This window comes from Paenibacillus humicola, from assembly GCF_028826105.1.
Lineage (GTDB): Bacteria > Bacillota > Bacilli > Paenibacillales > Paenibacillaceae > Paenibacillus_Z > Paenibacillus_Z humicola.
In genome coordinates this window covers 3,134,248-3,191,918 of sequence record NZ_JAQGPL010000001.1, presented here as the reverse complement: position 1 = coordinate 3,191,918, position 57,671 = coordinate 3,134,248, and the positions used below count along the sequence as shown (strand labels likewise).

Sequence of the window (57,671 nt, the reverse complement as noted above, 5' to 3'; positions counted from 1 at the left end):
GTCTCCCTCCGTGACTGGCGGTATATTGGGAACAAGGTTCGGCAGGAACATGACTGCGGTGATTTTGTCTGCACCCCTATAAACGCGGCTGCGATCAAAAAGGTTGCACTCGGCAGGCTGGCACCCAAATCACCGGATCCGGTTTTCATTTACCGGCATGCGGTTCTTTCGTGCCTTGGTTTTCGGGAACGGTTTTGACTTGATTCGCCATTTTGTCGTTTAATAGAGAAGGATGAATATGACAAGGGAGTGATCGGGCATGAAGTATCGCAGACTGGGGAGCACGGGGCTTAAAGTTTCCGTTATCGGCGTGGGCACTTGGCAGTTCGGAGGCGAATGGGGACAGCAGTTTACACAGGACGAAGCCGACGCGATTCTGGACCGGGCCGCCGAGCTGGGGCTGAATCTGATCGATACGGCGGAATGCTACGGGGACCATTTGTCCGAGTCGATGATCGGCAGCTACCTGGCCCGCCGAGGACGCCACAATTGGGTTGTTGCCACAAAGTTCGGGCATCAATTTCACGAGCGTTTCACCCGAACGGACCGCTTTTCGGCGGAAGACGTCGTCAGTCAGCTTGACGCTTCATTGAAAGCGCTTCAAACGGATTATGTCGATTTGTACCAGTTCCATTCCGGTCCCGATGAGGTATTCGACAACGATGCGCTGTGGACCGCGCTGGACAAGCAGGTACAGGCGGGCAAGATCAGGCATCTGGGCACCTCGATCGGGAGCAACGCCAATATCCACCAGACGGATGCGTCGCAGAAGGTCGGCTCGGAAGCGATTCAGGTCGTGTATAACCGGCTCGACCGGGCGCCGGAGGAGCAGGTGTTTCCTTCCTGCATCCGTCAGGATCTCGGCGTGCTTGCCCGGGTGCCGCTCGCAAGCGGTTATTTAAGCGGCAAATACAAGCCGGGAGCCGTTTTCGGCGAAACCGACGTCCGGCACCGGCACGACCCGGAAAGCACGCAGCAGAAGCTGCAGGAGGTCGAACGCATCCGCCGCGACGAGGTTCCGGAAGGCACGGACATGGCATCCTGGGCACTGGCCTGGTGCCTGAAGCATCCTGCCGTTACCGCCGTGATCCCGGGCTGCAAAAGCCCCGAGCAGGTGTTCTCCAACGCCTACGCGGCCGAGCTCGTCGAGCCCGGGCATCCGCAGGATTGGAAGGACTGAAAAGCCGGCCGCCGGGAGACCCGATATCGTTTGCCGTTTTGCAGAGTCGCTTTCAAACCGAAAGCGGCTCGTTTTTTTGAAGGGCCGTTTTCAACCTGGAGGGCCTTTGTTCAAACGCGGCAGGCAGGACGGGAACACCGAGAAGCGGAGACGGCCGTTTTCGCTATTTTCGCACAATCAGCCGGATATGCCGGCTGATTTTTTTTGCCGCCATGCCGGTTCACCGCGCCTGTGTGGGGGTAATGAAATTATTGAGCCTTCCATTCGGGCGCTTGATGACCAATTTACAAAAAAAGAGGGGTTCGACGGATGCTGAATCTGCAAGAAAATGCTCATCGCTATGCGGCAGAGTGGTCGCAGTTTACTGCAAATGGATTGGCTGTCCTTTCGCAGTCAAAGGAATGGATAGCCGCGAACGACGCGTTATGCCGAATGCTCGGCATCCGTAAGGACGAGCTTGCGTCCGTCGAATTTTTTAACCTGATCGAACCGCCCGGGGCGAAGCGGGAATTAGAGCGCCTCCTGGACGGCGAAACGGAGTTCGCCGAATGCGAGATGCGCCTGGCCCGCAGGGACGGGGATCCGGTTCCCGTCCGCATCCGGGCCGGGATTATTCGCACGGATGGCTCTTCGCCCGCGTGCGTCTTGCTCGAGTGCGCCGATTTGAGCGCGATGAAGGCGCTCGAAGACCGGCTGCGGGAAATGGAACGATCCGCGGAAACGTTCACGAACCTGCAAAAGCAGGAGGAACGATTTGAAGAATCGCTGCGGATCGCGTCCATCGGCAGCTGGGAATGGGACCTCGTGCAGCACAGGGTTTATTTTTCGCGACAGCTGTGCCGGATTTATCATTTTCCGGAGAATGAAGGCGCGCAATCATGGAGGCCGGCCGATCTTGTGCCCGATTTTATGAAGCGGCAGTTTCAGGAGGAGCTCGAGTTTACCCTTCAGGGGGGCAATTTAAGTCTGGAATTCGCCATTACCGATCCGGACGGAACCGAAAAATTTTTGCATATCCGCGGGGCGGCGACGTTCGGCGAGGACGGCAATCCGATGAAAATAAACGGCACCGTTCAGGATATCACCGACCGCAAGCTGGTTGAACGAAAGCTTCAGGAGACGATCGAACGGTATACGTCTCTGAAGAAATATAATCACGACGCCGTTTTTTCGCTCGATCTCGAAGGAAATGTGATCAACACCAATGTCATGGCTCAAAAGCTGACCGGCTATCCGATCGAAGAAATGGTGGGCGTCAATTTCAGCAAATTTACGGGCATGAAGGGAATCAAAGAAATTCTCGCGACTTCGGTCAGCGACAGCTCGGAGGATCGGCGCATCGACACCGTGTTTCACAAGGACGGACATGCCGCGGAAGTTTTGACGTCCATAGCGCCGATCATCATCAACCAGGAAAACGTCGGATACTACATTATCGCCAAGGACATCACCGAGCAGAAGAGGCTGATGGTAGCCAAGGAAGCCGCCGAATCGACCAACAAGGCGAAAAGCGAATTTCTCGCCGTGATGAGCCACGAAATCCGCACGCCCATGAACGGCGTCATCGGCATGACGGACCTGCTGCTGGAAACGACCGAGCTGGACGAGCAGCAGCGGGAATATCTCGAGATCATCCGCAAAAGCGGAGAATCGCTGCTCGCCATCATTAACGACATTCTGGATTTCTCCAAAATCGATTCCGGCAAAACGGAATTGATCCAAGAGCCCTTTCATCTCCGCTCGTGTATTTTCGAAGCGGTGGACGTGCTCTCGCCGAAGGCGCAGGAAAAGAAGCTCGACATTTCGTTCCTGCTGAGCCCCGATATCCCGCCCGTGCTTGTCGGGGACGAGAAGCGCCTCAAGCAGGTGCTGCTCAATCTGATCGGCAATGCGATCAAATTCACAAGCGAGGGCGGAGTTTCGATCTCGGTCAAAAAGCAGGCGGTGAAGGACGATGCGATTACGCTCAAATTTTCGATCCGGGACACGGGAATCGGCATTCCGCCCGACAAAATCGGCAATCTGTTCCAGCCGTTCGCACAGCTTGACAACTTCATGACCCGCGAGACGGAGGGAACGGGGCTCGGCCTTGCCATCAGCAAGAAGCTCATCCACCTGCTCGGCGGCGAGATCAGGATCGAAGAAACGAACGGCCCCGGCTCGACGTTCACCTTTACGGCATCGTTCCTGCAGGACAAAGCGAGCGCTGCGCCGCCGGGAGGCAGGCAGGAAAAGCAGTTCGTTATTCCCGACCAAGAGCCGCTCGACATTTTGGTGGCGGAAGATAACAAAATTAACCAGCTGGTGCTTGTGAAAATGCTCGGCAAGCAGGGTCATCGCATCCGGATCGCCGAAAACGGAAACGAGACGGTCGAGCTGGCGCTTACCGGGAAATTCGACCTGATCTTCATGGACGTTCAAATGCCGGTGATCAACGGCCTGGAGGCCGCCGCCATCATCAAGGAGAAGCTGGGGAAAGACTGCCCGAAAATGATCGGAGTAACGGCTAACGCGCTGAAGGGCGACCGGGAAAAGTGCCTCGCGGCAGGCATGGACGGCTATTTGAGCAAGCCGCTTCAAATCAAGGGTATCGTCGACATCATCCGGACGTTCGCGCCGTCCTGAATGAATATCCGCGCTTGAAAATCGCGTTCCCTTCGGGTCATAATGGGAATCGGACGCAACCTGAAGCCTGCGTCCGCGATTGGAGGCGCATAGCATGCAGAAAGCCCCGTGGCCGGTCGTCCACTCCATGGGCGATATCTGGATCAAACCCGGTTCCGTTCTGGGAACGAGAACGATCGACGATTACGAGCTGGTTTATTTCCCTTCCGGCACGGGTACGATTTACGACTTGGAAGGCAAGGAATACGCGCTTACCGATCCGTGCTTCGTCATGACGAGGCCGGGAGAACGTCACAGCTACCGGTTCGATCCCGAACGAAGCGTCCGGCATTTGTTCATTCATTATGACGGCTCGGCGTATCTCGGCACCGGAGGAACGCCCGTCGGCCAGCTGCGACAGCCGGTTGTCGTTCCCGCCGGCAGCCACCAGCTGGCCGCCGGCTTGATCAAGCGGATGCTGTGGGTCGGCAGCATGCGCCCCGCGGGCTGGATCCGGCGCCTGTCCGTGCTGCTGGCCGGCGCCTTGGAGGAGCTCTGCGCAGCTCCCGCCGATGCCTCCGCCGGCGAGCCGGACAGCCATGGCGCTTTACCGCTGCCGCTGCCCATTACGAAGGCGCTCCGATATATGGAGGAGCATCTGGAGAAACGGCTCTCGATTGAGACGATCGCGCTTCAATCCGGCTGGTCGCACGAGCATTTTACCCGGATGTTCGTTCAGTACGTCGGCATATCGCCGAAGCAGGCGCTTCTGGAGCGCAGGCTCCAGCGGGCCGAACAGCTGCTGATGAGCGGCGAGTGGACGGTGAAGCAGATCGCCCATCAGGTGGGGTTCACGGACGAGCATCATTTCTCGAAAATGTACAAACGGCTGCGCGGCATCACGGCCACCGTCTACAAGCAGCGATGCGCGGAGCCGATTTTCCGCCATATGGCGCCGGCGGCGGCCGACCCGGATACGCCGTATCCCGTCAACCGGCATATCGTCGTTTCGGATGCGGACATCAAATAAAGCCACCGTCTTCACGCTTCGATCCATTGAATCCGCTTTCTCCGCTAAGCACAATAAAGGTATGGATGACTTGATGGAGGGATTCGGTTATGGAACAAAACGGAGCCGTACAAGACGCGCGGCGCACAGACCGCTATCTGGTCAGCGTCGGGCAGTACAGGCAGTATCACCGGGACGGCTTCCTGAAGGCGGATGGTCTGCTGAAGGAGCAGGATACGCGCGAGCTGTTCGAATTCGCAGAACGGATGAGGCTGCAGAACGAATCGCAGAAGGGAGCGGCCGATCCGGCGAGCCGCGATCCGTTAAAGGCGGAATTCGCCGAGCGGACGCGTGTGCACATGCTGTCGCGCATCGAACCGGAAGCGGAGCGGGGAATGCTTCACCCGCACATTCTCGACGTCATCCAGGCACTGATCGGTCCGGACGTCTACGCGCTGCAGTCGATGCTGTTTTTCAATCCGCCCGGCCGCGGCGGACAAGGCTGGCACCAGGATTCCTATTATATCTCGACCCAGCCCGATTCCTTGATCGGCGCCTGGATTGCGCTTGAGGATGCGGATGAGGAGAACGGCTGCCTGTGGGTCGTCCCGGGCTCCAATCACGAGCCGGTTTACCCGCCGGGGGACAGCGCGCAGCGGACGGCGAAAGCGAAGGAGACGTTTCGCGATTTGCAAGGCGTCTACAACGTCAGCCACTTGGACGACGAGGTCAATACGCTGTCCAAGGTTGTCGCGAACTACCCGGACCCGATTCCGGTCCCGATGAAGGCCGGCGACGTACTGTTTTTCCATTCGCACCTGTTTCACCGCTCGTATCCGAACCGCACGGCGGACCGGTTCCGCCGGTCGTACGTGTGCCACTACTGCAACGCGCGTTCGTGGGTGCCGTGGGACCATGACGGATATGAAGGCAGTTCGGGCAACTACCGCCAGATCCTGGCCAGAGGATCGACCCATATGCCTTTTGCGAAGCCGGTTTTCGGCACTGAGGTGATCGTCTCGGAGCCGGGGGAATCGGCCGGCAGCGTCCGGATGATGGGGATGGATAACGGCATGATGATGCCCGTAACGGACGGGAACGGCTCGTAACATGTGATTGGCAATTGTCAGCGGCGCCCTCTGGATTCGTCCGGACGGGCGTATTTTTTTTGCCGTTTTCGGTCCGTTCGGCAGGAATCGGATACCCGGGGATGGAAGAAGTGAAAGCCCGCCGATTTGCTGCGGGGTTATCGACTGGATGAGAGAGGGGCGGAATTGACGTGGAGCTCAGAAATCTTCGGATGGATGAATTTGATATCAGCATGAAGCTCGCGATGTACGCGTTTCAGATGAAGCTGCCGCCGGAGCAGCTGGAAGCGGCGCGGGGAAGATTCAAGCCGGAAAACGTATGGGGCGTGTTCGAGGAGGGAGATCTCCAGGCCCAGCTGACGATCATCCCGCTGCAGCTGTATGTGCAAGGCAGAGCGCTGGACATGGGAGGTATCGCAGGCGTCTCGTCTTGGCCCGAGCATCGCCGGCAGGGGCACGTCGCCCGTCTGATTTCGCACGCGCTGGAGCAGATGCGCGCGCGGGGGCAGAGCGTGTCGTGCCTGGCGCCGTTCTCGTTCGGCTTCTACCGGAAATACGGCTATGAAACCTATACCGAGTACAAGAAGTATACGGTCGAAGCGCCGATGTTTCCGCCCAGAACCGCATCGGCGCTCCACGTGACGCGGATCAGCGAGGAGGAAATCCCGCAGCTGTCCGGCATCTACGAGCGTTATGCCTCCCGGTATAACGGCACGCTGAAACGCGACGAAGCGTGGTGGAAAACGTCGGTGCTGCGCCGCAAGAAGGGTAACGCCGCGGTTTGCCGCCGCCCGGACGGCGAGCCCGCAGGTTATATGCTCTACGAGGTCGCGGACCGGCTTATGACCGTGCATGAAATGGTGTTTGAGGACGAGGAAGCCCGGAGGGCGCTTTGGACGTTTATCGCCAACCACGATTCGATGATCGACAAGGCGGTGCTGGAGGCGCCGATGGACGACGCGCTTCCTTATCTGCTGCCGAATCCGCGGATCGGACAAGAGGTCGTGCCGTATTTCATGGCGCGGATCGTCGACGCGGCCGCGTTCGCCGGCCAATACGCTTTCGCGCCGGGCAAGGAAGCGACCCGCCTGACCGTCGAGCTGAGCGACCGGCATGCCGAATGGAACGAAGGCATTTGGCGGCTCGCGGTGGCGCCGGACGGCAGCGGCTCGCTGGAGCGGGAAAACAGCGGCGAAGCGCCCAGGCTTGCCTGCGATATCAATACGTGGACTGCGCTCTTGATGGGATATTTGCGCCCGCTGCAGCTGCACGGCTTCGGAAAGCTTACCGGCTCGCCCGAAGCGGCCGCCCGCCTGGAAGCGATTATCCCCTCGCGGCAGACCTATTTGCTCGATTTTTTCTAAAATTTTTCGACAACCTTGGTTCGACAGAATCTTGACGCGGTTTATGGTACCGTGAAGTTAATCTGAACGGACGAGGGTGATCTGGTGAAGCTGCTGCTGTGGTTTGGACGAAGGTACCATTGTGTAAACGGGCATCGTTTCAAGCGTATACTCGAGTTTAACGGCACCAAAATTTGTCCGAAATGCGCGGCTCTGACAATCTATGAACGGGCTTGATTCCTTTTCGAGATCGTGATAGGGTAAACTAAATCGACTCGAGGAGGCTGGAAACGAGTGGCAAGATATTTGTTTGCATTCGAAGTGAAATCGACCGGCAAGAAAGGCGAATTCAGCTGGACAGCCGCCACGGAAGAAGAAGCGAGGGCGAAGGTGCTGCTCAAGATCGCGGATTTCGAGTTTACCGAAACGGACGATATTGTGCTCGGCGATTTGCTTGACGTTAAGCAGACGACCGGCGATCAATATTACGAATGCGAAGGCTGCAGCGCCTAAACGCCGCAATCCGGCCGCGCTCTGCGGGCCGCAAGCGGACAAGCAGACCGTTATGAGGAGCCGGCTGCGGCTGCCTTAACGGTCTGCTTGTTTGCACGGGACGGTCGTATGATGCCGGCTTCACGGAGCTCATGAGGGTCGGATAAACGGGCTGTGCGGCTGGCGAAGCAGGGAGCGACTAGAATGAAGCGAGTGTTGGCAGGCGGCTTAATGCTGATAAGCGGTGTAATCCTGTATGCAGGGACGACCATGGAAGGAAGCTCCGCAAGCGGTTCAGCGGACAATGTTGCGATAATATTAAGCGTGCTCGGTTTCTGGATTCTGCTGTGGGAATGTTATGTGCGAGATTTTTGGCAAAGGTACGTCAATGCCGTCCGGCAGCGAAACGAGGAATACAACAAGCGGCATAAGTAAAACTGGGCGGATTAAAAAAGCAGAGCAGCCTGACTGCCGTTCTTGAATATGGAAGGCAGTAATGGATATCGAAATGGAATTGAGGCGAGACGATTCCCATATCGTACGCCGCTGCCCGAGGTTGTTGACAGCGTTTATGCAAGCGTCTACAATTGAGCCGGAACGCGCTTGCAGCGCTTAACGCATTTGTAATTCACGTATGGGAAACGAGGAGGTTGTCGAATTGTTAAAAGGTCTTTCGCGCGCCGGTTTGGGCGATATCGGCAGCGATGAGCGGTTTATCGAGCTGGCGGGCCAATACGGCTTCGATGCCGTGGATATCGACGCAAGAGGTTTGATCGAGCGCAACGGAGTCGAAGGTGCGAAGGAGCTGCTTCAGCGCAGCAACGTCGTGATCGGCTCGATCGGACTGTCCGTCGAATGGAGGCAAAGCGAATCCGTATTTTTGGACGGCCTCCCGAAGCTGACGGAAGCCGCCGCGGCGGCGGCGGCGCTGGGGTGCACGGCCTGCTGTACCTATATTTTGCCGTCGACGGACCATAAACCGGCCGCATTCATGGCGCAGGCCACGAAGCGGATGCGGATCGCCGCCGAAATCCTCGGCGCCTACGGGATCCGGCTCGGCCTCGAATTCGTCGGTCCGCACCATCTGCGTACGGCTTGGAAAAATCCGTTCATTTGGACGATGGAAGAAACGCTCGACTGGGCCGATGCTATCGGAAGGCCGAATGTCGGCCTTTTGTTCGACGTCTATCACTGGTATACCAATGAAGGCACGCTGGACGATATTCGCGCACTTAAACCGGAGCAGATCGTGCATGTGCACATCAACGATGCGCCGGACGTGAAAATCGAGGACGCGCTCGACAACGGCCGGCTGTACCCCGGCGAAGGCGTCATCGATCTGGCGGGAGCGCTCGGCGCTCTGCAGTCGATCGGATACAAGGGTGTCGTCGCACAGGAAATTTTGTCGAAATCCGCGCCGGAAGGGTCGCCGGAGCAGCTTCTTCAGCGTTCCAAAGCCGGTTTCGATAAGGTGTTCGCCGCCGCCGGCCTGTAAGTCCAAACCTGATATCAGAGGGAGACGATACCATGAATGACAATGTAGTCGGAATCGGCCATACCGCGTATACGACGGACAAAATGGCGGACATGCTGAACTTTTACTGCGACATTCTGGGCTTTGAGCATGCGTTCTCGCTGAACGACAAGGAAGGCAAACCGTGGATCGAATATATCCGCGTGGCCGGCTGCCAGTTCATCGAGCTGTTTTACGCCAAGGAAGGCTTTGAACCGAAGCAGGGCGGCGCTTATTCGCACCTGTGCATCGAGGTTAAAGATTTGATGGCGATGGACAAGCATTTAAAGGCGAACAATATCGAGGTCTACTGGGGTCCGCAGCAGGGAATGGACAAGAACTGGCAGTGCTGGGCGAAGGATCCGAACGGAAACCCGATCGAATTTATGCAAATCGACCTGGAATCGCCCCATGCGAAAGCGGCGGGTCTGACAGGCAAATAAGACGGAATCAATCAGCCGCTCCTTGCATGGGAGCGGTTTTCTCTTCCGGTCACCGTCCGGCGCTGAATGCGAAAATCGGCAGCGGCCCTGCAAGCAGGGGTCGCTTATTTTCGTTTTTACGGTATAATGAAGGGATGGAATTGACGACCAAGAATACGGAGGCTTACCGGATTGGCGACTTACCCCTTTAAATTCGACCCTTCGGCGCCGTTTATGAAGCAGGCCGGGGATTATATCGCGGATGTGTTTTACGAGCTTTTGCCCGAAGCCGGCTTCGAGGTCCGGGACGAGCAAATTTTTATGGCGTTTCAGCTGGAACGGGCGTACAGCGAGAAAAAGACGATTTTCGCCGAGGCGGGCGTCGGAACGGGAAAAACGCTCGTCTATTTGCTGTATGCGATTTTATATGCGCGCTATACGCAAAAGCCGGCGATTGTCGCCTGCGCGGACGAATCGCTGATCGAGCAGCTCGTAAAGCCCGAGGGCGACGTCGCGAAGCTGGCGCGCCATTTGAATCTGACCGCCGATGTGCGGCTGGGGAAATCGCAGCATCAATACATTTGCCTGAACAAGCTCGACGATGCCAAAACTTCGATCCATGAAGGCGAGCTTTTTCAGCGGATTTACGAAGAACTGCCGGAATTCGTCTATGCTTCGGGATCGCTGCAGGCGTTTAGCCCGTACGGCAGCCGGACGGATTATCCCGAGCTGACCGACAAGCAGTGGGAGCGGATCGGCTGGGACGTGTTCCAGGACTGCCTCGTCTGCAGCCAGCGGCACCGCTGCGGGCAGACGCTGTCGAGGGAGCATTACCGCAAAGCGGCGGACCTGATCATTTGCTCCCATGACTTCTATATGGAGCATATCTGGACCTACGATGCCCGCAAACGCGAAGGCCAGCTGCCGCTGCTGCCCGAGCACAGCTCCGTCGTGTTCGACGAGGGGCATCTCGTGGAAACGGCGGCACAAAGCGCGCTGACGTACAAGCTGAAGCATTCGCAGTTCGCGAGCATCGTGACGCGGCTCCTCGAGGGTCAGATCCGCGAATCGCTCGCGCTTGCGATCGAAGAGGCGCTTGGTCAAAGCCTTGCGCTGTTTGCCGAGCTGGAGGCGGAAAGCAGGGACGTGCCGGGCTCGAGCCGCAAGGAGTTTGCGATCAACGGCAGGCTGCTCGGCGAAATCGACCGGTTTCGCGAGCTGCTGTACGCAATCGAGGAAGAGCTCGTGTTTGAAAGCGGAATGTTTACGCTTGACGCATACCGGCTCACCATTGTCGAGGAGCATCTCGAAATGATGCAGCTGGCGCTGCAGCTGTTCGACCATCCGCAGCGGCTCATCTCCTGGATCGAGGAGGACTGGGACGGCACGACGCTCGTCATGATGCCGCGCAAGGTGAAGGAGGTTTTGAAGGAACGGGTCTTCACGCGGAAAATGCCGGTCGTCTTCTCCTCGGCTACGCTGTCGGCCGGCGGAGCGTTCGACTATATCGCGCAGAGCCTCGGAATCGACAGCTATTTGTCGTTCTCGGTTCCGTCCCCTTACGATTATGCGAAGCAGATGAAAGCCGGTTTATTTCCGGTTACGCCGTATGCCGATAAAATGCAGCAGGCGCTCGACCTGCTCAGGCAATCGGACGGAAGAGCGCTGATCCTGTTCCCGTCCCGGGAGGAGCTGGACTGCTTCAAGGAAGAGCTGAAAGGCTACCGGGAATGCACGGAATTCCGTTTTCTGTACGAAGGCGAGGCGGAGATCAGCCGTCTCATCGCCGAGTTTCAACGCGACGAGAAAAGCGTGTTATGCGCGGTTACATTGTGGGAAGGGCTCGATATCCCCGGTCCGTCGCTGTCGCACGTGCTGGTCTGGTCGCTGCCGTTTCCGCCGAACGACCCCGTCTATGCCGCCAAACGGAAGGATGCCGTCCGGCCGTTCGAGGAAGTCGACCTGCCCTCGATGCTGCTCCGCTTGAGACAGGGAATCGGGCGGCTGATCCGGACCCGCGAAGACCGCGGCATCGTCTCGATTTTCGGAGAGGAGCTGCAGGATGCGGCGGTAAAAGAGCACATCGCCCGTTATTTGCCAGGCGGTGCGGATGTCGCCTATTTATAAAGAAGTTCACCGCTTCCTGTAGGACAGGGAGCGTTTTTTTGCACCTTTTATGTCACATTTAAGTTATTAAAACTTACATATACGATGAATATTTTGAATTTTTCTCATCTTTGAGTGAGGTTAACGTTATATTTTCCTTATATAATATTGGCAAATCGAAAATATGTGTTATAATAAATTACATTGGTCAGACCAACATACCTTTCCCGCAGCGTACCATGAATTCGTGGCCTATTTCTTCGAAAGGAGAGTTCCCATGACAGGAACGGTGACGTAACAGACAGTTTTTTACAACAGGAGTGAATCGCCGCGAACAATGTTTACAAATGCATATTCGGGAGGGAATCCACATGCAGTCCAATTTTTTGGCAGCCCTGCTCGGGCAAGGTCCCCTGCATTCCGTCTTGGTGTTTGCTTCGCTTCTGTTTCTGGTTCTGGCGGCTGCCATCTGGGCCATGGAGTTTTCCGGCTGGACGATCGGGCGCAAAGGCTTCGTGCGCAACGGGCTCAAATGGAACGCGACGACGATCGCCCTGATCGCCGTCAGCGCAGCCTTGTATATCGCGGGCAGGCCGCTGGCCATCAATTTCATCCCGGGCATCGGCGGCTTGAATCCTTCGCTTTCCATCGCCCAAACCTTATCCGTACTCTTCGGACTACCGGCCTGTATCGGCGTAACGTTTTCGATGCCTATCGGAGACGCCATCAGCGGGCAGCTCACCTTGGGCTCCATTGCCGGCTGTCTATCCCACACCTACATCACCTGGCTGACCTACAAAATGTGCCGCGGCGCCAATTTCTCGAACGCTTCGAACGTCATCAGCTTTTATATCGGGGGCATTATCATCGCGCCTGTCATTCACGCCATTACGATACCGGGATGGCTCGATTTCCTTCACGTGCTGCCGCCTGCCGTCGCCTGGGGCGGGGTTACGCTCTCCATTTTGACGAATCAGGCGCTGCTGCCGGCTATTCTTTCGCCGATCTTAATCACGATATTGTATAAAGTCGTCAAGTCCCGCGGCTTATATTGGGAGGACCGGCTGGAGCGGAATATTGCGGCCTGATATGCAGGAAGAATTGCTCATGAAAAAAAGAACCTGGGAGGTGCGGCGCATGGATGATGTGGAACCGGTTATCAAGGTCCGGGGGCTGTCGTTCCGTTATCGCATGGGCGACACGGACATTTTGCGCGATATCAGCTTTGACGTCCATAAAGGACAGCTTGTCGGGATTGTCGGCGCCTCAGGAGCAGGCAAAAGCACGCTTTGCCTATGTCTCAAAGGTCTGATTCCCCATGCGGTAGGCGGCAAACTGACCGGCGATATTTGGATGCTGGGCAAGCATACGCGCGAGGTGCCGGCGGAGGTGCTGGCGCAGGAGGTCGGCATGGTGTTTCAGGATCCCGAAAGCCAGATCGTCGGCATGAATGTGATGGAGGACCTGGCGTTCGGGCCGGAAAATCTGGAGCATGCGCCGGAAGACATTATCCGGCGGATCGGGCCGGTTCTGAGCAGGGTGAACCTGCAGGACTTCATGCACCGGGAAACCTACAAGCTGTCCGGCGGCCAGAAGCAGCGGCTTGCCATCGCCAGCGCGCTTATGATGGAGCCGAAGGTGCTCATTCTCGACGAACCGACCTCGGAGCTGGACCCGATCGGCAAGGAAGAGGTGTACCGCACCATCGCCGACCTGAAGCGCGGCGGAGTAACGATCGTCCTTGTCGATCATGCGGTGGAAGAGCTGGCGGAAATTGCCGACCGCATTCTGGTGCTGGAGGACGGGCAGCTTCTCGCCGATGATACGCCGGCGAATCATTTTCGCCACCCGGAGATTTTCCTGGAAAAAGGATGGCTTCGCGTACCGCAGGTGGCCGAGGCGATGCATGGACTGAAACAAGCGGGACTGCTGCGGGAGGACGCGATTACGCCTTACGAACAGGAAGCGGCGGGTACGCTCGGCGCTTGGCTGAGGGGGGACGGAGAGTGAATTCGCCGGTCATTCGCTTCGAGAACGTGGAGTTCGGATACGACAAACAAACGTCCCCCATCCTCCGCGGCATTAATCTGGATATCCGCGAAGGGGATTTTATCGCGCTGATCGGCCAGAACGGAGCGGGAAAGACGACGCTGGCCAAGCATATTAACGGCATCTTGAAACCGACCCGGGGGGACGTCTGGGTCCGGGGACGAAATACGCGGGAATATAAGCGGGATGCGCTAGCCAGGCTTGTCGGCTACTGCTATCAGAATCCGGACCACCAGATCTTTTCCCAGTCGGTGGAAAAGGAGGTCGGCTTCGGCCCCCGGGCAGCGGGCCTCGCGCCGGAAGCCGTCAAGCGGCGGATCGAGGAAGCGCTGCAGCTGGTCGGGCTGGAAGGAAAGCGGGAGCTGCACCCTTCGATGCTCGGCAGGGGCGAGCGGCAGCGGCTGGCCGTCGCTTCCATTCTCGCCGTCGGCGCGTCCATCCTCGTCGTCGACGAGCCGACCACGGGGCTGGATTACGCGGGCATCACCCGTATCATGAACCTGCTGAAGGAATGGAACGAGAAGCTGAACGTCACGATCGTGATCATTACGCACGATATTCCCGTCGTCGCGGATTACGTACCCCGCACCATCGCGATGGCGGGCGGGCGCATTCTGAAGGATGCGCCTACCGCGGACGTGCTTAGCGATCTCCAAACGCTGCGGTACGCGCAGGTCAAACCGCTGCAGGTAACCCGGGTCGGCCGTCAGCTCGGTCTGATGGACCCGGGCGACCCGATTATTACGGTTCCGGGCCTCGTTCGGGCGCTTTCCCGTGCGAAAAGCGATCGGACGGTCCCGGCAAAATAACGAGGTGATCCAAGTGGCTTCCGGTTACAGCATTTATATCGAACGGCCGTCCGTCGTCCATCAGGCGCTCGATCCGCGGACGAAAACGGTCGCCGTGCTCGCGATTTTCGTGCTCTCCCTGTGCTTCAATCACCCGCTGCCGCTGGCGCTCGTCGCCGCGCTGCTTATCGGCACGGCGCTTTGGATCCGGCTTCCGGTCACGCTGATCCGGATGCTGCTGCTTTCCGGCGTCTGGTTCGTGCTGCTGTCGCTGATCGTCTGGCCGGCCTATGTGAAAACGGGAGAGCCTTTGTTTAACGTAATGGGAGTTGCATTAACCGATACCGGCTTGTGGTTCGGGCTTGCGATGGGGCTTCGCGTCACCATAATGGTGCTGTCGGCGGGCATTTGGATGGCCACCACCTCGCCGCAAAAGATGACTGCCGCCTTCCTGAAGCTGGGCCTCCCGTATAAGGCGGCGATGTCCGTCTCCTTTGCGATCCGGCTCGTGCCGCTGGTAGGGGCGGAATGGGTCACGGTGGTGGAAGCGCAAAAATCGCGCGGCTACGATTACAAGAGCGGGAATCCGCTCGCACGAATCCGCAAATCGGTCATGATTCTCGGGCCGATGCTGCTGAGGTCGATCGATATCGCCCAGTCGCTGGCAATCGCCCTCGAAGCGAGAGCGTTCGGCGCCCGAAAAAACCGCACCTGCATCACCGAAGTGCAGCTGAAATCGTTCGATTACATCGTCATGCTCGCCGCCCTTGGAGCGATCGTCCTCGGGATCTGCTGCCGGCTCACGGGGACGGGCGTGCTTCTGGCGGATTACTTATAACCGAATCGGAGGGAATACGATGCTCGTACATGAAAACGTCAGTCTCGAATGGGGCAACATGCTGAAAGGCATTCGGGCCCAAGGTCATTTTGTAAGAACGCAAGCGAAACCGATTCTGGCAAGCTGGTCGTCGATCCTGGACCCGCGCCCGCTGCCGGGGCGCGCGTATCTGGTCGGCTGCGGCGACTCCTATTTCTGCGGAATCAGCTCCGAGCTTGCTTTCAAGATGTGGGCGGGCGTCGACTGCCGCGCCATGGAATCGCTGGAATTTTCCCGGTACGAGGCGGACTGGGCACCGGAAGGAAGCTGGATCGTCGCCACCTCGAATTCCGGCCGCGTGGCGCGGACGGTGGAGTGCGTCGTGCGAGGCAAAGCCAGAAGGCACCTGACGTTCGGCGTTTCGTACAACACCGAAGGACGGCTCGGGCAGGAGGCGGACGGCACCGTATTTTACAAATACGAGGATACCGGCTTCGGTCCGGGAACGATTTCTTATACTGCGTCCTTGATTGCCCAATATGTGCTGGCGGCGTATTTGGCGGAGAGAACCGGCAAAGGCGGCACGGAAGCGCTGATGCGGAAAATCGAATCGTTCGGCACGCTGATGGATACCGCGGTCGAAAGCACCTTCGACCTCGCCGGCCGGCTGGGCGAACTGGCGACAAAAGCGAGCGAGGTCGTCATTATGGGCGGCGGCCCGAATTACGGTTCGGCCTTGTTCGGCATGGCGAAGCAGATCGAATCGGCCAAGCACAATACGACGGCCCAGGAACTGGAGGAGTGGGCGCATGAGCAGTATTTCTGCACCAAGGAAGGGACGGTGACGATCGTCATCGCTCCGCCGGGTGCGGCTGCGGACCGTGCCCGCGAGCAGCTGCAGGCCGTGAGAGATATGGGCGGGCATGCCGCCGTTATATGCAGCGAAGCCGATGCGGAGACGCAGAAGCTGGCCGATACCGTTCTGGCGATGCCTGATACGGCGCCGGAGGATGAGTGCCTGACGCCGCTGCTGTACCAGATTCCGCTGCAAATTTTCTCCTATTCGTTCGCCCAGGCCGTGGGAGCGGTCATGCTCGGATTCGACGACAAAAACCGGATGGAAGTCAATTTCCGGCAAATTTTCGGCAGCAATATCGTAGGCTGACAGGAGGGAGCGGCATGGCTGAACGTTTCGAAGCGGCGGTAATCGGCCATTTGACCGTGGATGATATCGTGCTGCCAAACGGCCAAACGCATTTTACCACTCCGGGCGGGAATGCGCTTTACGCTTCGCTGGGGCTGAAGGCTTGGGGAGTTCATCCCGTACTGCTGACCTGCATGTGCCGCAATTATCCGAAGGAAGCGCTGGAGCTGCTGACCCGATCGGGGATCGACATGGACCGGGTGATCGCGCTCGACGTGCCTGCGGTCCGGCAGTGGGCCTTATATGATGTGCAGGGCGGCAGAAAATATGTGCCGATCCATACGGAAAGCGATTATCATTCCATTTCGCCGCGCCCGCCGCTCGTTCCGGAGCAGGTGCTGGGCCGCATCCGGGCCGCCCATATCGCGCCGATGCCCATAGACATTCAGGAGCAATGGGTTTACGCGCTCAAATCTCGCGGCGTGCCGTACATTTCCCTCGACCCGCATGAGGATTGGATGTCCGATGCGGACCGCTGGGCGAAAATACTTCCGCTGCTGAACGTGTTCATGCCGTCCAGCGTCGAAGTTGCGGCTATGCTCGGAAGCGGCATCGGTGAGCCGGAAGCGGCAAGGCGGATTGCAGTCATGGGGCCGCCGGTCGTCGTGCTAAAGCTTGGCGAACGCGGCAGCCTCGTTTACGAGAAGGAGAGCGGCCGGGAGACCCGTATTTCCCCGTACCCCGGCGAAGCGGTGGACCCAACAGGCTGCGGCGACGCCTATTGCGGCGGATTTTTGGCCGGCATGTCCGCGGGCTGCGGTCCTGCGGCGGCCGCCGAATGGGGGAGCGTATCGGCTTCGTTCGTGCTGGAGGGCTACGGGCCGATGGCGGCGATGACGGCGGAAAGATCCGCCGCCTCCGGCCGGCTGGCCTGGTATACGGCGCAAAGGCTGAAAGGGATGGCGTGAGCGGCGAAAAATCCTCAGTCAAGGGACGGGAAATGAGATGAACGATTGGTATGGTTCCAAGCCGCTGATCGGCGTGGTCGGCTGTCCGCCTCTGCCGGGCTCGGGCATGTACGGCGGCATGGATCGGAATCGATTTATCGATTCGATTATCTGGGAGGCCGAGGTACTGGAGCATGGCGGCTTTGACGGCCTCATGCTGCAAAATATCGGCGATCTTCCGGTTCCGAAGGCAGCGCGCACCGAGACGATCGCCTGGATGTCCGCGCTGGGCGCGATGATCCGCGGCCGGGTCTCGATTCCGCTGGGCATCAGCCTGCTGGAGGACGATCCGGAAGCGATCCTGGCGGCCGCTCATGCCGCGGGCGCATCGTTCGTCCGGATCAAGGTGTATGTCGGCGCGATGGTCGGGCCGGACGGCATCGTAGAAGGCTGCGCCGCGCGCGTTCAGCGGTACCGGCGAGAGCTGATGGCCGGCAATATCGCCGTGTTCGCGGACGTATACGACCGGACCCGGTGGCCGCTCGGCGGCGCGTCGCTCGAGGAGATGGCGCACGAGGCGGTCTGGTTCGGAAAGGCGGACGGGCTCGTTATTGCCGGCCGGAGCGTCGAGCAAAGCTTCGACTATATCCGCAGAGTCAAACAAACGGTCGGCGTCCCGGTCTGGATCGGCGGAGGCGTCGACGCGGACAACGTCCTGGAAGTGCTTCAGGCCGCGGACGGAGCGATCGTCGGGACTTCGATCAAGAAGGACGGACAGCTGCTGCAGCCCTTCGATCCGAACCGCGTAAAAGCGATGGCCGAGCGCAAACGCATGCTCCAAAGTTAACGGCTTTCAACGAATCATCGCATCAAGCTCCCGCGATGCCCACGAGGCAGGCGGGAGCTTTTTTGTGCTTGGCAAGAAAAACGGGCCGTCCAAAAAATCCGGACATCGCTTCCAAAAAATAAGCGCTTTCACTCGCCGGATGCGTCAAGTACAATAATAGAATTGAAATCGACAAAAATCGACTATGGAAAAAATCAAAACGCCGGTCAATGCTGCAGAAAGGAAGGTTATCCATGGCTGGAACGATTCGCAGCCTTACCTCCCGATTTCGTTTCCGCCGAGTCAGGAGCCGCTTCTTCGCGACGATGATTCTTCTTTCGCTGCCGCCGCTCTTTCTGCTCGGTTACGTCTCCTTCGATATCGCCAAAAAAACGCTGACCGAGAACAACACGAAAACGAATTACGACCATCTGCAAACATCCAGCGAGGTGGCGGATCTGCTGCTGCGCAACGTCGTAAACCTGAACCGTTTCATCGTGCTCAGCGACGAAATCCGCGACGATCTGCGAAAGAGCGGCATCAAGAACCCGATCGAGCTGAGCGAAACGGACACCCAGACGGTGAACCGGCTGCAGCGGGTCATTAACAGCAACTCGTTCGATACCCGGTACGTCGATTCGCTCTGCGTGCTGGATCTTCATTTCCAGACCTACTGTCTCGGCAGGTCGGACGACGCCGGGATTTACGAGAAGCCGGACAAAGCGCAGGAGATCATGCGGACGGATTGGTACCGGCAAGCGGTCCGGGCGCAGGGGCGCGTCGTTTTTTTCGGCTATAACGTACTGGGCGGCAAGGAGGGCGTCTTCTCGACCGTCAAGCTGTTCCGGGATTCGGGCACCGAAGACGGGAAACCTCTCGGACTGCTGATCACGAATCTCTCGGCCTCGATGTTCGGCAGCGTCTTTAACGGAAGCGGGGACAACGGTCAGTTTCTGGCGGTCGATTCATCCGTCCATCCGGCCCGGATCGTTTATCCGCAAACAGATGCGGTGCCGGAGCTCCCTGCGGGCAGCATTCGGGAAATGACCGACCGGCTGCAGGAGGACGGTTATTTGGTCAACGAATTCCGCAACGAGACGACGCATTGGACCTTCATCCATATTATCCGGGAGAGCCGCCTGCTGAAGCAGTCGAACCGGATCGGCACGGCGACCGCGCTGATCGCCTCGCTGATCGCTTTTGTCGCGCTCGTTATCTCCTTTATCGTATCGGGGAGCATTACGCGTCCGCTGCTGCGGCTGAAAAAAATGATGCTCGATTGGAACAAAGGCTCCCGCGTCTTTGCCGAAACGTTCAAGGAGGACGAGGTCGGCGCGATCGGCGAGACGTTCAAGCGGATCGTCCTGGAAAACCAGGAGCTCGGCGCAAGACTGATTCATTCGGAGCTGAAGGAGAAGGAGGCGGAGCTGCGCGCGCTGCAAGCGCAGATCAAGCCGCATTTTTTGTACAACACGCTGGATTCGATCTACTGGATGGCGCGGCTGAACAAGACCGCCGAGGCCGCCGCGATGGCGCTGGCGCTGTCCGAGAGCTTCAAGCTCAGCCTGAACAAAGGCCGCGAAACGATTCCCGTCTTCCGCGAGCTCGAGCATATCCGGCATTATATGACGATCCAGACGATTCGCTTTGGCGGCCGCTTCGGCTGCGATATCGAGGTCGATCCCGCCATTATGGGCTACGATATGCTGAAGCTTGTGCTTCAGCCGCTCGTCGAGAATGCGATCTTTCACGGACTGGAGCCTAAAGTGGGGAATGGACGCATCCGAATCGAGGGGCGGAAGGACGGGGATTTCCTGCTGTTTATGGTGGAAGACGACGGCGTCGGCATGGAGGATGTCGCGCAAACCGGTCATGGCTACGGCCTTCGCAACGTCCGCGACCGGCTGACGCTCTATTACGGCGCTTCCAGCTCGTTTGTTGTAACGAGCGAAGCGGGGCGCGGCACCCGGATCGAGCTCCGTTTCAAACCGTTCCCGGAAGAGGTGCAGACGAATGATTAAGGCAGTCGTATTTGACGACGAATATATCGTGCTGGAGGCGCTTGGCGCCTTGATTGATTGGAAGGGCCTCGGCATCGAGCTGGCCGGCACGGCCATGGACGGCATTTCCGCGCTCGAGACGTTCCGCAGCGTACGTCCTGAGATCGTGCTGACCGACATCCGGATGCCGGGAAAGGACGGCCTGCGGCTTGTGGAGGAGATCATGGAGGAAGCGCCCGATACGTGCTGCGTCGTATTCAGCGGCTACAACGAATTCGAGTACGTGAAGAACGCGATCCGGCTCGGCGTAACCGACTATGTGGAGAAGCCGATCACGGAAACGAGCATCGAACGGGCGCTGCGGAAGGTGCTGGGTCAAATCGGCCGCAACGAAGAAATCCGGACGCTGGAGCGTAGGATCGAGGAGACCAGACGGGAGCTGCTGGAGAAAGCGGTATGGGACCTGCTCCGGTTCGGAAAAGAGGCGGAAGCCAAATGGCGCGACTGCTTCGGTCAGGAGGCGGGCCGCGTGTGCGGCGTTACGGTTCTGGCCGCGAAGGAGGCGTTTACGCTGCCGGTTCATGCGGCGTACCGCACCGTCTTTTTAAGAAGCGAACGGGAGCGGCTGGCCGTCGTCTTTCATTTCATGGCGCTTCCGCAGTCGTATTGGGACGATATCGCAAGCGACCTGGATACGGCCGGAGTAACGGCGGGCATCGGAACGACGGCTGCCGATCCGGCCGGCGCCGACCGCAGCTATTCGGAAGCGCAGCGCGCCCTCAAATCGGCGCTGCTGCTTGGGCTGAAGGGCGCCGTCCGGTTCAGCGAGCCGGGCGATTGGAGCGCGTCGCCGGATTCGCTCGCGGAGCGGGCGGAATCGGTCATCCTCAGCCTGCGTGCCGGGAGCAGGGCGCTGTTCCTCGAACAGGTCGACCGTTTCCTGGACGGCATTCGCGAAGCAAAGGCCGATCCGGATGTCGCCGAACATGAAATGCTGCGGCTGATCTATGCGGCGTCGGAAGCCGTCAAGGAGGCGGGCGGCCCTCTTAACGATGCGCCCCAGGAGCCGTGCGTGCCGCATATCGAAATTCGGGAGGCCGCGGAGCGGGGCGCCGCGCCGGATTGGTTTCGGGAGCGGATCGAAGCGATTGCCGACGGCGGGATGAAGCTGCGGGAGCAGAGTAAGCATACGGCAGTGGAGAAGGCCCGGCTGTACATCGAGCGCCATATTTCGCGCGACGTCTCCCTTCAGGAGGCGGCGGAGCATGCCGGCCTGAACGCCACCTACTTCAGCGTGCTGTTCAAGGAAGTGATGGGCGAAACGTACATCAAGTACGTCACCCGCTGCCGCATGGAGCTTGCAAAAACGCTGCTGCGCAAAGGCTATAAGGTCGGCGAGGTCAGCGAGAAGGTCGGCTATTTGACGCACCGCCATTTCTCCGAGGTATTCAAAAAGCATACCGGACTGACGCCGGGCCAATTCAAGGAGGGGCTTTGAGCTCCGGGAAGTTTTTCAAGCTTTAAATTTTCCGCTTCCGTCCTTCTTTATTGGATCCGCCATAAAAGCAATCGATACGCGATCACCCAAAAAATTCGGAAGCCGATCCAAACAATGAGGCGCTGTCCGGTGGATACGCTTTCACCTAAACTATAAGCATAGGGAGCCCGGGTCCTGAATCCATTTTGAATGTTACAGGGGGACTAGACCAATGAGTGAACGTACGAAAATCGCCGCGACGCTGACCGGCGTCCTGCTGCTGGGCGGACTGCTCGCCGGCTGCGGCGGCGCATCGGACAAAAACGGACCCGGCAATACCGGTTCGGCCGGCGGGTCGCAGGAAAAAGTCAAGCTCGGCCTGCTGATCGACAACACCCAGGATTCGGCGAATATCGCCAAAGCGCTGACCGACGCGTTCGAAGCCAAGTATCCGAACATTACGATTGAAACGGAAACCCGTCCCGGAGGCAACGAAGGCGACAACTTCGTGAAAACCCGCCTCGCCACCGGCGATATGGACGACGTGCTGTTCTATAATTCCGGCGCGCAGCTGCAGGCGCTCAATCCGGACAAGAACCTGCTGGATTTGACGAATGAACCGTTCGAAGCGAACGTTCTCGACTCCTTCAAGCAGACCGTTTCCGCGAATGGGAAGGTTTATGGCGTTCCCTACTCTTCCTCGATTGGCGGAGGCTGGCTGTATAACAAGAAAATTTACGCCAAGCTCGGCCTTTCGGTACCGAAGACGTGGTCGGAACTGATGGCGAATAACGATAAACTGAAGGCGGCGGGAATCACGCCCATTATCGGCAGCTACAAGGATACTTGGACCTCCCAGATCATCGTGTTGGCCGATTATTACAATGTCCAGGAGCAGGATCCGAATTTTGCTTCGGATTATACGGCCAATAAGGCGAAATACGCGACGACGCCGGCAGCCCTCCGCAGCTTTCAGAAGCTGGAGCAAACGGCCGGATACTACAATAAAGATTTCCTCGCGACGACGTACGATGCCGGGCTGAAAATGCTGGCGGAAGGCAAAGGCGCCCAATATCCGATGCTGACCTTCGCCATCCCGGCGCTTATGCAGAACAATCCGGATCAGATGAACGATATCGGTTTCTTCGCGCAGCCGGGCGACAGTCCGGACAAAAACGGGCTTACGGTGTGGATGCCGGGAGCCGCTTACATTTACAAGAACACGGAGCACCCGGAAGAGGCGAAAAAACTGCTGTCCTTTATCGCTTCGCCGGAAGGGATGGCCGCAGTCGCCAAGCTGTCGATTCCTGCCGGCCCATACGTCGTCAAAGGCGCCGTCATGCCGGACAACGTGCCGCAGGTCGTAAAGGATATGCTGCCGTATTTCGACCAGGGCAAGACCGCTCCGGCACTCGAATTCCTCTCGCCGCTGAAAGGGCCGAGCCTGGAGCAGATTACGGTGGAGGTCGGCGCCGGCAAACGCAAGGCGGAGGATGCCGCCAAGCTGTACGACCAGGATGTCGAGAAGCAGGCGCAGCAGCTCGGCCTTGCGGGCTGGTAAGAACGGCGCGGCATGATCAAGAAGCGGCCCTGCCGAATCGGGGCAGGGCTGCGCCCGTTCAAATCTAGACTCGCTCTATCCTTTGCTTATATGATGTCCAAGGGAAGAAATTTGCCCGCCTTAAGGCGGCCTGCCCGTTTCTTCTTGGCCGGATTGGAGGGACCTTAAGGATGTCCAAGGTATTCAAACGCATTTATACGTACCAGTTTCTGCTGCCTGCGGCCATCGTATACACCGTTATTTTTATCGTCCCGACCCTGATGTCCTTCTTCTTCAGCTTGACGAGATGGACGCTGTCGGATTGGGATTTTATCGGGCTTCGGAATTTTACGACCTTCTTCAAGGAGCCTTCGCTCAGCATCGGCTTCAAAAATACGTTTATTTACGCGGTGGTGACCTGCTCGCTCAAGGTGGTAGGCGGACTGCTGCTGGGCGTTTTTCTCACCGGTAAAATCAAAACGAAGGATTATTTGCGCTCGGTCGTCTTTTTCCCGACATTGGTCAGCACGATCGCCGTCGGCATTACGTTCAGCATGATGATGCATCCGACGGAGGGACTGATCAATACGACCCTTGCACGATTTGGCATCGAAGGCCCGGACTGGCTCGGCGATACGCGGATCGCGCTTCTGTCCGTGGCGATGGTCGACGTGTGGAAGGGCGTCGGATTCGCGACCATTATTTATATTGCAGGCATTTTATCCATTCCCGAAGATTACTACGAGGCGCTTCAGATCGACGGGGGCGGCGCGTGGAACAAGTTTTGGAGCATCATCGTTCCGTTAAGCCGTCCGGCTACGAATGCGGTCATCATTCTCGCCTTCATCGGCGGGCTCCGTTCGTTCGATCTCATCTGGGCGATGACCCAGGGGGGGCCGGGCTTCGCGACCGACGTGATCGCTTCGATCATTTACAAGCAATATCAAGGCGGTTTCTATGGCCTGTCGACGGCCGGAAACGTCATTCTGTTCCTGTTCGTCAGTATCCTTGTCTTTCCGCTGTCCCGCTATTTGAACCGCAAAGAGGTGGACTTATGAGCCGCGGCGCGCGAATATGGGCGGTCGAAATCGCTGCCGTTGCCGCCAGCATCGTCATCTTCTGGATCCCGCTCTATTTCGTCGTGCTGACGGCGATGAAAAGCGCTCCGGAGGCTTCGCTTATGAATTTGGCCTGGCCCTCCAAAATCGAACTGTGGCAGAATGTGAAGGATGTCATCCGATTCGGCGATTTCATGCTGCTGCGCGCGTTCTGGAACAGCTCGCTGCTGACCGTGCTGTCCATCGCCGCAATGGTTATCTTCTGCTCGATGGCCGCTTTCGTCATGCAGCGGCGGAACGACAAGGCTACGCCGTGGATCAGCTTCTTCGTGCTCGCCGGTCTGATCATTCCGCCGGCGATCGTACCGACGATTTGGGTGCTGGACGAAATTCACCTGTTCAAAACGATGGCCGGGCTTGTACTGGTGGAGGTGGCGCTCGGGTTTCCGTTCTGCGTGCTGCTGTACCGGGGCTTTATGGCGGCGATTCCGCGGGAAATCGACGAAGCCGCGGTCGTGGACGGCTACGGCGCTTTCCGGCTGTTTTTCACGATCATCCTGCCGCTGCTGCAGCCGGTGACCGCGACGATTATCGTGACGCAGTCCGTAACGATTTTTAACGATTTTACGAATCCGCTCTATTTCTTTCCAGGCGCGAAGAACGTGACCGTTCAGCTGACGCTGTACAATTATACGAGCCAGTTCGTGTCGCAGTGGAATCTGCTGTTTGCGAACATTTTGCTCATCACGATTCCGCCGCTTGCGCTGTTTATCTTTTTCAACAAGCGAATAGTGGCCGGCATGACCGCCGGCTCCGTCAAAGGCTGAAGCAATGCCTGCGGACGGCTAGTCAATAATAGGCAAGGGGAGACAGGCGAAAATGAAGAAATGGCAAGTGACGGATGTAACGTGCGAATACCGCCGCAATCCGCTCGGAATCGGCGTACGAACGCCGCGTTTCGGCTGGCGTCTCGAGTCGGACCGCCGCGGCGCGATGCAGAAGGGGTACCGCATTTTGGTAACGGAGGCGGACGGCGATTTCGACGCGCCGCTTTGGGATACCGGGTATACGGAAAGCGACGCCTCCATCCAAGTCGAATATGCCGGACCGGCGCTGCAATCCCGCACGAGATACCTGATGAAGGTAAAAGCCTGGGATGCAGACGGCCGCGAATCGGACTGGAGCGAGACCGCCTGGTTCGAGACGACGCTGCTGGAGCTTCACGAGTGGCAGGCAAAGTGGATCGCGCCGGCGGCGGACGCCATCGATCCGCAGGAGGAAGCGGCCTTCCTGCTGCGCAAACGGTTCGACTTGAAGAAAAGCGTTGTGTCGGCCCGAATCTACGCGACCGCCGCGGGGGTTTACGAGCTGTACGCGAACGGCCGGCGCGTCTCCGACGAGGTGCTGGCTCCCGGCTGGACGAGCTACCGGCACCGGCTTCAATTTCAAACCTACGACGTGACGGAGCTGCTGCAGGCCGGAAGCAACGCGGTCGGCATCAGTCTCGGGGACGGCTGGTACCGCAGCGGGATGGGCTTCGACGGCCGGGATTTCAAATATGGCGACCGGCGGGCGGCGCTGCTGCAGCTGCATGTGCGTTACGAAGACGGCTCCGGGGACGTGATCGTCTCGGACGATTCCTGGCGCTGCGCAGCCGGCCCGATCCGGTATTCGACGATCTATCATGGAGAAAGGTATGACGCCCGCCTCGAACAAGAAGGCTGGAGCGAGAGCGGGTTCGCGGATGAATCGTGGAAACCGGCCGAAGCGCTGGAATTGCCGCTCAATATGCTGGTACCGCAGGAAAACTGGCCGACGCGCGTTACCGAGACGATCCGGCCGGTATCGGCGTTCGTCACGCCGGCCGGCGACCGCGTGCTGGACATGGGCCAGAATATGGTCGGACGCGTCCGCATGCGTGTACAGGCGACGGCGGGCACGACGATTACACTCCGTCACGCGGAGGTGTTGGACAAGGACGGGAACATCTACTTCGGCAACCTTCGCCCTGCGAGACAGACGGTGGAATATATTGCGAAAGGCGAGGGTGAGGAAAGCTACGCGCCGCATTTCACGTTCATGGGCTTCCGGTACGTCAAGGTGGAAGGCTATCCGGGCGGCGAGCTCCCGCTTGACGCGTTCGCCGGGGAAGTGCTGCATTCGGACATGCCGCGGACCGGCGGCTTTGAATCGTCCGACAGCCGTGTGAACCGGCTGCAGAGCAACATTCTATGGGGGCAGCGCGGCAACTTTCTGGACGTGCCGACCGACTGCCCGCAGCGCGACGAACGGCTCGGCTGGACCGGCGATGCGCAGGTGTTCATCGGGACGGCGCTGTTCAACTTCCAGGGCGCGCCTTTCTTCACGAAATGGCTGCGCGATCTGAAGGCGGAGCAGCATCCGGACGGCGGCGTGCCGTTCGTCATCCCCGACGCGGCCGGCGGGGCAAGCTCCGCCGCATGGGGAGACGCCGCGGTCGTCTGCCCGTGGACGGTCTATCGGTACTACGGCGACCTGAGGCTGCTGGCCGAACAGTACGACAGCATGAAAGCGTGGGTGGAGTACATTCGCGCGCAGGGAGAGCACGAGTTTCTGTGGAACACCGGCTTTCATTTCGGCGATTGGCTCGGCCTGGACGCCAAGGAGAACAGCTACGTCGGCGCAACGCCGCGCGAGCTGGTGGCGACGGCGTTCTACGCGCATTCGACGCGGCTGCTCCGCGAAGCCGCCAAGGCGCTTGGTTACGCGGCGGACGAAGCGAAGTACGGGGAACTGCATAAGCGAATCGTCCAGGCGTTCCGGGACGAATTCATGACGCAGACGGGCCGGGTCGCGTCGCCTACGCAAACCGCGCATGTGCTCGTTCTCGTGTTCGAGCTGGCGGAGGAAAAGTCGCGGCTGCGCGTGGCCAAGGACCTGAATGATCTGATCGTGGAGAACGGCTATCATCTCACGACCGGATTCGTCGGCACGCCTTATCTCTGCTTCGCGCTGTCGGACCACGGCTATCACCGGACCGCCGTCAGGCTGCTGCTGCAGGACAGCTACCCGGGCTGGCTCTATTCGGTTTCGAAAGGCGCCACGACGATTTGGGAGCATTGGGACAGCATCAAGCCGGACGGCTCGTTCTGGAGCGACGATATGAACTCGTTCAACCATTATGCCTACGGAGCGATCGGGGAATGGATGTACCGCAGGGTGGCCGGTTTGGATATGGATGCCGCGGTTCCCGCGTTCAAACGGATTCATATCGAGCCGCTGTTCGGATCGTCGGCGCTGACGCACGCTTCGGCAGCACACTTGTCTTCCTATGGGGAAATTCGTTCCGGCTGGAGAGTAAACGGGTCCCGGATCAAGGTGGACGTCACGATTCCGGCCAACGCGACGGCAGAGATCGTGCTTCGCGGCGCCTCGCTTGCCGGCTTGACGGAGGGAGGAGCGCCGGCAGCGGCGGCGGACGGAATTCTGTCCGCAGCGGAGAATGAAGCGGGCGTTACGCTGTTGGCGGGCTCCGGCACATACGTCTTCGCGTACGAAAATGCGGATCTGTTCCGAACCGTATACACGGCGGATTCGATCATGAGCGACGTCTTGAGCGACGACCGGGCTGTCGAGGTACTGAAGCGGCATTTGCCTCATTTGTTCGAAGGAGGCTTGCTCCAGTTCATGGGCGGCTCGAGCTTGAAGCAGGTCGCGGAGAACGGCATGGCCCGCGTTCCGCAGTACAAAATGGACGAGGTGCTCCGCGCTTTGGCCGACCTTTCATCGTAATCCGCGCAGGCCGCCCGACGGGCGGCTTGTTTCGTTGTGCACCTCCTCGTATTCCGAGAGGTCAGCGGCAAAAGAGCTCCGATCAACAAGATGGCCGCCAGCAATCGGATTGCGCAATCGATAAGAAGTCCCGGCCGCTGTATCCGCTACAATGGAAGGGAGGGATTCTAAATAACGATTGTGGAGGTATGAACGTGACGAACGCGGAAGAAATACTGCAAAACTGGCTGCGGCATCGTAAGGTGCTGCAGGAAATGACGGAACGGTTCGACGATGCCCATTTGAATTTCAAGCCTTGGGAGGATGCATTTACGGCCGGCGGACTGATCGTCCATATGGCGAGCGTGATGGAGATGTTCGTGAAAACGGTTAAGCAAGGTGTCTTTACTCCGCCTGCTTCATACCCATACGAGACCATGGACGATATCAGGAAAATCGTACATGCGTTAACCGATAAGACGCAGGCGGATCTAGGATCTTTGACGGATGCGCAGCTGGAGGCGGAAATCGAGGTGATCGGCCGCGCGGCGACGGGACATTTCTGGCTGTTAAGTGCGGTCGATCACGAAATTCATCATAAAGGTCAATTGTTTACTTATGCCCGGATGCTCGGGATCGACGGATTGCCTTTCTTTCGGGTTCTGCCGCCCCCGAACGCCTTGCCACCAAAGGAAGAAGTATGACAAAATGAAACGGTAACCTATTCGGATGGGAGGGATTACCGGTGATTCAGCATGAAGGCATTCATCATGTCAGTATCATTGTAACGGACCTGCAGCAGGCGAAGACATTTTATGAGGAAATCATCGGCCTGAAGGAAATCGAGCGGCCGCCGTTCGATTTTCCCGGGGCTTGGTATGCGATCGGGCCCGGCGGCCAGCAGCTTCACCTGATTGTGCATAACGGAGAAACGCTTCGGTCGAGCGGAATCGATACGCGGGACGGGCATTTCGCCATTCGCGTCGCCGATTTCGAGGCGACGCTGGACTGGCTCCGGCAGCGCGGCGTCGAGCATAAAGCGAATCCGAACAGCATTACCGGCTTCGGGCAAATCTACGTGACCGATCCGGACCGCAACGTAATCGAGCTGAACGCGGCGAAAGTCGCCAGAGGCTGAAAACCGGGCGGGGAACGGTAAAGCTGCGGTATTTGATCCGATGGGGCGGTCGGCCTCATCGGATTTTTTCACGCCAAAAAGTTTACATAATTATAGTTATGTTACGATTTATGCTTATGTATCCGCTTCCACAATCGAAAAGGAATCTTGCCGGAATCGTCGAATAACGAACAAGAACGAAAAAACCATTATGAAAAGGCGGGTGGACTGGTTTGCTCAGAAAAGTGAGCCGGAGATTGCTTGGCGCGGGGGCGGCTGTAATTGGCGGCAAAGGGAGCCATTTCCGCAAAATTTTGATCCTCATTTTGCTGATCTCAAGCATTCCGGGAATCATTATCGGCAGTCTGATTTATTGGATCGGCGGCGGCCGTATCGCCAAAGAACTGACGCTTCTTCATCAAAGTCAGATTATCAGACGAGCAGACAACATTAACGATCAGCTGACGAGTCTGGAGTTGTCGATTTCCCATTGGTCGTTCGACCCCGAGCTCGACAACGATCTGATGAACCGGGATTTCGAGCGCGATTTCCTGAACACGTGGAATTTGACCAAAACGCTGCTCATCATGCAGGGCGCGAGCCCGCTTACGATGCATGTGCAGCTGTTTGTGAACCATTCCAAGCCGATTCTGATGAATCCGGAATACAGCGTGCTGACAGCGGCGGATTCAAAGTCCTATCTCGATCTTATGCGGCAGGGGCAATCGATTTATTGGACGCTTGCACCGTCGGGGCCAGGAAGCGCGGCCAGCGTGCTGACGCTTGTGCACAAAATACCGGCGGCGAGCCCCAATCCGTACGGCGTCATCCTGTTCAGCCTCGACCAGGGGAAAGTCGATTCTTTGTTGAAAACGCTAACACCGTATAATGTCGGGGAGTCGTTCCTGATGCGCGACGACGGAACGGTGCTCGCCTCGGCCGGCAATTCCGCCGCCGCAACGGCGTTTGACACGGCGCTTAAGAAAGCCGTGGCCGAAAACCGTTCGTCCAGCGGATCGTTTCTGTTCGATTGGAACCGCGAGAAATATACCGTTTCGTACGGCTCGTTTAACCGGATTCAATCGGACTGGCTCTATGTATCGGCTGCGCCGATCAATGCCATACTGGCGCCGGTTATTTTCATTTCCCGGCTGATCTGGGGGATCAGCTTCTCCGGGCTGCTGCTGGCTGCCCTGCTCGCCTGGCTTGCTTCCAGCCGGATTTATTCGCCGGTGGCCAAGCTCGTCCGCCTGCTGACCGGCGACCGCTCGCCCGTGCACGGGATGCCGATCCGGGACGAGTTCAAGCTGATCGAAAACCGGTGGCAGCTGCTCGCAAGGGAAAGCCTGGACCTGCAAAACAAGCTGGAGGCGCAGCTTCCGCATGTGAAGGAAGGCTTTCTGCTGCAGCTGATCCAGGGTTACCTGTACAGCTACTCCGAGCACGATCTGCGCGAACGGATGAGGCATTACGGCTGGAACGTTGACGGCAGGCGGTTTCAGGTCATTTATTTCCGGCTGACCGGCTTTGCCAATCTCGAGGGCCGTTTTCGGATGGGCGACGAAGGACTCGCGACCTTCGCCGCCGCCAATGTCGCACGCGAGCTGGCGGCGGCGAAGCCGTTCGAGACGTCCGCGGTCAACTTTCACGATTTGACGTTCGGCCTGCTGGCCTTCCTTCCGGAAGACGCGCAGGCGGAGGGGGAAATCGAACCGCTGTGCGAGGAGATCATCCAATCGGTGAACCGGATCGTGCGGCTGCAGGTTACGATCGCGATCAGCCGATCAGCTTCTTCGATCACCCAAATTCCCGCACTGTTCGAGGAAGCGAAACAGGCGATCGGCTACCGGGACTTCGAGAACCAGAACCAGATCATCGACATGGACCATGCCGGGGAGGAAAGCGAAAACGTCGCGCTGCTCTATCCGTTCGCCCTGGAACGCGAGGTGGTGCAGGCGCTCCGGTCCGGGCAGCAGGAGGAAACGGACCGGCTGACGGAGCAATTTTTGCATGCCCTTTCCAGCAAGGGAGCAAAGGAAATCGACGTGCAGCAGGGCATGCTCCATCTGCTCGGCACGATGCTGCATACGATTATCGAGGCGGGCTTTAACCCCGGCCGGCTGTATAAAGGAGCGAATTTATACGAGCAGCTGTCAGCGTTACGCGAGCCGAATCTGATGCATGCCTGGCTCAGCAAGATGGTCGTCGCGCCGTTCATCGAAAGTCTCGAAGCCCGTTCGGACAGTCATGCCAAAAAAATCGTCGGGCAGGTGCTGACGCTCATTCAGGAAAATTATATGCGCGACATTTCGCTTGAAAGCTGCGCCGATTTTACGGGCACGAACACCTACTATTTGAGCAAGACGTTCAAGACGATGGTCGGCATCAATTTTATCGATTACTTGACCGAGCTGCGGATGGAGAAGGCCAAGCAGCTGCTGCAGGAAACGGAGCTGAAAATTAACGACATCGCCGAGCAGGTCGGCTACCAGCACAGCTATTTCAACCGCATCTTCAAAAAGCATGAAGGCGCGACGCCCGGCCAATACCGGGAGCTCAGCCGCCGCAGGGCGTAAAGGCGGGGCATCCCGAGGCTTGTCCGGCTTTGCGCGGCTTGCGAATCGGCAGGACGGCGTCCCCGGCAAAAAGAGATAAGCCGTACAACAAAGTGCTATCGCCAGTAAACGGCCTGCAGGCGTTGAAAAACAAAAAAATCCGATTGTTGGAAAAGCGTTGTACGCTTATTGTAAAACCAATACCGGGTCTCGATAGAGAGGAGTGAGCGAAAATGGAAAAAGCAATCGATACGGTGCCGCAGCTGCGGAAAATCTCGTTCGCGGACAGGCTGAAACGGGACAAGTGGCTGTATGCGCTGCTGCTTCCCGGACTGATTTATTTTATTGTATTCAAATATTTGCCCATGTGGGGCGTGCTGATCGCCTTCAAAAATTATCAGCCCTTTCTTGGATTTTTCAAAAGCGAATGGGTCGGGCTGGACAATTTCAAGACGTTTCTGCAAAATCCCGACTTCTTCCGGCTGCTGCGCAACACGACGATTCTGGCCGTCTACGATCTGGTCTTTTATTTTCCGGCCCCGATCGTGCTGGCGCTGCTGCTGAACGAAATCCGCATTTCGGCGTATAAACGGGTTGTCCAGACGCTGATCTACGTGCCGCATTTCATTTCGATGGTTATTGTCGCGAGCATCACGTATATGCTGCTGACGACCGAAAACGGTCTCGTCAACGTGCTGCTGAACAAGTGGATCGGGCACAACATCGATTTTCTGTCGAGCGAGGCGTGGTTTCGGCCGATGATCATTCTGCAGTCGATGTGGAAAGAAATCGGCTGGGGAACGATCATCTTTCTCGCCGCCCTGGCCGGCGTAGAGCACGAGCAGTACGAGGCGGCGACCGTCGACGGCGCGGGAAGGCTGCGCCAGCTGTGGCATATTACGCTGCCTGCGATCCGGAGCACGATTATCGTGCTGCTGATTTTGCGGATGGGCAATTTCCTCGACCGCGGCTTCGAGCAAATTTTGCTCATGATGAACGCGCTGAACCGCAGCGTCGCGGACGTGTTCGACACTTACGTGTACACGATCGGGATTACGCAGGGCGCGTTCAGCTACAGCACGGCCGTCGGCCTGTTCAAGTCGCTCGTCGGCATCGTGCTGATTTTTACCTCGAATTATTTGGCGAAGCGGGCCGGCCATTCGGGACTATTCTAAGCGGGTGGGAAGCACATGAACAACAATACGCTCAGCGGTAAAATTTTCGATGCGGCGAACTATCTGTTTCTCGGCCTGATGGCGCTGGTTACCATTTTTCCCTTTTTGTACATCATTGCGGGCTCCTTCGCCACCGACAGCGAGCTGACGGCACGGCCGTTCTTCATTATTCCGAAGACGTTCTCGCTGAACGCGTACCGGTATATTTTCTCGACCGACACCTTGTTCCACAGCGTGTTCGTGTCGGTGATCATTACCGGGCTCGGCACGGCGATCGATCTGGCGTTTACGTTCACCATGGCGTACGCGCTGTCCCGCAAGCAGCTCGCCGGCCGCAACGCCGTGCTGAATCTGGTCATTTTCTCGATGCTGTTCAGCGGAGGGCTGATTCCGACCTACCTGGTCGTCAAATCGCTCGGCCTGCTCGACAGCTACTGGGCGGTCGTGCTGCCCGGAGCCATCAGCGGGTTTAACCTGATCCTGGTAAAAACGTTTTTCCAGGAGATCCCCTTCGAGCTGCAGGAATCGGCCAAAATCGACGGCTGCACCGATATCGGCGTGCTGTGGCGGATCGTGCTTCCGCTGTCCAAGCCGGTCATCGCAACGTTCGCGCTGTTTTACGCGGTCGGCCACTGGAACGATTTCTTCGGGCCGCTCATTTATTTGAACGACAGCAGCATGTGGCCGCTCCAGGTTGTGCTGCGACAAATTATTTTGCTGTCGCAGGGGACGATCGGCGATCCGAACAATATGGATCCGAACTTCGTTCAGCCGCCGGACCAGGCGATCAAGATGGCGATCATCATCGTAGGAACCGTGCCGATTCTGCTTGTTTACCCGTTCCTGCAAAAGCATTTCGCCAAAGGCATGATGATCGGCGCACTGAAAGGATAACCGCATCCAGAACTTACTTCACTATTTTTCATTATGGGGGGTTCATGAATGTTGGGAATGGTAAACAAGGGTAAACGTGCGGCTCTCGGGCTCGGAATGGCATTCGCATTGACGGCGCTTGCCGGATGCGGGGGCGGAGGAGAACCGGCGAATAAGCCGGGCAGTGAGGCTTCGGGGGCGAAGACGCCGCAGCCGTTCAAGATCAGCGTCATGATTCCGAGCTTCCAGACGACGCTTCCTAAGGCGGAATCGAGCAATGTCTGGAAAAAGATCGAAGCGTACACGAACACGAAACTCGATATCAATTTCGTGCCGAACTCGTCCTACAGCGACAAGATGAACATTACGCTTGCCTCGGGTTCGATGCCGATGGTGATCGAAGCCGACCCGAAATCGCCGAGCATTATAAGCGCGATTCAATCGGGTGCGTTCTGGGAAATCGGTCCGTATTTGAAGGACTACCCGAATCTCAGCAAGGCGAACCCGACCATTCTGAACAATATTTCGATCGAAGGGAAAATTTACGGCATTTACCGGGGCCGGACGCTCGGCCGCAACGGCATCGTGTACCGGAAGGACTGGCTCGACAACGTCGGCCTGCAGCCCCCGAAAACGATCGACGATTTTTACAACATGTTGAAAGCGTTCACGCTGGACGATCCCGACAAGGACGGCAAAAACGACACGTACGGCATGGTCGTCACCAAATTTTCCGGTCCGTGGGACAATATGCAGGTCTGGTTCGGCGTGCCCAACAAATGGGGGCTGGACGCAAACGGCAAGCTGGAGCCCGCTCATTTGTTCCCGCAATATATGGATGCGCTGAAATTTTTCCGGAAGCTGTACAGCGAGAAGCTCGTCAATTCCGACTTCGCCGTTATGGATTCGGCCAAATGGCTCGATCCGGTCGTAAACGGCCAGGCGGGCGTCATCGTCGACGTGGCGGATAATGCCGGGCGGCTGGAGCAGAAGATGGCGACCTCGGACCCGAAGGCGGTCATCGATGTAACCGGCTCGGTGGAAGGACCGGACGGAGCGCTTCATAACCTGCCGACCTCGGGCTATTCGGGAATGTTCCTCATTTCCAAATCGAGCGTGAAAACGGAGGACGATCTGAAGAAGGTTCTGACGTTCCTCGATAAAATGAACGACGACGACGTGCAGCTGCTCGCCGGGTACGGCATCGAGGGCGTCAATTACAATATCGAGGACGGCAAGCTGGTGCAGGTTGCCGACGATAACCCCAAGCCGGAGGACGCATTCACCGATTTGAACCAGCTGCTGATGTTTATTCCGGAGGATCCGACATCGAAGATGTTCAAGCCGGCTACCCCGCTGCGGGCCAAGGTTTCGCAGGTGCAGAAGGAGAACGAAAAGATTATCGTGCCGAATCCGGCCGAACCGCTCATCTCCAAAACGTACATGCAGAAAGGCGCGCAGCTCGACAACATCATCGAGGACGCGCGAATCAAGTTCATCGTCGGGCAAATTGACGAAGCCGGCTTCCAGTCGGCGGTGGAGCTGTGGAAGAAAAGCGGCGGCGACGAATACATCAAGGAAATTAACGAAGCCTACGCAAAAGCGCAGGCAGCTGACGGAAAATAAAGGAATTTCCTTGGGGCGGCAAGAAGGAAGTAGGATGCAAACCGGGCTACCTGCCCTTAAGGGAGATGGATAAACAGCAAATGATTGATCAGTGGAGAAAGCAATTTGAAGCGCCTGCGGCCGAATTCGGGCCGATGCCGTTCTGGTTCTGGAACGACGAGCTGTCGAAAGAAGAGCTGATCCGGCAAATCCGCGAGTTTCATGCGAAGGAAGTGACCGGCTTCGTGCTCCATCCGCGCATGGGACTTCCGCGCTCGATGCCGTATATGTCGGAGGCATATCTGGAGCTGGCGGAAGCGGCGGTTGCGGAAGCGGCGCGTCTCGGCATGTCGGTTATTCTGTACGACGAGGGCATGTATCCGTCCGGCGCGGCGAACGGCCTCGTCGTGAAGCAAAATCCCGCATTTGCCAGCCGGGGACTGGCGATGCGGGAATTTCCGTGCCAAGCCGGTCCGGCGGTGGTCCCGGTCGGGCTGGAGCCGGACGAGGAGCTGGTCTCGATGCTGGCGTACCGCAAGCTCCCGGACGGCTCCGTCGTTCCGGATTCGGTAACGGTGCTCGATTGGCGGGCGGCGTTATCGCCGGGCGGAGGCGGCGGAAGCGTGCCGTTCCGGGCGCCGGACGGGGACGGCTGGTTCGCGGCCGTCTTCGTCGATACGCCGTCCGGCGGCACGATCCGCGGCATTCACCCCGGGCAGGACGACGGGGAGCCGGATGCGCCGAGGGCAGCGGACCTGCTGAACGAAGAAGCGATGCGGACGTTCATCGCGCTGACGCACGACGCTTATTACGAGCGGCTTCGCGATTATTTCGGCGGGACGGTCATTGCCATGTTCACCGACGAGCCGGACCTGCTCGGCCGGCGGCATAAGCGGGGCCTGCGGCCGTGGACGCGCGGATTCCTCGCCGAGTATACGGCCGCCGGAGGCGGCGAGCGGGATTTGCCTGCTCTGTGGCTTGAAGCCGGGGCCGGCACGGCCGGTATCCGCGGCCGATTCGAGGACGCGGTGCGCGCGAGGCTCACGCGCACGTATTACCGGCCGCTCGCGCAGTGGTGCGAGGCGCACGGCATCGCGCTGACCGGCCATCCGGCGGGCAGCGGGGACATCGGGCTGCTGGAGCATTTTCATATCCCGGGGCAGGACGTCGTCTGGCGGTGGATCGCCCCCGAAGACGGCAAAGCGCTGGACGGGCCTCACACCGTGCTGGCCAAATGCGCTTCCGATGCGGCGCGCCACCGGGGGCGGCGCCGCAATTTGAACGAGTGCTTCGGCGTCTGCGGGAAGGAAAGCGGCTGGGCGCTGACGGCGGACAATATGAAGTGGTACCTGGACTGGCTGTTCGTCCGGGGAACGAACCTGATCGTTCCGCACGCCTTCTATTATTCGATCCGCGGGGAACGCAGGGACGAGCGTCCGCCGGATGTCGGGCCGAACAATATCTGGTGGCCTCATTACGAGCAGTTCGCACGGTATATCAAGCGGATGAGCTGGCTGATGACGGACGGCGCGAATACGGCGGAAATTGCGGTGCTGACGGGTGCCTCGGAAATGCCGTGGAGCATCGCGAAGCCGCTCTTCGAACGCCAGATCGAATTCAACTATCTGGAGGAAGAGCTGCTGGCCGCATCCTGCACGATCGAAGACGGGCTCATCCGGATTGCCGGCTATGCGTATAAGGCTGTGCTGATTGAGAATACGGACGCCTTCAAGCCCGAGGGTCTGCGGCTGCTTGCCGAGTTCGTATCCCAAGGCGGAGCGGTAATCGCGCTGCCGGAAGCCGGACGTCCCGGATCGGAGCATGCGAAGAGCTGGCGCTTTGTGCAGCGGGCCGAGGATATCCCCGCCGTGCTGGATGAACTCGCGCTGGCTGAGCCGCTGCTCGAACCGGCCTGCGCAGCCGTTCGCATCAGCAGGGTGAAGAAAGGCGGCACTCTGTTCTATTGCATCGTGAACGAAGGCGAGGACGAATACACCGGCAGCCTGCGCATCCCGGCCGGCTGCGGCGCGGAAATCTGGCAGCCGTGGACGGGAGAGACCTTTGCGGCGCGGAGCCCGGAAGCGGCATGCGGCACATCCGCTGCAGAGCAGCTCGCCGATCGTTCCGAAGCGGAGCGGAACGCGGGCAGCCCGATTGCGCTTCGCCTGCAGCGCAGAGAATGCCTGATCGTCGCCGCCGATCCGGCACTTGCGGCGCCGGCGGATTCGGCGGCGGAGAGCGGGGAGTTCCCCAAGATCATCCCGCTGCAGCTTCAGTGGCACGTTAGCGGAGGGCCGCTGTCAGGCGGACCGCGCCCGGCGCTTTCATCCTGGGCGGAATGGGAAGGGATGGAGCATTTCTCCGGCACGCTCGTGTACGAAAGCCGCTTCGATTTTCCCGCCGAAGCGGTTGAAGCGGGCGGCCCGGAAGGCGGAGCCCCGTCCGTCGGCGGATATCGCGACGGCGGCGGCGAAGCGCAGATCGGCAGCCGGCCCGTCCGGCTCGACCTCGGCGACACGGGCGAAATCGCCCGAGTCGCGGTGAACGGCCGCGATGCGGGCGTCCGGATGTGGAAGCCGTACGTCTTCGACGTCAGCCCGTTCCTGCAGGCAGGCGCGAACGAGCTGCGGATCGAGGTGACGAACAGCCTGGCGAACCGTTACGACGGTCAGCGGCTGCCTTCGGGGCTGCTCGGTCCTGTAACGCTGCAAACGGGCGGCGGCTGATACAGCCGCAGCCCCACATTACAACGACTTAAAGGGGAGAACATCGATGGTTCAAGCAAAAATGAGGTACAAGCTGTTTCTGGTCGGACTTGTCGCGCTGACCGGTCTCACGGCATGCAGCAGCGGAGGCAAGTCCTCCGATTCGCCTTCATCCGCGGATTCGACAAACGCCGACGGCTCGGGCGGCAGCGACGGGAAGCCGGCGCCGCTCAAGCTGGATATCATGCTGCCGTCCTTCGAGACCGACCTGGCGCAGAAAGGCAGTCCTGTGTTGAAGAAATTGGAGGAAATGACAAATACAGATATAACGCCGGTTTGGGTGCCGGCCACCACCTATGAGGACAAGTTCAACATTACGCTCGCATCCGGCAAGCTGCCGACGATTATGGCGGTGCTGTCGAAGTCGGCCAGCTTCGTCAGCGCGGTGCAGGCTGGCGCGTTTTGGGAAATCGGTCCTTATCTGAAGGATTACCAGTACCTCAGCCAGGCGAATCCGATCATTTTGAACAACTCGTCCATCAACGGCAAAATTTACGGCATTTACCGTTCCCGCCCGCTCGGCCGTTACGGCATCCTGTACCGCAAGGACTGGCTGAAGAAGGTCGGCCTCACCGAGCCTAAGACGGTCGACGATTTTTACAACATGCTGAAAGCCTTTACCGAAAAGGACCCCGACGGAGACGGCAAAAACGACACGTACGGCCTTGTCGCCTCCAAGGACTCGACGATCTGGGACATTATGGGGACCTGGTTCGGCGTGCCGAACAAGTGGGGCGTGGACGCAAACGGGAAGCTCGTTCCGGCGCATATGACGCCGCAGTATATGGACGCGCTGAAATTTTTCCGCAAGCTGTATGAGGAGAAGCTGATCAATCCGGATTTCGCCGTCCTGGATCCGGCCAAAATGGACGATCCGGTCAAAAACTCCCAGGCCGGGGTGGAAGTGACCGTGCTCGACAATACGCACCGGCTGGAGACGGCTTACGAGGATGCGCATGCCGGCGCGACGGATATTTTCGACGCGGTTGGCGCCGTGACGGGGCCTGACGGCAAGCAGCACAACCTGCCGACGTCCGGCTACGCGGGCATGCTGGCCATTCCGAAATCGAGCGTGAAGACGGAGGACGAGCTGAAGAAGGTGCTGACGTTCCTCGATTCGCTCAACTCGAAGGAGGAGCAGACGCTGATCTGGGCCGGTCTCGAAGGACAGAACTATACGATGAAGGACAATTATATCGTCCGCAGCACCGATGAGAAAATTCAGGCGAATATTCAGGATTTGAACCAGATGCTGATGGGCATTCCGGCCAACAATTATTTGGACGTCGAGCAGACGCCGCTGCGGCTGAAGGAGACGAACATTATGAACGCGAACGAAAAAATCGTCGTGCCGAATCCGGCGGAGCCGCTTATCTCCAAGGTGTACGCCCAAAAAGGCGCGCAGCTCGACAACATCATCAGCGACGCACGGATCAAATTTATCGTCGGCCAAATCGACGAAAACGGCTTCAAGCAGGCGGTCGACCTGTGGCGCAGCAGCGGCGGCGACGATTATACGGCGGAAATCAACAGCCTCTATGAGGCGTCGCAAGCGAAGTCGAAATAACCGGACACGGGAGGGGAGTCGTAAGTGGCGGATCAAACGGACGGCAGGAACGGCACGGCGGACGGTTCGGCAAAAGGAAGCGCCGGTCCGGCCGCGAAGCCGCGCCAGATGGAAGCGCTCGGCCGTGGGCTGATCGCCGTCAAAACGGCGCGGGGCGTCTATGCCGGCTGGCGCCTGCTCGGCGGCGAAGCGGATAAAGGGGTCGCGTTCAATCTGTACCGCGACGGCATCCGGGTAAACGCCGAACCGTTAACGGGCGCCACGAATCTGACGGACGCGGACGGAACGCTGGAGTCGGTCTATCGCGTATGCGCGGTTGTGGACGGCGCTGAAATGCCGCCTTCGGCGGAGGCGTTCGTCTGGGAAAAGCCGTATCATGCGGTCCCGCTGCAGAAGCCGGACGGAAGCGTAACGCCGGACGGTATCGCATACGAATACAGCGCCAATGACGCCGGCGTCGGCGACGTGGACGGCGATGGGGAGTACGAAATCGTGTTGAAGTGGGACCCGTCCAACTCGCACGACAACGCGCATGACGGTTATACCGGCAATGTCTATCTCGACTGCTACCGGCTGGACGGGACGCTGCTGTGGCGCATCGACCTCGGCCGGAACATCCGCGCAGGCGCGCATTATACGCAGTTTCTCGTCTACGATCTGGACGGCGACGGCCGGGCGGAGCTCGTTTGCAAAACGGCGGACGGGACGACGGACGGAACCGGCGCCGTCATCGGCGACGCGGATGCGGATTACCGCAACGAACGGGGCTTTATCGTGGAAGGGCCCGAATATTTGACCGTATTCGAGGGGCTGACCGGCCGGGCGCTGGCGACGGTCCCGTATGTCCCCCCGCGCGGCGATATACGCGCCTGGGGCGACGGGGACGGCAACCGGGTCGACCGGTTCCTCGCCTGTGTCGCGTATCTTGACGGCGAGCGCCCGAGCATCGTCATGTGCCGGGGCTATTACACCCGGTCGGTGCTGGCCGCCTTCGACTGGCGGAACGGCGAGCTTACCCCGCGCTGGGTATTCGACAGCGACGACGGCGTCCATGCCGCTTATGCCGGTCAAGGCAATCACAGCGTCAGCGTCGCGGATGTGGACGGCGACGGCTGCGACGAAATCGTGTACGGCTCCTGCGTCGTCGACCACGACGGCGCCGGCTTGTACTCGACCGGGCTCGGCCACGGCGACGCGATGCACGTCGGCAAGCTCGTTCCGGGAAGGCCGGGCCTGCAGGTTTTCCAGGTGCACGAGACCCCGTCGGCGTCCGGCATCGAGATGCACGACGCCGGAACGGGCGAGCTGCTGTGGGGAGCGCCGTCGAAGTACGACGTCGGCAGAGGCCTATGCGCGGACATCGATCCGCGTTTCGAAGGCGAGGAGTGCTGGGCGGCCCGCAAGCTGTTTACCGCCCAGGGAGAGCTGATCAGCGACACGTCCATTCCGTCGTCGGTCAATTTCGCCATCTGGTGGGACGGCGATCTGCTGCGGGAGCTGCTCGACCGGAACCGCATCGACAAATGGGATTATGAGGGGATGCGCACGGTTAATCTGCTGACGGCGGACGGCTGCGCTTCGAACAACGGCACCAAGGCGACGCCCTGCCTGCAGGCCGACCTGCTTGGCGACTGGCGGGAGGAAGCGGTGTGGCGCGCGGAGGACAGCCGCGAGCTGCGCATCTACACGACGACGGACGAAACGGAGCATCGCATTTATACGCTGATGCACGATCCGGTTTACCGGCTGTCCATCGCCTGGCAAAACGTCGCGTATAACCAGCCGCCTCATCCCGGCTTTCATCTCGGAGTCGGGATGGCGGAACCGCCGGTGCCGGCGATCTACACGGTGCCGGACACGAACTTGAAAGAGAGGGTTAACGGATGAACGGACAGGATCGACCCGTCGTCTTTCTTGCAGGCGACTCCACCGTGCAGACGTATTCGCGCGAGCACGCGCCCCAGGCCGGATGGGGACAGTTTATCGGCCGATATTTTACGGACGGCGTGCGGTTCGATAACCGCGCCATCGGAGGTCGCAGCTCGAAGACGTTCATTACGGAAGGGCGGCTGGACGCGCTGGCGGAGACGATGAAGCCTGGCGACTGGCTGCTCGTCCAGATGGGGCATAACGACGCCACCGCGAGCCGGCCGGAACGGTACACCGATCCGCACACCGACTATAAGCGGTATCTTGCCGAATATGCGGCGGCCGCACGCGCCCGCGGAGCGACGCCGGTGTTCGTGACGCCGGTCGGCCGGCTTCATTACGAGGACGGCTCGTTTCAGAACGATTTTGCGGCCTACTGCTGTGCGATGAAGGAAGTGGCGGAGCGGGAGAACGCTCCGCTGATCGATTTAATGGCGCTCAGCCTTGCGTATTATACGTCGGTCGGCTATGCGGAAGCGGAGAGCTTCTTCATGATTGTCGTCAACGGTACCGATCGGACCCATTTTACCGAGAAGGGCGCGGACGTGATCGCCGGGCTCGTTGCGGACGGCGTGAAGGGACTGAACATCGATCTGTCCCGCTTTGTTCGATAATCCAATCTACGGAGGTGTTTGGCATCATGCCGAGCGGAAAAGGAACGGTATGGCCGTCGGAATGGAAAACGGCGCAGGACCCTGCATCGGGGCTTCCCGTTCTGCAAATGACCGATTACGCGGCCCACAGCCATCATTTGTATTTTACCGAAAACGGCTGGTATGACAACGGCGGGAAGCTGCTGCTCGTCTCCGACCGGGGCAACGCCACGAACCTGTACAGCATGGATATGAAAACCGGCGACATGACGCAGCTGACCGACTTGACCGGGCGGACCGACGGTCTTGGCGCATGTCTGAATCCCGAGGGAACGCGGCTGTATTACAAAAACCGGCGCCGGATCGTCGAGCTGGATTTGCACACGCTTGAGGAACGCATACTGTACGAATGCCCGGAAGGGTTTAACCTCGGCAGCCAAAGCGTCACGGCCGACGGGAAGCATATCATTTCCGTCCACTCGGAAAATCTGTCGCACCGGATCCGCATCGATCTCGGCAACGGCTATGTCGGCCACCGGGAAGTGATGGAAGCCAACCCGCTCTCGAAAATCATGAAGGTGCCCGTCGACGGCGGCGAAGCGGAAACGGTGCTGCAGGACCGCAGCTGGATCGGCCACATTAACACGTCGCCGACGGTGCCGCATCTGATCACCTTTTGCCATGAAGGGCCCTGGCATCTGGTCGACCACCGGATCTGGGTCTGCGATCTGCGGGACGGCAGCGCCCGGCGGATCCGCGAGCGGTTCGAGCCGCAGGAGAAGGTCGGCCACGAATATTGGCTGGAGGACGGCGTACAGGTCGGCTATCACGGCTTTCGCGAGGACGGCACGGCCTTCATCGGCAAAATCCATCACGACGGAACCGGCATGGAAGAGGTCGAGTTCCGTTTTCGCAATTGGCATGCGCAGTCGAACGATTTCAATCAGGTTGTCGTCGACGGGCGGGATCCGCTGACCTTGATGATTTACTGGAAAAGGATGAACGGCGCGTTCGTCGGCCCGAAAATTCTGTGCGAGCACCGCTGCAGCTTCCATGTGCAGAAGGTGCATGCGCATCCGCGCTTCAGCCCGGACGGCAAGCGGCTCGTCTATACGAGCGATCGCAACGGCTACGGCAATCTGTATATGATCGAGCTGCCGGAAGATCCCGGCGCACTGCCGGATTATGTCCCTGCCGGGAGTGCCGGTTAACCGGCGGATCAGCGAGAGGAGGAGAAACCGGTGAGCTATTTTCCGGAGCAGGATTCGATCTATCGCCGGTGCGGGGACAACATCGAAGGCGCGCTGACCGCCGTCGCGGAGCGCTACATCGGCTCGGCCCCGAAGCATCCGCCCGTGTACCGGGTGTTCTGCGAGAACGGCTTCAAGCGGGGCGGCGACACCCGTTACGAGTTCGATTTGGCGGCAAAATGCGGACATGCGCGCGATCTGCAGTTCGTCTTCGTCTGGGGCAAGCTGTGGAGCGATCAGGAGGCGGACGGGAACTTCAGCGTCAGCTGCTTCGGTCCGCTGCATATTTTCGTCAACGGGGAACCGGCGTTCCGGTCGAACATTCAGCATGAGTCGTTCCCGGACCGCAAATATGGCGTCGGCGTCAAGCTGCGCCAAGGCTGGAACCATTTCGTGCTGCGTTTCATGAAGACGGCGGCCGGCTTCGGCGGCCGCTTCGGCTCCGGTTCCGCCAAACGGCCCGTCCATTTTCTTGCGCCTTCGCCGGAGCGGGAAGGGCAGGAGGGCTGGATCTTCAGCGAGCCGACGGACGCCGGAACGATTGACGTCTGGCCGGCGGAAGGCGTGGCGGAGCCGGCTACAGACGTGAGGTGGGGACCGAGCCCGGACTGGAACGAGACCGAACTCCGCAGCGGCCAGCTGGCGAGAATGTTCGGCACGGTACCGGGACGGTTCGCGTACGGGCGGGCGAAGCTGCGCGTAACCTCCGCGCGGAGCCGGACGATAACGCTTCGGGGCGAAGCGGCCGGTTCGATTGCGATCTATGTGAACGGCGACCGCGTCTATTCGCGCAAAGCGATTGCGGGAGGCGATGCGGCTGCAGGCGGTGACGGGCCGACTGCCGTTCCGTTCGATTGTCCGGTTACGCTTTCATACGGCGATCATGAGCTAATCGTCGAATCCGAGTGCCCCCCGGCAGGCGGATGGGGGTTTTGTCTGGTGGCGGAGACGGGCGAGGAGGGAGACGGCAGTACCGGCGGCGGTATCCGGATTATTCCGGCGCAGCTCGTAGAGGGCGCTGACCGGGACGATCCTTGGATGTATGCCGGACCGTTTGGCGGCTTCGACGCCGAGCGGCTGCAGCAGCTTCGCAGCATGCATGCACCGTTTGCCGGCGCCGACGGCGAGATCTACTGGCGGGTCGACCGGCCCGGCTGCCAGATCCGCGCCTACCTGGAAAATCCGCTGTACGGCCACTGGAATTATCCTCTCGGCGTTACGCTTTACGGCCTGCTGCAAACCGGGCTCGAGCTCGGCCGGGACGATTACGTCGACTATACGGCCGACCATATCCGGCTGGCGACTTCGAATGACCGGTACGCGCTGTGGGACCGGGAGCGGTACGGGGCGGCCGGCATCAATCCGCTGCTCTCGGCAATCGACAGCCTCGACGACTGCGGCTCCTTCGGCGCAACGACATTGGCGGCGATGAAGGTGCGCGAGCTGGAAGGAGCCAGGGCAGCGGTCGACCGGATCGCGCTGTACATCCGCTTCGAGCAGGACCGGCAGCCGGACGGCGCGCTGTACCGGGAGCACGGCAGCGTGGAGTTTATGAAGGATACGATGTGGTGCGACAATTTGTACATGAGCACGCCGTTCATGATCCGGTACTACGAGCTGACGGGAGATACGGCGTATTTGGACGATGCGGCTTCGCAGTTTTTGCTTTACAGGAAATATTTGTTTATGGAAGGAACGAAAGTCATGTCCCATGTGTACGATTTCAAATATGACCATCCGAACGGGGTGCCGTGGGGGAGGGGGAACGGCTGGGTGCTGTTCTCGCTTGCGGAGCTGCTGACCGTAATTCCGGAGCGGCATGCGAAGCAGCCCGAGCTGCTTTCGTTCTTCCGGGAGCTGTGCGAGGGTTACTTGAGGCTGCAGGGCGTGAACGGGCTGTGGCATCAGGTGCTGAACATCCCCGAATCGTACGAGGAATCGTCCTGCACATCGATGTTTGTCTACGCGTTTGCCATGGGCGTCCGCTGCGGCTGGCTGTCCGAGCCCGAGCCTTATATCGCGGCGGTCGGCAAAGGCTGGGAAGGGCTGACGCGCATCTCGATCGACAAGCAGGGCAACGTGTTCGGGGTTTGCCGGGGGTCCGGTTATTCCTTCTCGCCGTTGTACTACAAGGACGAGCTGTCCTGGAATCTGAACGATACCCACGGGATCGGGATCGTGCTGCTGGCCGGGGTCGAAACGTTACGGATGCGGCGGCATTTGGCGGCCATGCAGCGTCAGGAAACGGCGGCGGGATAGCGCGGTTTTTCAAAAAGCCATGCTAAAGCAGGCGGCGTTACGGAGGAGCGGTTATCCGGAGTTGATCCGGATCGCCGCTTTTTATTTTTGGCGGCACGACTAAGTTTACATAATAATAATTACGTTAGCTTTGGTATTTTCGGTCACTGGCTATGTCTTTCCCGCCGCTGGAATCGCGTACCGAAACGTTTGCGACTCATAATAAAAATTAATGCAGTTAATTATTCAGGTGATTAATTCCTCTCCTAACCTTGCTGATGGGATCTCTTTCCTGCTCATGATAAGTCTGTTAAGACACAATGAAGATCTATTTATCACGTTCTCGGGTGCAGCGTAGGCGTGCTTTACTGTGTTTAATGCTTGCGATGAGAACCGACTCCCCGACGAATTAAATGACGTTATTTGCCTGGAACACGGAGACCGAGACAACGGCGTTTTCCTTGCCACTTTCGAGCACTATACCGGGAGAACTCCCGAATTCGCGATTTACCGAAGCATGGACCAGGGAAAGACCTGGTCACTTTACTCCAGCGTAAAGGATACGGTAAACGGCTGGGGACTGCGTTATCAGCCGTACCTTTATGAATTGCCGGTGGACGTCGGTGAGATGCGTGCCGGTACGATTCTCGCTGCGGGCAATTCGATCCCGGTAAACTAAAAGCATATCCAAAACAAAGAAAGTGAAAAGGTAATCTCCCAAGTAATGAACTTCAGTGGGAAGTATTAATCCTGATATCTAGGATAGCGCAGCGCATCACTTTAATAAGTTACTACTGGCCGAGCTACAATAAGGGATATTATTGAAGCTTAACGGCTACCGCACTGCGGCTCGGTACCGCCGAGACGGAGTCGATCTTGAAACGGTTTACTAGAGTAATACCTATAAGTATTATTCTTCCAGTGATTTTAGAGATTCAATATACCCGTTTTTTAATGCGTAATTGACTAGATCTGCCCTGGATTCCAATTGCAATCTTCTCATGATATTGGAACGGTGTGTCTCGACTGTTTTTACGCTAATAAATAATTTGCTGGAGATTTCTTTGTTTGTAAAACCATTCGCAAGAAAAATCAACACTTCCGTTTCTCTAGGAGATAGGGCATCAAACAACCCGGCATTTCTGGACTTTTTCAATATTCGCTTTCGAACTTCATCGGGTAACCGACTCGGAAGGTAAGGTGAACGTAAATTTCCGGTTCGAAGGGCTTCTATAATTTCTTGACTATCGTCATGTTTAAATATAATCCCCTCAACGCCGACCGCCATCATTTTTTCGATGTGGGCATTGTCATCGAACATGGTTAACATGATCAGGCGTATTTGAGGATGCAATTCACGAATATGCCTGGCAGCGGTAACGCCATCCAGTCCACTCGGCATGTGTACATCCATTAACATAGCATCGGGATTTAACCGTTCCGCCAAAAGGACAGCTTCTTCCCCGGATGATCCTTCTCCGATAACCTTGAAATCGGACTCCTCATCGAAAATAAGACGTAACCCTTTTCGAACCAGCGGGTGATCATCAATAATGACCAGCTTTTTCTTATTCAACCGAATTCCTCCTTAAGCATGCTGATCTTGGCGCTCAAAGGATTTGGAAATTGAAGCTCCACTTTTGTACCTTGATTGCATGAAGAATGAATAGTGAGTTGACCATTTAGTGCTGCCGCACGTTCTTTCATATTTTTTAGCCCGTAACCGGGGGACTCTAGTATCAATTCGGTATCGAACCCAATTCCGTTATCTTCTATTTTCACAAAACATTTCTGATCGCAAGAAAGAGAAATACGGATTCGGGAGGGGTCTCCGTGCAGAATGGCATTATGCAGAGCCTCCTGTACGACTCTGTAAACATGTACGGTATTTCGGCTTAATTCATCTTGTATCCAATCGGAGTCAATATGGATTTCGATCACGCGATGATCGGTTTTCATCTGATCTGCAAGCGTTTGAATCGCTGCCGTCAGTCCCAAATCGTATAGAACGGCCGGGTATAATGCCCGCGACATCGCCCTTACTTCTTCGGCACAAAGTTTTACTTGCTGCTTAATTTCATCAATTTTAATGTTTTGATTTGAGGAATGAGTTCTAAGATGATCGAGGCTTAGGCTGATGCCGTATAACGTTTGAGAAATGCCGTCATGAAGTTCCTGCGAGATTCTTTTCCTTTCTTCTTCCTGAACCTCCAACGTTCGTTGATTTAATTGCGTACGTCTCTCCAATTCTTTCGATTGGCGTTCAACTGTGACATCTCGAATGGTGATAACCATATCCCGATTTGGTGAATCATGAGATGCCGATAAAAATGTTCGACTCATTCCCACGGATACAAACGCTCCCATTTTTGTCGGAAGATCCGATTCGAAATAGCTTTGCTCCGGCTGGCTGGCAAGAAAGCATCGTTCTTCTCCAGGGGGGACAAGTCTGTTTTGACAGTATGTACAATAGGGGATAACATCTCCCAGCTCCCACCCGGTAATTCGGGTTGCTGAAGGGTTGATAAAGACAATGATCCTGTTTTGATCCATCACGATAATTCCATCGTTCAAGAAATTAAATAACTCCCGAAGTCTTCGAGTATCGTGGTCAAGTGCACCAGACATGGTCATAACCTCCCGCCGGAATTATAGCGTACTACATATCCGCTACGAAACGAATCAGGAATTTCCCCGATTTCTTCGTTTCTCTTTTCATCATACACTTTCATCATGAAAGGGGGGAAATCATTGTCAGCAATGCAGGTGGTTCTAGCCGTTTTATCCGGCATCACGGTAGGGTTTACGTTGGGATTGCTCGGCGGCGGTGGATCCATACTGGCCGTTCCTTTGCTGCTGTATGTTGTGGGCGTTCGGAATCCGCATATCGTAATCGGCAGTACCGCTCTCGCGGTGGCGATTAACGCCTACATGAATTTGATCCTGCACGCAAAAAAGAAACATGTGAAGTGGAAAATTGCCGTTTCTTTCGCACTTCCGGGTACATTTGGCGCATATGGAGGATCTATCATCGGAAAGCTGGTACCTGCCAAGCAGCTTTTATTTTTGTTCGCGGTGTTGATGATCGTTCTTGCACTTCGAATGATCATGCCGAAGAAAGGAGCAGGGGAAAAAAACTTATCCAGTTCCTCGTCCCTCAACCTTGTATTCGTAATTGCGGTAGGTATATTAGTCGGTTTTCTCTCCGGTTTTTTCGGCATTGGTGGCGGTTTCCTTATTGTTCCCGGGCTCATGTATTCTGCAGGTTTGCCGATTGTTGAAGCGATTGGGACATCCTTGTTCTCGGTCGGAACATTCGGGTTAACGACCGCCGTCAGCTACAGTATTTCAGGATTGGTCAACTGGTGGATCGCGATCGAGTATATCGCAGGAGGGATCGTCGGAGGACTGATCGGCACTGCTTTAGCATCCAGGTGGAGCGAAAAACGAAAAACATTGCAGTACATCTTTACCGGTGTCGTATTGGTTGTTGCCGTTTATATGCTGATTCTGAACGCACAGGCCTTGCATTTATAATCAGGACAGTTCCGTTGAATTTGCCTTTTACAAATTAAGGGAAAGGGTGAGTATACATGCATTTCAAAATCATCATCGTTGGCGGGGGATCCGGCGGGATCAGCGTGGCAGCCCGATTGCTGCGCGAAGCCCGGCATTTATCCGGTCAAATTCTTATCCTCGATCCATCCGGTAAACATTATTATCAACCGCTCTGGACATTGGTCGGCGGCGGGGCAGTCCGTCGGGAGATTTCTGAACGCGAAGAATCTTCTGTGATCCCGGAGGGGGCCGTCTGGTTCCAAGAGGCCGTTCAATTGTTTAATCCGGAAGAAAATAAGGTGACGACTTCTTTCGGAAAGACGATTTCATATGATTATCTGGTTGTTGCCGCAGGCATTCAAATTGACTGGCATAAAATCAAAGGTTTAAAAGAGTTTATCGGAAAAGATGGCGTATGCAGCAACTATTCGTACGATTACGTGAACAGCACGTGGGAAAGCGTGCGCAATTTCAAGGGCGGAAATGCCATTTTTACCGCCCCTAATACGGTCGTGAAATGCGGTGGTGCCCCGCAAAAAATAATGTACCTTGCAGATGACTTTTTCCGTAAAGCGAACGTTCGCGATAAGGCGAAAGTGATGTTTTTTTCGGGCGGCGCGAAAATTTTCGGTGTGGAAAAGTATGCTGCCTCCTTAAATAAAGTCATCGAGCGCAAAGAGATTGAAACCCGTTTTAAACATCATTTGATTGAAATTCGGGGTTCCGAAAAAATTGCAGTGTTCGAGCATTTGGATACGAAGCAGCTTATTGAGATGCCCTATGACATGATTCACGTTGTTCCCCCTATGAGCTCGCCTGATTTTATTAAATCGAGCGCTCTGGCCAATACGGAGGGTTGGGTCGATGTCGACCCATATACATTGCAGCATAATCGCTTTTCAAATGTATTTGGAATAGGCGATTGTGCAGGCTTGCCGACTTCGAAAACAGGAGCGGCCATTCGTAAACAGGCTCCCGTTGTCGCAAAAAACCTTCTGAGTATAATCCGTAGCGGGGCTGTTGCGAATAAATATAACGGATATACATCATGTCCCCTCGTGACGGGCTACGGTCGCCTCATTTTGGCGGAATTTGATTATAGCAACGAACCGAGCGAGACATTTCCGTTTGATCAAGGAAAAGAAAGATGGAGTATGTATTTGTTGAAAAAGGAACTGCTCCCGATTATGTATTGGAATGGAATGCTTAAAGGTTTGATGTGATTTTCGGAATAGGCAGGAGGGTATTTGATGTCGGAGAATCAAAACTTGAACCCGAATCATCCGCTCGAGGAAGCTTTATCCAAACCTGAAATGATATCCAATATCGTAACTGTATTTGAGAAGCTTCCCGATCTGTTGAAAATGTTCGATTCCATCGATCGTACGCTGACATTTATTCATGAAATTATGAAGGATAAAGAATCACTGAACCAATCGCTTGACAATTTTAAAGGGGAATTTCCCAATGTGCACTTCAGCCGGGAAACGCTTGAATCTGCGCTTATCCTCCTGGATAAGCTGCCGAAATTCACAAGATATGTGCAAGTCATAGAACCTATATTTGATATGCTTGATTCTGTCGTTGCGGATAAACAATCCCTTGAGTATTTAATAAACAGTGCGAAAGTGGCAATAGAGCCCTGGAGTTCGAAAGTACGGGATGGAGTTTCCTTGATCAAAGATATCCAATTCAGGGCGACGAGTCATACAAAGCCCTTTACGTTATTTTCGATGTTAAAGCTTTTAAAAGATCCTTCCGTGCAGAAAGGATTTCATTTATTTAGCGCCTTCCTGGAAGTTATGGGAGAACGCACGGGCTCAGGACCATACGGAAATGCTTCAACGGTGGCGGATTAAGATTTTGAATTGGAGTGATTCGAATGTTCTTGAAATATTTTTATGACGAAAAATTAGCCCAGGCTTCCTATCTTGTCGGTTGTCTGGCTTCTGGTAAAGCAATTGTGATCGATCCGTCCCGCGATATCAAACCTTATATCGATACTGCGGCAAAGGAAGGGTTATCTATCGTTGCGGCAGCGGAGACGCATATCCATGCCGATTTTATCTCTGGTGCGAGAGAATTGGCGGTTCAAGCTGGGGCGAAGCTTTATCTATCTGATGAAGGGGGAGAGGGCTGGAAATATCAGTCTATAGACCATTATCACTCCCAAAAGCTGAAGGACGGCGATAAATTCAGTATTGGAAATGTTGGCTTTGAAGTTATGCATACACCAGGACATACACCTGAGCACATCTCGTTTTTATTTACTGATGGGCAAGCGGTAGCGCCGTTCGGTATTTTTACGGGCGATTTTGTCTTCGTCGGTGACGTAGGGCGTCCGGATTTGCTTGAGAAAGCAGCGGGCGAACGAGGGACATCGGAGGAATTGGCCAGACAAATGTTTCGATCCTTAACCAAATTCAAAGAACTTCCCGATTTTATGCAGGTGCTGCCGGCACATGGTGCAGGGAGTGCGTGCGGGAAGGCGCTGGGAGCTGTACCGTCAAGTACGGTCGGATATGAGAAACGGTTAAATTGGGCACTCCAGTATTGCGACGAGGAGGAGTTTGTTAACCAGTTATTGTCGGGTTTGCCGGAAGCGCCTAAGTATTTTGCGATGATGAAAAAGTTTAATAAGGATGGCACCGCTCTACTTTCCCAAGTGGAACAGCCGGTAAGGGCACCTATTGACGCGGAAGCAGTTTCGAACTGGGTAAAAGAGGGGATCGTTGTGGATACGCGCCCTTCCAATCGATTTGCTGAACAGTACATTACCGGAACGATTAATATTCCATGGAATAAGTCATTTGTTAATTGGGCCGGTTGGCTGCTTTCATACGACCTGCCCATTTATGTATTAGCGCAAGAAGAACATATTCCTGCGATTGCTCGCTCTCTCCAGTCCATCGGACTGGATCAGTTGGCAGCAACCATGAATCCAAGCGTGGTCGGTATTGCGGGGCAGGACGGTCAAGCATACGATAATGTCACCATTCAAGAGGCGAACGAATCCATTCAACTCGGAGAGATATACGTGTTGGATGTTCGAAATGACAATGAATGGGTAAACGGACATCTGCCAGAAGCTCATCATATCATGCTTGGACGGCTGCCGGAGCGTTTAGATGATTTGCCGACTGATAAACCTATTTTGGTTTATTGCAAGAGCGGTGGAAGGTCCGCAATCGCTGCAAGTATTCTTTCGGCTAATGGCGTCAAAAAGGTTTTGAACCTGCTTGGCGGATACGACGAATGGTCGAAAAGAAATCAGGATTTCCAAGTACATTGATTCTGCCATACATCGAGAAGCAGAGTATCTATACTAGACCAAACGCGATGTAATCAAGGAGGACATACCAGGTTCCGATCCGGAACGTGATAAGATGATTAGTGAAGTTATTTCCAAGATGAAAAATGAACGCACTGTGAAGGCTCGCCAATAAAGGCGAGCCTTTTGTATAGATATGTAAAACGGTCGGAGCCGATCCCGGCTTCTTCAGAAAAAGAAAACTAACTCAGAACCTGTTACATCTGGTTAAAAAAATTTATAAATTGAAACTACAATTATTGCACTCCTCTCTCCGCAAAAACATCCATGGGAGGTGATATCACGTCTGGACTCTAACAGCGCCTATTCGTTCGGAGCTACTACAATTTCTTTAACTTCACGAACAAGGCTCAAAATTCAACACTGACTACTGCAGCAATTTCTGAACATTAAAAGGGTAGAGATAAATGAATTTTTTGCATGGCTTTTTGCTTGGCCTCATCCGAAACATGCGTATAGATCTGAGTTGTTGAAATGTCCTCATGTCCCAAAAGTTCCTGTACGGTTCTCAAATCTGCTCCGTTTCGAAGTAGATAAGTTGCAAAGGAATGTCGGAGCTTATGCGCCGACAACTTTAGGCCTTTCAGCTGAGGGAACTCTTTGATTAAGGCTGTAAACATATTGTCTGTGATAGTTTGTACCATTCTTTTACTCATCCGCCGGCCAAACTGAGAGATGAAAAAGGCGAGTTCATCCTTTTTGTTTTTTGGTCTTATACGGCTCTCCAGATATTTCTCCAGTAAATCGCACAAGTCCTTAGGGATTGGGATGTACCGCCACTTTTCCCCTTTTCCGAGCACACCTAGCAGCGAAGCATTTGGGTTAAAATCGACTCTATTCAATTTTACAATCTCACTAACCCTTAACCCGGCATATCCCATGAGGGCAATAATTGTAATATTTCGTAATTGGTATTTCCCATTGACAAGCTGTGTACATGCATCGAGATAGTTTTTTTCAAGGTAAGTGGGAACACGGTTTTTTGCTACTTTCGCCTTTGGAATATCCAATGCGGGATTAACCGGAGTTACATTAAACTCTTTAAGGACATTAAAGAATAATCGTATAGCAGATTGACTTCGATTTCGATATCCAGGCCCTGTATTACGTTCGCGAAGAGTAGAAAGGTAATTCATCACATCAATCTTGTCTACTAAGGCAATGGTTTTACCGTCCAAGCTGGTTAGGAAATGCTTCAGATCATGAAGATATCCTTTTTGGGTCTCAACTGAATATCCGCGGTCTTTTAAGTAGCTTAAAAAAAGCCTTATTTCACGCTCGTACATTTCCATTTGTTCTATCATAGCTCTACCTCATAGTGAAAATATCCATCTAAACTAAAGTTACATTAAATCCATATTTAATGCAATTTTGTGTTAGTGGTTTATAACAATAACAAGCATGCTAGGGAACAGCCCGTCGTATATCGGCATGTGGCTGCGGGAGCTGAAAGACGATCAGGAATCTATCTTTTTGTAGTGAATTTTTCGAAGTAGTCCAGCCTATAATGGATGGGAGAAGTGATGCCTCAGTCCAAGGCACGGGTATTTCAACCGGTATATCTAGTGTGACAATTCTGCGAGGAATGGTGTTTTTATGAGGAAAGTAACTCTGAATGTAAAAGAAGTTTCAGACATTCTAAGGGATCGCGTCATATTCCATGAAGATGTATTGGATAGGTGCATCAAATATAATTGTTTACCGAAAGTCTGCTATTCCACATCAATTGGATGGCGAATATTATCCTTATAATCATCCACATAAAGATGGCCGTTGCTGCCTTTTACGGCATAGAATACGTCCTCTAACTTTTTGCCGCGTGCCTTCAGTTGGGACAGCAGCCAGGTTTCGGAAATATGGTTGGCTTTTAAAGTGTCATTCAAAAGCTGCCCGTCGATTACAAGCTCAATTGGGAACTGTTTGTCATTACCTGTATTCAACTGTAGATCCTTTAATGTCACGGCTTGCAGTTCCTTTTTCTTTTGTACAGATAGTTTACCGTTAATCTCAAGGAGAGCGTACTCCACATCTTCTATATTAAAAATCTCTCTCTGGCGAAGCTGTTCGTTTAAAGAATCCATTGTCATATTATTTTTTTTCATGTTGTCTTCCAGAATTACCCCGCCTTCTATGAGAACGGTTGGTGCTCCTTCTGTCCACATCTTAAATTTTCGGAATTTCAAAAAAAGCTTGGATAAGATGTATGAAGTAATTGTAAAGACAGAGAGAGCTATCAATAGGTGGGCAACTTCTATTTTTTCATTAAATGCAAAGTTGGCTGCTGTAGCTCCCAATATGACTGCTGTTACGAAATCAACAAAGTTCATGTTGGAGAGGGTTTGCTTTCCTAGCGTTCTCGCAATTACCATTAGAATTATGAATGATAAAAAACTTCTAATCAAAATAATGAGATGGTCCTTCATACAACTCCCCCCAAAAGTAGGATAATAATTGAATTTCAATATGTAGGTTTCCCATTACACATGAATGATATACCAGTGGGAATAATGCATAAATGTTTAAGAATAAATAAGGTTATCCTGCGAAATCGGAGGTTGTATTATGACCCAAGAAAGAACAACGTTTCGGTCGGGAATGGACGAACCGCGTTTCGGCAATGTGGTATGTTGGATTTGACGCTTACAGAGAGAACAGAACAGCCGCTTTCCGTGATCGGAAAGCGGCTGTTTATTGTTGATCGGAAGTGGCCGAGATGACCGTTTTTTAACCTTGCTTAAATAACGATTTTCTTCTTCTGAGCGTGAATAACCACTGTGTCAATGAGCCTAACGACAACAAAGTCAAAAACAGAAATGCCAGCCATCCCACTAAAGGAATATTGATACCTGCCGAAATGAATAATGCGCCGGCAGTGAGTCGGATCCACTCGGTTGGAATTAGGCTCTCCTTTAACAATCCGCCGAGCTGATAACTCAAAATCGTCAGCCCCATCACCATAGCGGCCGCAAGGATCGCTGCAACAACGATAAGCAAGGGGATACCGATCAGCGTTACGACACAGAGCACGCTGAACGCGGCGAGAATGACGCCGCTCACGGCCCCCAAATATAAGCGTCTCCTCCAAGGCAATTCGGCTTGCCGCCTGATCGCATCTGCAGCTCTTCGGCCTCCGATGAAACGAACCGTGATGGGAATGAGGAGCAGAAGCAAGCTGCCTGCAAGCTCTACGGCCCATACACCCGCCGCCAATCCGCCTCCAGTAAATAGACTGTTCTGCGTTGCGGTATCGAGCGAAAAATGATAAATATCATCGCCAAGCGCGGAACCGGGATCCTGACTGATCCGGCCTCCGATCACGACGACAACCCCGTCGACTCGCGCGGTGCTTGCAAGATGAAGGCTGCCGTTTATTACGACGACGGCCCCCGTTGCGTGCCCCGAAATTTCGGCATCGTTGCCGATCACATATACGTCATCGATCGTTTGTCCTTCTGGAACGGTTGTTTGCTGGTGCTCAAATAGGCTGTTGGCGGACGCCTCCCCCGGCCTGTATAGAAGGACAGCCAGCATAAGAAGACCAAACCATGCAAAGGCTCTGTTCATTCCCACACCTCCCTTCATGCCGCTGTCGACTGCAGCAACCGCCGAAGTGAGAGGATGGAGACTGAAAGGAGGATCAGCGAAAGTATAATCGCCGCGCCTGCCAGCATCGGGGTATCGGCTACCATACGGGAACCGGCAAACAGCAGCACCCTTCCGATCACGACAATTCCGCCCATCAAACGTACAATTACAGGTCCGGTCAGATAAGCGAGCAGTGCCATCGTTGTCGCCGCAAGAATCGGAACAAGCAGCAAGGCCTTTCCGATCAGTCTCGATTTTTCCTCGCGAGCAATAGATTGTGTCACGCGACTTTCCAGGTTGGGAGGAACCATGTTCGACATCATGGCTATCGAAACCGTTTGCTTTAGGTTCATCATGTCGTTCAGCAGTGAAAGACATGCCGAACAGTCAGCCAAATGCACCTCAACCTCGTCTTTCTCCTTCGCTGTGAGCTCTCCATCAAGATAAGCCGATAATTGTTCCTCGGGGTGCATCGTTACTCCCCCTCTCCTTTGTCTAACAGCTTTCGAAGCGACATCCTTGCGGTGAACAGCCGGGATTTTACCGTTCCGATCGGGATCCCTGTCAATTTGGCGATTTCGTCATATCGGAAGCCTTGTACGTCATGCAGAAGAACGGTCTCTCGGTGTTCGATGGAAAGCCGCCCCAAAGCCTCTTCGATCGACATTTTCACAGCCGGGTCCGCGGCGGACGTATCGGGTACCGTCTCATCCGGCATATCACCGGTCTCGAAGCGTTTCATACGCTGCCGCAGCTTGTCTTTGCAATGATTGGTGACGATTTGCATCAGCCAGCCGAAGAATGCGTGTGCGTCGTCAAGCTTTCCCATCGCAAAATAAGCCTTGGTGAATGCTTCTTGAGCCGCATCTTCCGCATCCATCCGGTCGCCCAGCATGCCTGCGGCATAGCGGTATACATGTCCTTTAAAACGCGTTACCAGCTTGGCGAAAGCGTCTTGGTCGCCGCGTCTTGCAAGTTCGATGATTCCGCGCAGCTCCTCGTCCACCACACTTGTTCAACTCCTGCCGGTAAAGAAGCTACTCTTAGTATGGCATATTGTGTCACCGTTCAAAAGTCCATCGCAGATCAGATGTTTGAACAATCCTTATAGCATAGGCCTTACGGCAAAACAATAAACGATTTTTATTGGGTATTACTCTTAAATTTTCGTAAAATCTCAAGCAACAGCACATGCAAACTGAGCCATGCCCCACCGAACACGTACCCGGCAAATACATCGCTCGGATACTGCACCTTGAAATAAATGCGGCTGACGCCCACAGCCAGACAAACGAAAATCACGCCGAAGACGATAGGTACGCGGATAAGCCGGTACCGGTAATGCCGGAGCAGCAAATAAGCCGAGAATCCGCATAC

The 57,671-nt window shown here is 56.2% G+C and carries 46 protein-coding genes (1 of these 46 running past the window's edge); 38 read left to right on the top strand and 8 right to left on the bottom strand.

Annotation, left to right across the window (positions count from 1 at the left end):
• Nucleotides 1–259 precede the first annotated feature (259 nt).
• The 34 genes from PD282_RS14590 to PD282_RS14425 all read left to right on the top strand — a co-directional run bounded on the left by PD282_RS14590 (nucleotide 260) and on the right by PD282_RS14425 (nucleotide 45,841).
• Nucleotides 260–1,180 carry an aldo/keto reductase gene (locus PD282_RS14590; protein ID WP_274651395.1) on the top strand — a complete coding sequence of 307 codons (921 nt, stop codon included), beginning with the start codon at nucleotides 260–262 and terminating at the stop codon, nucleotides 1,178–1,180.
• A 309-nt stretch (nucleotides 1,181–1,489) separates the two neighbouring features.
• Nucleotides 1,490–3,805, top strand: coding sequence for a PAS domain S-box protein (locus PD282_RS14585; protein ID WP_274651394.1), 2,316 nt, complete (start codon nucleotides 1,490–1,492; stop codon nucleotides 3,803–3,805).
• A gap of 94 nt (nucleotides 3,806–3,899) precedes the next feature.
• On the top strand, nucleotides 3,900–4,814 hold the full coding sequence (locus PD282_RS14580) for an AraC family transcriptional regulator (RefSeq protein WP_274651393.1): 915 nt from the start codon (nucleotides 3,900–3,902) through the stop codon (nucleotides 4,812–4,814).
• An 89-nt stretch (nucleotides 4,815–4,903) separates the two neighbouring features.
• A complete protein-coding gene (locus PD282_RS14575; RefSeq protein WP_274651392.1) occupies nucleotides 4,904–5,902 on the top strand; it encodes a phytanoyl-CoA dioxygenase family protein in 999 nt (332 codons plus the stop codon).
• 170 nt (nucleotides 5,903–6,072) lie between these two features.
• Nucleotides 6,073–7,245 (top strand): GNAT family N-acetyltransferase, encoded by a 1,173-nt coding sequence (locus PD282_RS14570; protein ID WP_274651391.1) that lies wholly within the window; start codon nucleotides 6,073–6,075, stop codon nucleotides 7,243–7,245.
• A 273-nt stretch (nucleotides 7,246–7,518) separates the two neighbouring features.
• The gene (locus tag PD282_RS14565; protein ID WP_274651390.1) at nucleotides 7,519–7,737 is read left to right on the top strand and encodes a hypothetical protein; all 219 of its coding nucleotides are present in this window, start codon (nucleotides 7,519–7,521) and stop codon (nucleotides 7,735–7,737) included.
• Between the two features lie 637 nt (nucleotides 7,738–8,374).
• Nucleotides 8,375–9,211 carry a sugar phosphate isomerase/epimerase family protein gene (locus tag PD282_RS14560; RefSeq protein WP_274651389.1) on the top strand — a complete coding sequence of 279 codons (837 nt, stop codon included), beginning with the start codon at nucleotides 8,375–8,377 and terminating at the stop codon, nucleotides 9,209–9,211.
• A 32-nt stretch (nucleotides 9,212–9,243) separates the two neighbouring features.
• Nucleotides 9,244–9,672 carry a VOC family protein gene (locus PD282_RS14555; protein WP_274651388.1) on the top strand — a complete coding sequence of 143 codons (429 nt, stop codon included), beginning with the start codon at nucleotides 9,244–9,246 and terminating at the stop codon, nucleotides 9,670–9,672.
• Between the two features lie 171 nt (nucleotides 9,673–9,843).
• Nucleotides 9,844–11,778 carry an ATP-dependent DNA helicase gene (locus tag PD282_RS14550; protein ID WP_274651387.1) on the top strand — a complete coding sequence of 645 codons (1,935 nt, stop codon included), beginning with the start codon at nucleotides 9,844–9,846 and terminating at the stop codon, nucleotides 11,776–11,778.
• A gap of 350 nt (nucleotides 11,779–12,128) precedes the next feature.
• Nucleotides 12,129–12,845, top strand: coding sequence for a hypothetical protein (locus PD282_RS14545; RefSeq protein ID WP_274651386.1), 717 nt, complete (start codon nucleotides 12,129–12,131; stop codon nucleotides 12,843–12,845).
• A 19-nt stretch (nucleotides 12,846–12,864) separates the two neighbouring features.
• Entirely contained in the window at nucleotides 12,865–13,767 is a 903-nt protein-coding gene (locus PD282_RS14540) for an energy-coupling factor ABC transporter ATP-binding protein (protein WP_274651385.1), read from the top strand.
• Nucleotides 13,764–14,615 (top strand): energy-coupling factor ABC transporter ATP-binding protein, encoded by an 852-nt coding sequence (locus PD282_RS14535; RefSeq protein WP_274651384.1) that lies wholly within the window; start codon nucleotides 13,764–13,766, stop codon nucleotides 14,613–14,615. Before PD282_RS14540 ends, PD282_RS14535 begins: the two co-directional genes overlap by 4 nt.
• Before the next feature lie 13 nt (nucleotides 14,616–14,628).
• Nucleotides 14,629–15,432, top strand: a complete 804-nt coding sequence (locus PD282_RS14530) for an energy-coupling factor transporter transmembrane component T family protein (RefSeq protein ID WP_274651383.1) — start codon at nucleotides 14,629–14,631, stop codon at nucleotides 15,430–15,432.
• 19 nt (nucleotides 15,433–15,451) lie between these two features.
• Entirely contained in the window at nucleotides 15,452–16,576 is a 1,125-nt protein-coding gene (locus PD282_RS14525) for an SIS domain-containing protein (RefSeq protein ID WP_274651382.1), read from the top strand.
• 14 nt (nucleotides 16,577–16,590) lie between these two features.
• Complete coding sequence (locus PD282_RS14520; RefSeq protein ID WP_274651381.1) at nucleotides 16,591–17,523, top strand: carbohydrate kinase family protein; 933 nt, start codon at nucleotides 16,591–16,593, stop codon at nucleotides 17,521–17,523.
• A gap of 37 nt (nucleotides 17,524–17,560) precedes the next feature.
• Nucleotides 17,561–18,349 carry a BtpA/SgcQ family protein gene (locus PD282_RS14515; RefSeq protein WP_274651380.1) on the top strand — a complete coding sequence of 263 codons (789 nt, stop codon included), beginning with the start codon at nucleotides 17,561–17,563 and terminating at the stop codon, nucleotides 18,347–18,349.
• A gap of 233 nt (nucleotides 18,350–18,582) precedes the next feature.
• On the top strand, nucleotides 18,583–20,349 hold the full coding sequence (locus tag PD282_RS14510; RefSeq protein WP_274651379.1) for a sensor histidine kinase: 1,767 nt from the start codon (nucleotides 18,583–18,585) through the stop codon (nucleotides 20,347–20,349).
• Nucleotides 20,342–21,826, top strand: coding sequence for a helix-turn-helix domain-containing protein (locus PD282_RS14505; protein ID WP_274651378.1), 1,485 nt, complete (start codon nucleotides 20,342–20,344; stop codon nucleotides 21,824–21,826). The genes PD282_RS14510 and PD282_RS14505 overlap by 8 nt, the downstream gene beginning before the upstream one ends.
• A 211-nt stretch (nucleotides 21,827–22,037) precedes the next feature.
• Entirely contained in the window at nucleotides 22,038–23,366 is a 1,329-nt protein-coding gene (locus tag PD282_RS14500) for an ABC transporter substrate-binding protein (RefSeq protein WP_274651377.1), read from the top strand.
• A 170-nt stretch (nucleotides 23,367–23,536) separates the two neighbouring features.
• Nucleotides 23,537–24,403 carry a carbohydrate ABC transporter permease gene (locus PD282_RS14495; protein ID WP_274651376.1) on the top strand — a complete coding sequence of 289 codons (867 nt, stop codon included), beginning with the start codon at nucleotides 23,537–23,539 and terminating at the stop codon, nucleotides 24,401–24,403.
• Nucleotides 24,400–25,230 (top strand): carbohydrate ABC transporter permease, encoded by an 831-nt coding sequence (locus PD282_RS14490; protein WP_274651375.1) that lies wholly within the window; start codon nucleotides 24,400–24,402, stop codon nucleotides 25,228–25,230. The genes PD282_RS14495 and PD282_RS14490 overlap by 4 nt, the downstream gene beginning before the upstream one ends.
• Nucleotides 25,231–25,282: 52 nt before the next feature.
• On the top strand, nucleotides 25,283–28,174 hold the full coding sequence (locus PD282_RS14485; RefSeq protein ID WP_274651374.1) for an alpha-L-rhamnosidase: 2,892 nt from the start codon (nucleotides 25,283–25,285) through the stop codon (nucleotides 28,172–28,174).
• A gap of 194 nt (nucleotides 28,175–28,368) precedes the next feature.
• Nucleotides 28,369–28,857 (top strand): DinB family protein, encoded by a 489-nt coding sequence (locus tag PD282_RS14480; RefSeq protein ID WP_274651373.1) that lies wholly within the window; start codon nucleotides 28,369–28,371, stop codon nucleotides 28,855–28,857.
• Nucleotides 28,858–28,898: 41 nt separating this feature from the next.
• Nucleotides 28,899–29,291: a VOC family protein gene (locus PD282_RS14475; protein ID WP_274651372.1), complete on the top strand. Its 393-nt coding sequence runs from the start codon at nucleotides 28,899–28,901 to the stop codon at nucleotides 29,289–29,291.
• A 212-nt stretch (nucleotides 29,292–29,503) separates the two neighbouring features.
• Nucleotides 29,504–31,846 (top strand): helix-turn-helix domain-containing protein, encoded by a 2,343-nt coding sequence (locus PD282_RS14470; protein WP_274651371.1) that lies wholly within the window; start codon nucleotides 29,504–29,506, stop codon nucleotides 31,844–31,846.
• 212 nt (nucleotides 31,847–32,058) lie between these two features.
• On the top strand, nucleotides 32,059–33,000 hold the full coding sequence (locus PD282_RS14465) for an ABC transporter permease (RefSeq protein WP_274651370.1): 942 nt from the start codon (nucleotides 32,059–32,061) through the stop codon (nucleotides 32,998–33,000).
• Nucleotides 33,001–33,015: 15 nt separating this feature from the next.
• On the top strand, nucleotides 33,016–33,894 hold the full coding sequence (locus tag PD282_RS14460) for a carbohydrate ABC transporter permease (RefSeq protein WP_274651369.1): 879 nt from the start codon (nucleotides 33,016–33,018) through the stop codon (nucleotides 33,892–33,894).
• A gap of 48 nt (nucleotides 33,895–33,942) precedes the next feature.
• Nucleotides 33,943–35,499, top strand: coding sequence for an extracellular solute-binding protein (locus PD282_RS14455; RefSeq protein WP_274651368.1), 1,557 nt, complete (start codon nucleotides 33,943–33,945; stop codon nucleotides 35,497–35,499).
• A gap of 80 nt (nucleotides 35,500–35,579) precedes the next feature.
• A complete protein-coding gene (locus PD282_RS14450) occupies nucleotides 35,580–38,204 on the top strand; it encodes a glycosyl hydrolase (protein WP_274651367.1) in 2,625 nt (874 codons plus the stop codon).
• Nucleotides 38,205–38,250: 46 nt separating this feature from the next.
• Nucleotides 38,251–39,810, top strand: a complete 1,560-nt coding sequence (locus PD282_RS14445; RefSeq protein ID WP_274651366.1) for an extracellular solute-binding protein — start codon at nucleotides 38,251–38,253, stop codon at nucleotides 39,808–39,810.
• 24 nt (nucleotides 39,811–39,834) lie between these two features.
• Nucleotides 39,835–41,697 (top strand): rhamnogalacturonan lyase, encoded by a 1,863-nt coding sequence (locus PD282_RS14440; RefSeq protein ID WP_476703961.1) that lies wholly within the window; start codon nucleotides 39,835–39,837, stop codon nucleotides 41,695–41,697.
• Complete coding sequence (locus PD282_RS14435) at nucleotides 41,694–42,353, top strand: rhamnogalacturonan acetylesterase (protein ID WP_274651365.1); 660 nt, start codon at nucleotides 41,694–41,696, stop codon at nucleotides 42,351–42,353. The genes PD282_RS14440 and PD282_RS14435 overlap by 4 nt, the downstream gene beginning before the upstream one ends.
• A 26-nt stretch (nucleotides 42,354–42,379) precedes the next feature.
• Nucleotides 42,380–43,543: an oligogalacturonate lyase family protein gene (locus PD282_RS14430; protein ID WP_274651364.1), complete on the top strand. Its 1,164-nt coding sequence runs from the start codon at nucleotides 42,380–42,382 to the stop codon at nucleotides 43,541–43,543.
• A 30-nt stretch (nucleotides 43,544–43,573) separates the two neighbouring features.
• Entirely contained in the window at nucleotides 43,574–45,841 is a 2,268-nt protein-coding gene (locus PD282_RS14425; RefSeq protein ID WP_274651363.1) for a glycoside hydrolase family 88/105 protein, read from the top strand.
• 889 nt (nucleotides 45,842–46,730) lie between these two features.
• Here PD282_RS14425 and PD282_RS14420 read toward each other — a convergent pair.
• Nucleotides 46,731–47,396: a response regulator transcription factor gene (locus tag PD282_RS14420; protein ID WP_274651362.1), complete on the bottom strand. Its 666-nt coding sequence runs from the start codon at nucleotides 47,394–47,396 to the stop codon at nucleotides 46,731–46,733.
• A complete protein-coding gene (locus PD282_RS14415) occupies nucleotides 47,393–48,448 on the bottom strand; it encodes a sensor histidine kinase (RefSeq protein WP_274651361.1) in 1,056 nt (351 codons plus the stop codon). The genes PD282_RS14420 and PD282_RS14415 overlap by 4 nt, the downstream gene beginning before the upstream one ends.
• Before the next feature lie 132 nt (nucleotides 48,449–48,580).
• Between PD282_RS14415 and PD282_RS14410 the strand changes: the two genes are divergently transcribed.
• The 4 genes from PD282_RS14410 to PD282_RS14395 are packed head-to-tail and all read left to right on the top strand — an operon-like array spanning nucleotide 48,581 to nucleotide 52,670.
• Nucleotides 48,581–49,357, top strand: a complete 777-nt coding sequence (locus tag PD282_RS14410; protein WP_274655227.1) for a sulfite exporter TauE/SafE family protein — start codon at nucleotides 48,581–48,583, stop codon at nucleotides 49,355–49,357.
• A 56-nt stretch (nucleotides 49,358–49,413) separates the two neighbouring features.
• Nucleotides 49,414–50,601, top strand: coding sequence for an NAD(P)/FAD-dependent oxidoreductase (locus tag PD282_RS14405; RefSeq protein WP_274651360.1), 1,188 nt, complete (start codon nucleotides 49,414–49,416; stop codon nucleotides 50,599–50,601).
• Between the two features lie 27 nt (nucleotides 50,602–50,628).
• Nucleotides 50,629–51,237: a DUF1641 domain-containing protein gene (locus PD282_RS14400; protein WP_274651359.1), complete on the top strand. Its 609-nt coding sequence runs from the start codon at nucleotides 50,629–50,631 to the stop codon at nucleotides 51,235–51,237.
• Nucleotides 51,238–51,260: 23 nt separating this feature from the next.
• Nucleotides 51,261–52,670, top strand: a complete 1,410-nt coding sequence (locus PD282_RS14395) for an MBL fold metallo-hydrolase (protein ID WP_274651358.1) — start codon at nucleotides 51,261–51,263, stop codon at nucleotides 52,668–52,670.
• A gap of 428 nt (nucleotides 52,671–53,098) precedes the next feature.
• On the opposite strand, the gene PD282_RS14390 is transcribed toward PD282_RS14395, so the two are convergent.
• The 6 genes from PD282_RS14390 to PD282_RS14365 all read right to left on the bottom strand — a co-directional run.
• Nucleotides 53,099–54,013 carry a tyrosine-type recombinase/integrase gene (locus PD282_RS14390; RefSeq protein ID WP_274651357.1) on the bottom strand — a complete coding sequence of 305 codons (915 nt, stop codon included), beginning with the start codon at nucleotides 54,011–54,013 and terminating at the stop codon, nucleotides 53,099–53,101.
• A gap of 408 nt (nucleotides 54,014–54,421) precedes the next feature.
• Entirely contained in the window at nucleotides 54,422–55,132 is a 711-nt protein-coding gene (locus tag PD282_RS14385; protein WP_274651356.1) for a DUF421 domain-containing protein, read from the bottom strand.
• 301 nt (nucleotides 55,133–55,433) lie between these two features.
• The gene (locus PD282_RS14380; RefSeq protein WP_274651355.1) at nucleotides 55,434–56,273 is read right to left on the bottom strand and encodes a hypothetical protein; all 840 of its coding nucleotides are present in this window, start codon (nucleotides 56,271–56,273) and stop codon (nucleotides 55,434–55,436) included.
• A gap of 14 nt (nucleotides 56,274–56,287) precedes the next feature.
• Nucleotides 56,288–56,767: an anti-sigma factor family protein gene (locus PD282_RS14375; RefSeq protein WP_274651354.1), complete on the bottom strand. Its 480-nt coding sequence runs from the start codon at nucleotides 56,765–56,767 to the stop codon at nucleotides 56,288–56,290.
• A 2-nt stretch (nucleotides 56,768–56,769) separates the two neighbouring features.
• Nucleotides 56,770–57,303: an RNA polymerase sigma factor gene (locus PD282_RS14370; RefSeq protein WP_274651353.1), complete on the bottom strand. Its 534-nt coding sequence runs from the start codon at nucleotides 57,301–57,303 to the stop codon at nucleotides 56,770–56,772.
• A gap of 134 nt (nucleotides 57,304–57,437) precedes the next feature.
• Nucleotides 57,438–57,671: the final stretch of a bifunctional DedA family/phosphatase PAP2 family protein gene (locus tag PD282_RS14365; RefSeq protein WP_274651352.1), read on the bottom strand. The gene runs 1,053 nt beyond the window's last position; the window shows 234 of its 1,287 coding nt (coding positions 1,054–1,287); its start codon lies off the right edge, out of view; it ends in the stop codon at nucleotides 57,438–57,440.

What these genes read in the sequence shown, in the direction of transcription:
- PD282_RS14450 (WP_274651367.1), top strand. Translation starts at nt 35,580, where the DNA reads ATGATTGATCAGTGGAGAAAGCAATTTGAAGCGCCTGCGGCCGAATTC.
- PD282_RS14405 (WP_274651360.1), top strand. Translation starts at nt 49,414, where the DNA reads ATGCATTTCAAAATCATCATCGTTGGCGGGGGATCCGGCGGGATCAGC.
- PD282_RS14515 (WP_274651380.1), top strand. Translation starts at nt 17,561, where the DNA reads ATGAACGATTGGTATGGTTCCAAGCCGCTGATCGGCGTGGTCGGCTGT.
- PD282_RS14400 (WP_274651359.1), top strand. Translation starts at nt 50,629, where the DNA reads ATGTCGGAGAATCAAAACTTGAACCCGAATCATCCGCTCGAGGAAGCT.
- PD282_RS14500 (WP_274651377.1), top strand. Translation starts at nt 22,038, where the DNA reads ATGAGTGAACGTACGAAAATCGCCGCGACGCTGACCGGCGTCCTGCTG.
- PD282_RS14430 (WP_274651364.1), top strand. Translation starts at nt 42,380, where the DNA reads ATGCCGAGCGGAAAAGGAACGGTATGGCCGTCGGAATGGAAAACGGCG.
- PD282_RS14510 (WP_274651379.1), top strand. Translation starts at nt 18,583, where the DNA reads ATGGCTGGAACGATTCGCAGCCTTACCTCCCGATTTCGTTTCCGCCGA.
- PD282_RS14485 (WP_274651374.1), top strand. Translation starts at nt 25,283, where the DNA reads ATGAAGAAATGGCAAGTGACGGATGTAACGTGCGAATACCGCCGCAAT.
- PD282_RS14555 (WP_274651388.1), top strand. Translation starts at nt 9,244, where the DNA reads ATGAATGACAATGTAGTCGGAATCGGCCATACCGCGTATACGACGGAC.
- PD282_RS14395 (WP_274651358.1), top strand. Translation starts at nt 51,261, where the DNA reads ATGTTCTTGAAATATTTTTATGACGAAAAATTAGCCCAGGCTTCCTAT.
- PD282_RS14545 (WP_274651386.1), top strand. Translation starts at nt 12,129, where the DNA reads ATGCAGTCCAATTTTTTGGCAGCCCTGCTCGGGCAAGGTCCCCTGCAT.
- PD282_RS14590 (WP_274651395.1), top strand. Translation starts at nt 260, where the DNA reads ATGAAGTATCGCAGACTGGGGAGCACGGGGCTTAAAGTTTCCGTTATC.
- PD282_RS14585 (WP_274651394.1), top strand. Translation starts at nt 1,490, where the DNA reads ATGCTGAATCTGCAAGAAAATGCTCATCGCTATGCGGCAGAGTGGTCG.
- PD282_RS14380 (WP_274651355.1), bottom strand. Translation starts at nt 56,273, where the DNA reads ATGAACAGAGCCTTTGCATGGTTTGGTCTTCTTATGCTGGCTGTCCTT.
- PD282_RS14385 (WP_274651356.1), bottom strand. Translation starts at nt 55,132, where the DNA reads ATGAAGGACCATCTCATTATTTTGATTAGAAGTTTTTTATCATTCATA.
- PD282_RS14460 (WP_274651369.1), top strand. Translation starts at nt 33,016, where the DNA reads ATGAACAACAATACGCTCAGCGGTAAAATTTTCGATGCGGCGAACTAT.
- PD282_RS14490 (WP_274651375.1), top strand. Translation starts at nt 24,400, where the DNA reads ATGAGCCGCGGCGCGCGAATATGGGCGGTCGAAATCGCTGCCGTTGCC.
- PD282_RS14580 (WP_274651393.1), top strand. Translation starts at nt 3,900, where the DNA reads ATGCAGAAAGCCCCGTGGCCGGTCGTCCACTCCATGGGCGATATCTGG.
- PD282_RS14540 (WP_274651385.1), top strand. Translation starts at nt 12,865, where the DNA reads ATGAAAAAAAGAACCTGGGAGGTGCGGCGCATGGATGATGTGGAACCG.
- PD282_RS14465 (WP_274651370.1), top strand. Translation starts at nt 32,059, where the DNA reads ATGGAAAAAGCAATCGATACGGTGCCGCAGCTGCGGAAAATCTCGTTC.
- PD282_RS14445 (WP_274651366.1), top strand. Translation starts at nt 38,251, where the DNA reads ATGGTTCAAGCAAAAATGAGGTACAAGCTGTTTCTGGTCGGACTTGTC.
- PD282_RS14410 (WP_274655227.1), top strand. Translation starts at nt 48,581, where the DNA reads ATGCAGGTGGTTCTAGCCGTTTTATCCGGCATCACGGTAGGGTTTACG.
- PD282_RS14415 (WP_274651361.1), bottom strand. Translation starts at nt 48,448, where the DNA reads ATGTCTGGTGCACTTGACCACGATACTCGAAGACTTCGGGAGTTATTT.
- PD282_RS14435 (WP_274651365.1), top strand. Translation starts at nt 41,694, where the DNA reads ATGAACGGACAGGATCGACCCGTCGTCTTTCTTGCAGGCGACTCCACC.
- PD282_RS14390 (WP_274651357.1), bottom strand. Translation starts at nt 54,013, where the DNA reads ATGATAGAACAAATGGAAATGTACGAGCGTGAAATAAGGCTTTTTTTA.
- PD282_RS14455 (WP_274651368.1), top strand. Translation starts at nt 33,943, where the DNA reads ATGTTGGGAATGGTAAACAAGGGTAAACGTGCGGCTCTCGGGCTCGGA.
- PD282_RS14520 (WP_274651381.1), top strand. Translation starts at nt 16,591, where the DNA reads ATGGCTGAACGTTTCGAAGCGGCGGTAATCGGCCATTTGACCGTGGAT.
- PD282_RS14375 (WP_274651354.1), bottom strand. Translation starts at nt 56,767, where the DNA reads ATGCACCCCGAGGAACAATTATCGGCTTATCTTGATGGAGAGCTCACA.
- PD282_RS14495 (WP_274651376.1), top strand. Translation starts at nt 23,537, where the DNA reads ATGTCCAAGGTATTCAAACGCATTTATACGTACCAGTTTCTGCTGCCT.
- PD282_RS14525 (WP_274651382.1), top strand. Translation starts at nt 15,452, where the DNA reads ATGCTCGTACATGAAAACGTCAGTCTCGAATGGGGCAACATGCTGAAA.
- PD282_RS14505 (WP_274651378.1), top strand. Translation starts at nt 20,342, where the DNA reads ATGATTAAGGCAGTCGTATTTGACGACGAATATATCGTGCTGGAGGCG.
- PD282_RS14575 (WP_274651392.1), top strand. Translation starts at nt 4,904, where the DNA reads ATGGAACAAAACGGAGCCGTACAAGACGCGCGGCGCACAGACCGCTAT.